This window comes from Microbulbifer hainanensis (genome assembly GCF_014904735.1).
GTDB lineage: Bacteria > Pseudomonadota > Gammaproteobacteria > Pseudomonadales > Cellvibrionaceae > Microbulbifer > Microbulbifer hainanensis.
Genome location: NZ_JACZCR010000035.1, coordinates 1 through 41,228 on the forward strand (window position 1 = coordinate 1; position 41,228 = coordinate 41,228).

General features: G+C 60.6%; 35 protein-coding genes and 1 pseudogene. 22 read left to right on the plus strand and 14 right to left on the minus strand.

The window, feature by feature from the left end:
- The 3 genes and pseudogenes from IG168_RS14655 to nhaC form a co-directional block, all read right to left on the minus strand.
- Window positions 1–186, minus strand: a pseudogene (locus IG168_RS14655) (glucose-6-phosphate isomerase); the annotation flags it as partial.
- Window positions 187–1,096: 910 nt separating this feature from the next.
- The gene (locus IG168_RS14660) at window positions 1,097–2,140 is read right to left on the minus strand and encodes a DUF3549 family protein (protein ID WP_193165167.1); all 1,044 of its coding nucleotides are present in this window, start codon (window positions 2,138–2,140) and stop codon (window positions 1,097–1,099) included.
- 18 nt (window positions 2,141–2,158) lie between these two features.
- Complete coding sequence (nhaC, locus tag IG168_RS14665; RefSeq protein ID WP_193165168.1) at window positions 2,159–3,622, minus strand: Na+/H+ antiporter NhaC; 1,464 nt, start codon at window positions 3,620–3,622, stop codon at window positions 2,159–2,161.
- Between the two features lie 275 nt (window positions 3,623–3,897).
- Here nhaC and IG168_RS14670 point away from each other — a divergent pair, with 275 nt between their 5' ends.
- The 3 genes from IG168_RS14670 to IG168_RS14680 all read left to right on the plus strand — a co-directional run bounded on the left by IG168_RS14670 (window position 3,898) and on the right by IG168_RS14680 (window position 7,873).
- Window positions 3,898–5,067 (plus strand): 1-acyl-sn-glycerol-3-phosphate acyltransferase, encoded by a 1,170-nt coding sequence (locus IG168_RS14670; protein WP_193165169.1) that lies wholly within the window; start codon window positions 3,898–3,900, stop codon window positions 5,065–5,067.
- A 306-nt stretch (window positions 5,068–5,373) separates the two neighbouring features.
- Window positions 5,374–7,536: an ATP-dependent DNA helicase DinG gene (dinG, locus tag IG168_RS14675; protein WP_193165170.1), complete on the plus strand. Its 2,163-nt coding sequence runs from the start codon at window positions 5,374–5,376 to the stop codon at window positions 7,534–7,536.
- Between the two features lie 10 nt (window positions 7,537–7,546).
- Window positions 7,547–7,873, plus strand: a complete 327-nt coding sequence (locus IG168_RS14680; protein WP_193165171.1) for a YqcC family protein — start codon at window positions 7,547–7,549, stop codon at window positions 7,871–7,873.
- 2 nt (window positions 7,874–7,875) lie between these two features.
- Here the strand turns inward: IG168_RS14680 and IG168_RS14685 are convergent, their stop codons facing one another.
- From IG168_RS14685 to IG168_RS14725, 9 genes are read right to left on the minus strand one after another with little or no spacing between them, the layout of a single operon-like run.
- Complete coding sequence (locus tag IG168_RS14685; protein ID WP_193165172.1) at window positions 7,876–9,237, minus strand: FAD-dependent oxidoreductase; 1,362 nt, start codon at window positions 9,235–9,237, stop codon at window positions 7,876–7,878.
- Window positions 9,238–9,267: 30 nt separating this feature from the next.
- Complete coding sequence (kynU, locus tag IG168_RS14690) at window positions 9,268–10,548, minus strand: kynureninase (protein ID WP_193165173.1); 1,281 nt, start codon at window positions 10,546–10,548, stop codon at window positions 9,268–9,270.
- Between the two features lie 43 nt (window positions 10,549–10,591).
- Window positions 10,592–11,422 (minus strand): cyclase family protein, encoded by an 831-nt coding sequence (locus IG168_RS14695; RefSeq protein ID WP_193165174.1) that lies wholly within the window; start codon window positions 11,420–11,422, stop codon window positions 10,592–10,594.
- Window positions 11,419–12,459 (minus strand): amidohydrolase family protein, encoded by a 1,041-nt coding sequence (locus tag IG168_RS14700; protein ID WP_193165175.1) that lies wholly within the window; start codon window positions 12,457–12,459, stop codon window positions 11,419–11,421. Before IG168_RS14700 ends, IG168_RS14695 begins: the two co-directional genes overlap by 4 nt.
- Window positions 12,460–12,469: 10 nt before the next feature.
- The gene (locus tag IG168_RS14705) at window positions 12,470–12,991 is read right to left on the minus strand and encodes a 3-hydroxyanthranilate 3,4-dioxygenase (protein WP_193165176.1); all 522 of its coding nucleotides are present in this window, start codon (window positions 12,989–12,991) and stop codon (window positions 12,470–12,472) included.
- A gap of 23 nt (window positions 12,992–13,014) precedes the next feature.
- A complete protein-coding gene (locus tag IG168_RS14710) occupies window positions 13,015–13,428 on the minus strand; it encodes a RidA family protein (RefSeq protein WP_193165177.1) in 414 nt (137 codons plus the stop codon).
- Window positions 13,429–13,487: 59 nt separating this feature from the next.
- Window positions 13,488–14,945, minus strand: coding sequence for an aldehyde dehydrogenase (locus IG168_RS14715; protein ID WP_193165178.1), 1,458 nt, complete (start codon window positions 14,943–14,945; stop codon window positions 13,488–13,490).
- On the minus strand, window positions 14,945–15,733 hold the full coding sequence (locus tag IG168_RS14720; RefSeq protein WP_193165179.1) for an SDR family oxidoreductase: 789 nt from the start codon (window positions 15,731–15,733) through the stop codon (window positions 14,945–14,947). Before IG168_RS14720 ends, IG168_RS14715 begins: the two co-directional genes overlap by 1 nt.
- A gap of 9 nt (window positions 15,734–15,742) precedes the next feature.
- Window positions 15,743–17,407, minus strand: coding sequence for a thiamine pyrophosphate-dependent enzyme (locus IG168_RS14725; protein ID WP_193165180.1), 1,665 nt, complete (start codon window positions 17,405–17,407; stop codon window positions 15,743–15,745).
- Between the two features lie 395 nt (window positions 17,408–17,802).
- Between IG168_RS14725 and IG168_RS14730 the strand changes: the two genes are divergently transcribed.
- Genes IG168_RS14730 through IG168_RS14740 form a run of 3 tightly spaced genes read left to right on the plus strand, consistent with a single transcriptional unit; the run spans window position 17,803 to window position 21,036 of the window.
- The gene (locus IG168_RS14730) at window positions 17,803–18,438 is read left to right on the plus strand and encodes an ATP-dependent zinc protease family protein (protein ID WP_193165181.1); all 636 of its coding nucleotides are present in this window, start codon (window positions 17,803–17,805) and stop codon (window positions 18,436–18,438) included.
- A 60-nt stretch (window positions 18,439–18,498) separates the two neighbouring features.
- Entirely contained in the window at window positions 18,499–20,031 is a 1,533-nt protein-coding gene (locus IG168_RS14735; RefSeq protein WP_193165182.1) for an inactive transglutaminase family protein, read from the plus strand.
- Window positions 20,032–21,036 carry an alpha-L-glutamate ligase-like protein gene (locus IG168_RS14740; protein WP_193165183.1) on the plus strand — a complete coding sequence of 335 codons (1,005 nt, stop codon included), beginning with the start codon at window positions 20,032–20,034 and terminating at the stop codon, window positions 21,034–21,036.
- Window positions 21,037–21,147: 111 nt separating this feature from the next.
- Here the strand turns inward: IG168_RS14740 and IG168_RS14745 are convergent, their stop codons facing one another.
- Window positions 21,148–22,314, minus strand: coding sequence for an acyl-CoA desaturase (locus IG168_RS14745; RefSeq protein ID WP_193165184.1), 1,167 nt, complete (start codon window positions 22,312–22,314; stop codon window positions 21,148–21,150).
- Window positions 22,315–22,898: 584 nt separating this feature from the next.
- Between IG168_RS14745 and IG168_RS14750 the strand changes: the two genes are divergently transcribed.
- Complete coding sequence (locus IG168_RS14750; protein WP_319024719.1) at window positions 22,899–24,908, plus strand: PAS domain-containing hybrid sensor histidine kinase/response regulator; 2,010 nt, start codon at window positions 22,899–22,901, stop codon at window positions 24,906–24,908.
- A 221-nt stretch (window positions 24,909–25,129) separates the two neighbouring features.
- The gene (locus tag IG168_RS14755; protein WP_193165185.1) at window positions 25,130–28,087 is read left to right on the plus strand and encodes an EAL domain-containing protein; all 2,958 of its coding nucleotides are present in this window, start codon (window positions 25,130–25,132) and stop codon (window positions 28,085–28,087) included.
- Window positions 28,088–28,143: 56 nt separating this feature from the next.
- Here the strand turns inward: IG168_RS14755 and IG168_RS14760 are convergent, their stop codons facing one another.
- Window positions 28,144–28,947 carry an inositol monophosphatase family protein gene (locus IG168_RS14760; RefSeq protein ID WP_193165186.1) on the minus strand — a complete coding sequence of 268 codons (804 nt, stop codon included), beginning with the start codon at window positions 28,945–28,947 and terminating at the stop codon, window positions 28,144–28,146.
- A gap of 173 nt (window positions 28,948–29,120) precedes the next feature.
- Here IG168_RS14760 and trmJ point away from each other — a divergent pair, with 173 nt between their 5' ends.
- From trmJ to ispG, 14 genes are all read left to right on the plus strand, one after another.
- Window positions 29,121–29,906 (plus strand): tRNA (cytosine(32)/uridine(32)-2'-O)-methyltransferase TrmJ, encoded by a 786-nt coding sequence (gene trmJ, locus IG168_RS14765; protein WP_193165187.1) that lies wholly within the window; start codon window positions 29,121–29,123, stop codon window positions 29,904–29,906.
- A gap of 149 nt (window positions 29,907–30,055) precedes the next feature.
- Window positions 30,056–30,535, plus strand: coding sequence for a Fe-S cluster assembly transcriptional regulator IscR (iscR, locus tag IG168_RS14770; protein ID WP_193165188.1), 480 nt, complete (start codon window positions 30,056–30,058; stop codon window positions 30,533–30,535).
- Window positions 30,536–30,613: 78 nt separating this feature from the next.
- A complete protein-coding gene (locus IG168_RS14775) occupies window positions 30,614–31,828 on the plus strand; it encodes an IscS subfamily cysteine desulfurase (RefSeq protein ID WP_193165189.1) in 1,215 nt (404 codons plus the stop codon).
- A gap of 35 nt (window positions 31,829–31,863) precedes the next feature.
- On the plus strand, window positions 31,864–32,289 hold the full coding sequence (iscU, locus tag IG168_RS14780) for a Fe-S cluster assembly scaffold IscU (RefSeq protein ID WP_193165190.1): 426 nt from the start codon (window positions 31,864–31,866) through the stop codon (window positions 32,287–32,289).
- Between the two features lie 30 nt (window positions 32,290–32,319).
- Window positions 32,320–32,643: an iron-sulfur cluster assembly protein IscA gene (iscA, locus tag IG168_RS14785; protein WP_193165191.1), complete on the plus strand. Its 324-nt coding sequence runs from the start codon at window positions 32,320–32,322 to the stop codon at window positions 32,641–32,643.
- A 94-nt stretch (window positions 32,644–32,737) separates the two neighbouring features.
- Window positions 32,738–33,268: a Fe-S protein assembly co-chaperone HscB gene (gene hscB / locus IG168_RS14790; protein ID WP_193165192.1), complete on the plus strand. Its 531-nt coding sequence runs from the start codon at window positions 32,738–32,740 to the stop codon at window positions 33,266–33,268.
- Window positions 33,269–33,432: 164 nt separating this feature from the next.
- On the plus strand, window positions 33,433–35,292 hold the full coding sequence (hscA, locus tag IG168_RS14795; RefSeq protein ID WP_193165193.1) for a Fe-S protein assembly chaperone HscA: 1,860 nt from the start codon (window positions 33,433–33,435) through the stop codon (window positions 35,290–35,292).
- A gap of 88 nt (window positions 35,293–35,380) precedes the next feature.
- Window positions 35,381–35,719, plus strand: coding sequence for an ISC system 2Fe-2S type ferredoxin (fdx, locus tag IG168_RS14800; protein WP_193165194.1), 339 nt, complete (start codon window positions 35,381–35,383; stop codon window positions 35,717–35,719).
- Window positions 35,720–35,758: 39 nt separating this feature from the next.
- Window positions 35,759–35,953, plus strand: coding sequence for a Fe-S cluster assembly protein IscX (gene iscX / locus IG168_RS14805; RefSeq protein ID WP_193165195.1), 195 nt, complete (start codon window positions 35,759–35,761; stop codon window positions 35,951–35,953).
- 177 nt (window positions 35,954–36,130) lie between these two features.
- A complete protein-coding gene (gene ndk / locus IG168_RS14810) occupies window positions 36,131–36,559 on the plus strand; it encodes a nucleoside-diphosphate kinase (RefSeq protein ID WP_193165196.1) in 429 nt (142 codons plus the stop codon).
- A 199-nt stretch (window positions 36,560–36,758) separates the two neighbouring features.
- Entirely contained in the window at window positions 36,759–37,886 is a 1,128-nt protein-coding gene (gene rlmN / locus IG168_RS14815) for a 23S rRNA (adenine(2503)-C(2))-methyltransferase RlmN (RefSeq protein ID WP_193165197.1), read from the plus strand.
- Window positions 37,887–37,938: 52 nt separating this feature from the next.
- Complete coding sequence (gene pilW / locus IG168_RS14820; RefSeq protein ID WP_319024720.1) at window positions 37,939–38,718, plus strand: type IV pilus biogenesis/stability protein PilW; 780 nt, start codon at window positions 37,939–37,941, stop codon at window positions 38,716–38,718.
- The gene (locus tag IG168_RS14825) at window positions 38,708–39,787 is read left to right on the plus strand and encodes a RodZ domain-containing protein (RefSeq protein WP_193165198.1); all 1,080 of its coding nucleotides are present in this window, start codon (window positions 38,708–38,710) and stop codon (window positions 39,785–39,787) included. The genes pilW and IG168_RS14825 overlap by 11 nt, the downstream gene beginning before the upstream one ends.
- 217 nt (window positions 39,788–40,004) lie before the next feature.
- A complete protein-coding gene (gene ispG / locus IG168_RS14830; RefSeq protein WP_193165199.1) occupies window positions 40,005–41,117 on the plus strand; it encodes a flavodoxin-dependent (E)-4-hydroxy-3-methylbut-2-enyl-diphosphate synthase in 1,113 nt (370 codons plus the stop codon).
- The last annotated feature ends 111 nt before the right edge of the window (window positions 41,118–41,228 follow it).

Consider the following 41,228-nt stretch of genomic DNA (forward strand, 5'->3'; position numbering starts at 1 on the left):
AGTGTCGCCGCGCAGGTGGTTTTTACTGTAATCCAGATAAATGCCCGCAGCGGCGGCACTGAAGCGGGCAGCTCTATCGGGCTCAGTCGTGAATAGCTCGCGCAGGGACCACTTGTGCTGTTGATGGTGTGAATGCAGGCGGGCGATGGCAGCATCGCCGCTGAACGTCGGAGTTTCGCTTGTCATGGTGACTCTGGTTATAGCTCTTGCGGATGCGAGATACATTGGCGCGTCTGTCCACAATCGGCGAGCGGCAATGCAGCGGTTATTTATGCGTCAATGCTAGCGGTAAACGCTCGGCAGAGCCAGAGGAAGCGAGACGAGGGGGAAGTAAATCCGGCGTGGGTAACGAAAGTTTTCGCAGGGCTGAAAAGCAAATGCCGCTTCGAAAAGCGGCATTGCTAATCCTGCTTGAAGAGGGTCTTACTTGACCACTTTCATGCAGCGAACGCTGTCAGAAGCCATCCAACAATCCGCGTCAGCAGGGCAGGCCATCGACATTGGAATTTGTTCAGAGCCCGGAGGGCAGGATGCCGGCATCGGTGGCGCTGCACAGCAACCCGCCAGAACCAGTGCACTGATAATTCCGATTAAGTACTTGGCTGGAGTGAAATTCATCCCCTAACTCCTTTCCGTTGATGTTAGCCATTAGCATAGCCAATAAAACGTCACCTGTTTGGTCAGCTTTGTAAAATGATTTTCTACAAAGGTACCGCCCATTGGAGTGTAATAGGCACGCGGTTTAAATAGCTGCCACGGGTGAAGTCTGGATAATTTTTATGCCACTTTGTCGCAGGGAATTACCTAAATTTAAAGGGTTTTCCGCCAAAATGCTCCCGGGGCTATTGCGGGACGTGGAGATTTTTTTTGTATTGCGTGGCGGAAATTATTTTCCCGCAAAGTTATCGCAATTTTGCGCGCCATGTTTTATTGGGACGCTCATGCTTTACGAATTGGAAATTCCTGATTGCGGACAAGGCACCAGTTGCTAACAGTGAAGAAACCATCCGCAAGAAGGATAGCCATTGCCGAATCGATGGGGGATGCTAAAAGTAGCTTTTCGCGCGCCGTTCATTGCCGCGCGAAAATCGTTGAATCAGTGAGTGGGGGCCGGTCCGTGCAGGAAGGTGCCGAAGGCACTGGCCAGGGCCTCCGGGCGCTTCGGATCGCGCAGTGCCGCGAGTAGGGCGCTACGAACCGGCGCCAGAAACATGAGGTCGCTCAGCAGCAGATTGAAGCGCTCCTGGCTCTGGTGAGTCGCCAGCGCGGCGAGCCAGCTGGCGGCGAGGTCGTCATGCGCCAGATCCTGCGCGCAGCGACTGCCGATGGCCGCGACTACTTCGCCGTTTTGTGCGGCCGGGCCCTGTAACAGTTCCAGTAAAAACGATCGTCGTAGACCGTCGGCCGGCGAATGCGAAACGCCGCGCACCGCCGCGGCAACAATCGCGAAATCGACGGGATCGGCTCGCAGGGCGCTGTCGGCGCATTCGACAATGCGTTGCGCGAGGCGGTGATCGATGGCCTCGTTTTCCAGGCTCTGGCACAGACCGACGAAAACCGGCGGTGCCAGTTCGCCCAGCTTGCCCAGAAGCAGATCTCTTTGACTTTCCCAGTGCGCCGCCAGGTCGGCAATGCCCTGGACGCCCAACTGGTCCCAGCGATGGGATTGCGGTGCGCGGCAGTAAGCGAGTACGCCTTCGTAGTATTCGCTGGCGGGGCGTTTCAGCAGCTGTGCCACTTTTGCGTGAAAGCTGGCCTGGCGCTCCGGCGCGGGGCTAAAGGCAATACCGCTCTCTTCCAGCGCGCTGTGCAGTTGCGCACCCAGGTCCTCCTGCTCTCCCTGGCCGAGCTTTTCGATCAGCAGGTGCAGGAAGGCATCGCGCACCGGTAATTGCAATTTGCCCTGTTCATCCAGTGGCAGACGCAGAAACCAGATCACTGGCTCGCCGCTCTCCGGCGGCAGCAGCACCAGTCCGGTCCACGCATGGCGCAGGTAGGGGTGCGGCCACGGCGCCTGCCCGGCTTCGAAGGCTTCGACCGCAGAGCGCGGTACCGACTGCACGCGCCGGCCCAGGTCGAACCAGCGCTGTTTGAATTGTGCCGCGGCGATCAGGCCGCTCAGGGTACCGCTTTGCTGCATCGGGTCGTCAAATCTCGGTTATTGAGCCACTTTGGCAGTGAGCGGCATCTGTTTGAAGTGAAGCCAGCCGTACGCGATGGCCAGCAGCGGACAGATCAGGTTGAACAGTGCATAAGGCGCATAGTGCCAGGTGGCAATGCCCAGGGTACCGGACATGAAAGCGCCGCAGGTGTTCCAAGGAATCAGTACCGAGGTAATGGTACCGGAGTCTTCCAGGGAGCGGGACAGGTTCAGCCCGTGCAGGCCCATGTCGGCAAAGGCTTCGCGGAACATACGTCCGGGGATAATGATAGCCATGTACTGGTCGCCGGCGGCGGCATTCATACCGAAACAGGTCAGTACAGTGGTGGTTACCAGGGCGCCAACGCTCTTAACACGGGACAGGGCCCAGTTGACGATGCGCTCGAGGAAGCCGGCCTTTTCCATGGCGCCGCCGAAGGCCATGGCGGAGATGATCAGCCAGATGGTGTTCAGCATGCTGCTCATGCCGCCCTTGGACAGCAATTCGGCGACATTTTCGTTGCTGGAAGAAGACTTGTAGCCGTCGAACAGGCTGTACCAGCCGCCCTTGACCACGGCCAGTGCACCTTCGCCGCCGCCGAGGCGCCGCGCGGCATCAGTCTCGAAGGTCATGCCGATAATCACGCCGGCCAGTGCGCCGATGATCAGGGTCGGGTAGGCGGGCATCTTGCGCCAGGCCATGAACAGCAGCAGTGCCAGCGGCAGCAGGCTGACCAGGGAAATATGGAATTCCGCCTGCAGCGCGGTCAGCAGCGTCTCGATATCCGCGGTGTCGGTTTGTGCGGCGTGGGTTCTCAGGCCGATGATGGAGAAAATCACTACCGCCAGGGTAAAGGCCGGAATGGTGGTCCACAGCATATGGCGGATATGCTGGAACAGGTTGTTGGAGGTAACCGCGGCAGCCAGGTTGGTGGTGTCGGACAGCGGCGACATCTTGTCGCCGAAGTAGGCGCCGGAGATAACCGCGCCGGCAGTGATTTCCGGCGACAGCTGCAGTGCCTGCGAGATACCGATCAATGCCACACCGAGGGTGCCAGCGGTGGTCCAACTGGAGCCGATGCTGAGACCGACCACGGCACAGATCAGGCAGCTGGCGGCGTAGAACCATTGCGGTGACAAGATCTGCACGCCGTAGTAGATCATCGAAGGTACTGTGCCGGCGAGAATCCAGCTACCGATCAGCGCGCCCACGGCGAGCAGGATCAGGATGGCGCCGAACACCAGGCTGATACCGTGCAGCATGCCCCCTTCCATTTCGTTCCAGGTGTAGCCGTTTTTCATGCCGACCAGCGCGGCCACACCGGCGCACAGCAACAGGGCAATCTGGTTGGGGCCGTAGGAGGAGTCGGCGCCGAAAAACTGTACTGACATAAATAGCATCAGGATCAGTAGCAGTAGGGGCATCAGCGCATCACCCAGACTGGGTTTGCGGGGTTCGGGGGTGGAACTGGTCTGCGTCAAGTTGAACTCCTGGTCTACTGCGAGGCCTTACCCTGGTATTCGGGGCGCCTTCATTATCATTGTTTTGGCCGTCTCGGACGGGCGAAGCCGGATATTCTCCCGGCTGCGGCCCACCGTGTCCACACCGGTTGGTCGGGCACAGTGCTGGCAGTTCGGCGGCGCTTCCGGTATGTTCTGCGCCGGCCCGGTGCCGGCACTACGGTACCGCAGGTTCCCAGATTGTCCACAATAAGAAAGCGCCGCCGCCCGGTGCGCGGCTGGCAGGTAGTGATTTCATGAGAGCAAGTGAGTTGGATCCGGCACAGTTCGAAGATATTCGCCCCTATCGCGACGACGAGGCGCGGGCGGTGCTCGACCGGATGATTGCGGACCCCGAGATGTCGCACGCAGCGGCCCACTTCCTGGTGCCCAAGCTGGCCCGGCTGGAAGGGCCGGTCGCGTGGCTGGTGCGCCAGTTTGTGCGCTTCAAGTTCCGTAAGGTAAAGAATATCCGTGGTGTGCAGGAAATCATCGCCACCTACCTGGAAATGGCGGTCAACCGCACCAGTAGCGGGCTGACCATCTCCGGTCTGGATACCCTGCCGCGCGACCGCGCCTGTCTGTTTGTGAGCAACCACCGGGATATCGCCATGGACCCGGCGCTGGCCATTCTCGCGATGTTCGAGGAGGGGCACGAAACCTCGCGCATTGCCATCGGCGACAATCTGCTCACCAAGCAATTTGCCACCGATATCATGAAGTTGAACAAGAGTTTCGTGGTCAAGCGCAACGCCGGCAACCGCCGCGAGAAGCTGGCAGCGGCCACCCAGCTGTCCAATTACATCTACCACTCGGTGGTGAATGAAAACGAACACGTGTGGATCGCGCAGCGCTCCGGCCGCGCCAAAGACGGCCTGGACCGTACCAATCCCGCGCTGGCAGCGATGTTCGCGATGACCAAGGACAAGGAAACCCCATTTGCGGATTTCTGGCGCAAGCTGCACATAGTGCCGCTGTCGATTTCCTATGAGTGGGATCCCTGCGACGAGCAAAAGGCCAAGCAGCTGTACTTCGAAGAGCACAAGGAGTACCGCAAGGGCAAACATGAGGATCTCGGTGCGATCGCCAAGGGGATTACCGGTTTCAAAGGGCATATCCACACGGCCTTTGGCACCCCGATCGAGGGCGACTTCAACGATGTGGCGTCCCTTGCCGAAGAGATCGACCGCCAGGTCATTGGCAACTATGTGCTGCACCCGACTAACCTGATCGCCTATCAGATGATCTACGGCGAAGCGCCCGCGCTGCCCGTGGGCTACCCGGCGAAGCCGTGGCATCCGGACGAGCACGCGGAGACCCGCGCAAAATTCGAGGCGCGCATGGCGAAGGTTGACGAGCGCTGGCGCGACAAGGCGATCCAGTCCTATGCCAACCCGGTGGTTTCCAGGCTCGCCTACAACGACTAGTGGTCCAGGCGGCAAATTCTGTAACCGATCTCTCCGCCACAGTCTCCAGCGCTGGGTTGCAAAAGCTTGAATTAGCGCTGCCAGTCCGGCGCTTTTTCGCCTTGCTCTGGAGCCTGCGGCTGTGAGCTTTAGCTACCGAATTTACTGCTTGAACCACTGGGCGGGTCTCGCGCCGCGATTTCGGGTACCATTCGTCGAGGATGAGGCGCGTCCCTGCGCCTCATATGCTTTGCTGGCAGCCGATAGCTGCCGGGAATTGTTCCCGATTAATTTTTCATCACTCCGCACGCAGCGCTAGATATTCCCTTGCTTAACGACCAACACAAAAAGGCCATCCAGACCGCCTACAGCCAGTTCCTGGCCGGCCGCGAACTCAAGGCCCGCTACGGGCAGAAGCTGATGGTGGCGGCGATAGCGCGCAGTCTGGGCGCTATCGTCCAGGACGGTGCCGGTGAGCGCGACAGCGCCAAGACCGACGGCGAACATATCTGCGTGGTCGAGGCGGGCACCGGTACCGGCAAGACCGTGGCTTACCTGCTCGCGGCCATTCCCCTGGCCCAGGCCCAGGACAAGAAACTGGTGGTTTCCACGGCCACCGTAGCCCTGCAGGAGCAGATCATCTACAAGGATCTGCCGGAAGTCGCGCGCCACAGCGGTCTGCAGTTTGATTACAGCCTCGCCAAGGGGCGCGGCCGCTATATGTGTCTGTCCAAGCTTGACCAATTGCTGTCCAGCTTCAGCGACAGTGGCAAGGGAGTGAGTCTGGGTCTCTATGAAGACGAGCTGCCTCAGGTGGACGAGACGGGCGTAAAGCTCTATCGCGATATGGCCGATAAGCTGGCCACCGGTGGCTGGGACGGAGACCGCGACAACTGGCCGGATACCATCGAGGTGAAGGATTGGAGTCTTGTCACCACCGATCACCGCCAGTGCAGTGGGCGCCGCTGCCCGCACGTCACCAACTGCAGCTTCTTCCGCGCGCGCGAGAATCTCGGCAAGACCCAGGTGATTGTCGCCAACCACGACCTACTGCTGGCGGACCTTGCCCTCGGTGGCGGCGCGATACTGCCGCCGCCGGAAGAGACCATCTACGTTCTCGACGAGGCCCACCACCTGCCGGACAAGGCGCTGAACCATTTTTCCCACCACAGTCGCGTGGGTGCTTCCACCGGCTGGCTCGACCAGGCCAACAAGAATCTCGGCCAGATGCTCGGCGAGATCGGTGACGGGGCGGAATTGGATCGCTGCGGCGAACAGCTGCCGGGGCTACTGACCTCGGCCAAGCAGGGGCTGGAGCAGATGTGGCCGCTGATCGAGGCGCACTGCGAATTTGAGGATGACCGCGGTAACGGCTTTAATAACAACCGCTCTGGCAGCATTCGCCACCGCTTCGAGGGCGGTGTGGTTCCGGAACCGATCATGCAGCTGGCAGAAAAGCTGCGCGAGGATTTTGACGAGCTGGAGTCGGCGCTGAACAAGATGCTGCAGGCCGCCCAGCGCCTGCTCGAGGATCCGCATTCACCGGTGCCGGCTGTGGATCTGGAGCGCTGGTATCCGCAGCTGGGCAGCTGGTATGGCCGCGCAGAGGCGAACCTGCAGCTGTGGGCCAACTACGCCCGCGAGGACGCCGCAGGCGCGCTGCCGCAGGCGCGTTGGGTTACGCTGGTGGATTGGGGTGGTTCAACGGATTTTGAGGTGTGCAGTTCGCCGATCCTGGCGGGCAAGACGCTCGAATACAGTCTCTGGCGTCGCTGTTTCGGCGCCGTGTTGACGTCGGCCACGTTGACCGCGCTGGGCAAGTTCGACCGCCTGAAGATGCGCGCGGGCACACCGGACAAAGCCAGCTACCAGGTGGTGCCGAGCCCGTTTGATTTTTCCCGGGCTACGCTGCGCGTGCCGGCCTCCGCCGTGGATGCGGGCAATGCCGACGAGCATACCAATGCAGTGATTGCCGCGCTGCCCGAGCTGTTGCAAGACGAGCGCGGGGCACTGGTCCTGTTTTCCTCGCGCCGGCAGATGGAAACGGTGTACGAATCCCTGCCCGGTACCTGGCGTAACCGCATCCTGATGCAGGGGCAGCGCTCCCGCCAGCAGCTGCTGGAGAATCACCGCGAAACCATCGATGGCGGCGGCAGCAGTGTGCTGTTCGGTCTCGCCAGTTTTGCCGAGGGACTCGACCTGCCCGGTGATTACTGTCGGCACGTGGTGATCGCCAAACTGCCGTTCGCCGTGCCCGACGACCCTATCGAGGCGGCGCTGGCAGAGTGGATCGAAGCCAAGGGCGGCAATCCGTTTATGCAGATTACCGTGCCGGATGCGGCGCTGAAGCTGGTGCAGGCCTGTGGGCGACTGCTGCGCGCCGAGGGCGACAGCGGCACCGTTACACTGCTGGACCGGCGCATAGTTACGCGCCGCTACGGACGTGCGATTCTCGATTCTTTGCCGCCGTTTAGCCGCAAGATTGATTAAAGTAAAAGTTATGAATCCGATATATGACGACGTCGCCCTGTTGCTGTTGAAACTGGAGGCCGAGCTGCGCCGGCTGCAACTGTGGCAGGAAGAGGCACCACCCGCCGAGGCGTTGGCGAGCAAGGAACCCTTCTGCGTGGATACCCTGTCGCTGCCGCAGTGGTTGCAGTTTGTTTTCCTGCCGCGCATGGTCGAGCTGATTGAGGGAGCGCGACCGCTGCCCACCGAGTGCGGCATAGCGCCCATCGCCGAGGAGTATTTCCGCGGCGGCGACTACACCGCCGGTGAGCTGATCCAGCTGCTCGAGGAAATCGACACCCGCCTGCAGCGGGGCTGAAGTCAGTCGTCCAGCAGCGCCTTCACCAGTTCGCCGGCCCGGCGCCAGTCCACCTGGTCAATATGCTCGATGTCTTCGGACAACTCGGACAGAATCAACTGGTTTTTCTCTCCTATCCGCTGCACCTCGGCGTAGGGCAGCTGGTGGAACATCACCATGGAATAGCGCGGCGTAAAGTGGTCGGGAAAACGCTTTTCCAGTTCGAAGCCGATGGCCTTCTTCAGCAGGAACTTCGGATCGCGCACCGAGTTGCGCATTTCGACATAGTTTTCCAGTGCCATATCGGCGATGGCGTTGGCATCGGGAATGCGCGTGTCGCTGTATTGAGTGAAGATCTTCTGCCAATTGCCGGCTTCACACTGCATCAGTTCGTTGAGAGCAGCGCAGTCCTCGAATCCGCAGTTCATGCCCTGGCCATGGAAGGGAACAATAGCGTGGGCCGCGTCACCCATTAAAATCGCCCGCTCGTCCAGGTTCCAGGGCGCACAGCGCACGGTGCCCAGATGCCCGGTGGGGTTATCGAAGAAATCTTCCAGCAGGCCGGGTATCAGTGGCAGCACATCGGGGAAGTAATGCTGGAAAAAGTCCCGCACATTCTCCGCTGTTTTCAGCGAATCGAAACTGGGCCCGTCGGCTGAATGCGCCGGCAGGAAGAGGGTGGCGGTAAAACTGCCGTCCAGGTTCGGCAGGGCAATCAGCATAAAGCCGCCGCGGGGCCAGATATGCAGGGCGTGCTTTTCCAGTTGGAAGCTGCCGCCGGCACCGGCAGGGATTTCCAGTTCCTTGTACTGGTGGTCAAGCGGCTCGACGGATTCCTGCCAGTGACCCGCCGCTAACGCGCTACCCATCAGCGCGCGGCTGCGGGAACCGGCACCGTCGGCACCGATAAAACGGCTGAAAGTGACAGACTTTTCATCGCCACTTTCGCGATCGAAAAAGGTCGCCTGCCGGCCGTCAAAATCGATATGGCGCAGCTCGTGCTGAAAGTGAAATTTGACCTTGCCCGTTTCTTCGGCGGCATCCAGCAGCAGGCTGTTGAGCGCTCCGCGGGATACGGAGTAAATCACCTCTTCCGGCTTCTGCCCGTAGGGCTGCAGGTTGGCACCGCCATCACCGTCGTGAACCATTCGCCCACGCATGGGAATCAGTAGCCGTGATACCCGTTCCATCAGCCCCAATTGCTCCAGTGGGCGGATGCCGCGGTTGGCAAGCGCCAGGTTAATGGAGCGACCGGCGGAGATATCGTGTCTGCGCAGGTCCGGACGTATTTCAAACACGTCCACATCAAAGCCCTGGCGGGCGAAGAAGCTTGCGGCCATGGCGCCGACCAGGCCACCGCCCGCCACTACAATCTTTTCTGTCATCGGAAAACCTTTTGATTCTGCCCGTGCAAGTTACTCGTTGCAGGCCGCGGCCAGTAGATCCACAAAGCGGTAGACGTCTTCGAAGCTGTTGTACAGCGGTACCGGCGCTATGCGAATCACGTTTGGCTCGCGCCAGTCGCAGGTAACGCCATTGTCCTCGAGGCGTTTGTGCAGCTCGCGCCCGCTCAGGTGTTTGGCGTCGCAACACAGCGACAGCTGGCAACCCCGCTGTTGCGGGTCGAGCGGAGTGATGATGTTGATGAATTTCCCGGTACGCTGTTCCAGCAGGAATTGCAGGTAGGCCGTCAGCTTTTCCGATTTGTGGCGCAGTGGCGCCATGCCGCCCGCCTCCTGGAAAATATCCAGCGAGGCACGGATGGCGGCCAGGGACAGGATCGGCGGATTGGAAAGCTGCCAGCCCTCCGCGGTGGGGATGGGCTGAAAGCGATTTTCCATGCGGAAGCGGCTTTCCTTGTCGTGGCCCCACCAGCCGGCGAAGCGCGGCAAAGCTGTGTCGCTGGCGTGACGGCGGTGTACAAAGCAGCCCCCGACCGAACCGGGACCGGAGTTCAGGTACTTGTAGGAGCACCAGCAGGCAAAGTCCACCTGCCAGTCGTGCAGCTGCAGCGGCACATTGCCCACCGCGTGGGCCAGGTCGAAGCCCACGCAGATACCGCGGGTCTGCGCGAGCCGGGTGATGGCTTCAATATTCCAGACTTGCCCGGTGTAGTACTGCACACCCGGCAGCAGCATCAGTGCGATTTCGTCACCCTGTTCGCGGACCAGGGTTTCCACGTCTTCCTGGCGGACCAGCTCTTCGCCCTCGCGCGGCTTGACTAGCAGCATACCGTCTTCAGGGTCGATGCCGTGAAAGCGCAACTGGCTCTCCACCGCGTAGTGATCGGAAGGGAAGGCGTGGTCCTCAATGACGATTTTGTAGCGCTCACTGGTCGGACGGAAGAAGGTCACCATCATCAGGTGCAGGTTCGCGGTGAGCGAGTTCATCACCACCACTTCGTCAGCGCTTGCGCCGACTAAAGCCGCGGAGGATTCGGCGAGAAATTCGTGGTAGGGCATCCAGGGATGGTCGCCGGAAAAGTGGCCCTTCACTCCCAGAGTCGCCCACTTGTCCAACTCCGCGGTGACATAGTCGCGCGCCCGTTTGGGCTGCAAGCCGAGGGAGTTGCCACACAGGTAGATTTCCGGGCTGCCGTCACTTTGACGGGGAAAGTTGAATTCATCGCGGAAGCGCGCCAGTGGGTCGTCCCGATCCAGTTGTCTGGCGAACTCCAGGCCTGTTTCGAATTGCATACTGCTGAACTCTCTATTGTTATTTTGCGGACTTCAGTTCGGGTTATTCCGCCACCTCGAGCGGAAACAGTACCGGGCGGCTGGGGGCTGCATCGGTTTTAAATGGGGGAATCTGCAGGTTAAGCAGGTAGAGGCCGTCGGCAACGCTGTCCGGCACAAATACCATTTCCGTCACCGTGCGCTGTTGCCTGGCGCCGGCGTTGATGTGATGGCTGCCGGCGTCGATATTCCAGAAACTGTGATGATTGGCCAACAGGCCCTCGTCAAACATCTTGTCAATGCTGGGGAAGTCCACCAGCAAATGGTCGAACTCCAACAGCAGGGCCATGGCCTCGCTGGAGAAAAATACCGGCGGTGGCCCGCTGGCCGCATCCGCATAGGCGCGTGAGAATTTCTCCTCGCTGTTCGGCAGGGTGCGAATGACGATGGCGCCGCAGTGCTGTGCGTCCGGCTGTTCGGCCAGAGCTTCGCCGAGGCGCCGCGCGCTGATGACCAGGTCGCCCGGCTCCGGGTTAGGTGAGTAATGTTCGCTGCAGACCCCCAACGTCTCCGGTTCCAGGCTGATTACCGCACATGGCAGCAGCAACGGGGACATCAGCTCGCCCACCGGTATCAGCTCATCGACGATATGACTGACGGATTCTGTATGGGTGCCGTTGCAGTGCGGCACGATGGTCAACTGCGAGACATTGCAGCTGCCGCCGCGGCGGGTATCGCCGACGAAACCATCCGCTTCCAGCGCCGTGGCCGAAGCGACGGGGGCACCAAAGTGATTGGGCTGCTTGCCGTCGAACTCCAGCGGTATCGCAAGGCTCACGGCTTTCTCGCTTTCCGCCCGGTAAACAGCTCCGTTCAGTTCAAAGGTAAGTTTCATCTGGCGGCCTCCGTCAGTGAGCCTGAGTTACAGAACTGCTTCTTTTCCAGCCCGAGCCATTCCAGTGCGGAACCGTGCAGCAGGCGTGCCTTGGTGTCCTCTTGAAGTACCATGGACTTGATCAGGCTGCCGGGCTCGAGTTCGCCGAGGGGAAAGGGGTAATCGCTGCCCAGTGCAATGCGTTCCGGTCCCGCCAGATCGAGCAGGTACTTGAGCATCAGCGGGTCGTGCACTAATGAATCAAAATAGACTCTCTGCAGGTATTCGCGCGGGTTGATACCGTTGTCCACAGCGCACAGATCCGGGCGCACATTGAAGCCGTGTTCGATGCGACCGATGGTGCTGGGGAAGGCGCCGCCGCCGTGGGCAAACGCCACACGTAGTTTTGGGAATTTCTCCAGTACGCCGCCGAAGATCATCGAACAGATGGCCCGCGAGGTTTCCGCCGGCATGCCCACCAGCCAGGGGAGCCAGTATTTGGGCATAACTTCCCGCCCGGCCATCTCCCAGGGGTGGACGAAGACCGCCGCACCGAGTGACTGCGCCGCCTCCCACACCGGATACAGGTTTTCGTCGCACAGGTTCCAGCCGTTGACATGTGAGCCAATCTGCACGCCAGCCAGGCCGAGTTGTTTGATACAGCGCTCCAGCTCACTGACCGCCAGTTCCGGCGCCTGCATTGGCAGGGTGCCGAGACCTACGAATCGTTGCGGCTGGGCTGCAACCACACCGGCGATATGGTCGTTCAACAGCTTGGACAGATCGAGCGCGTGTTCGGACTTGGCCCAGTAGCTGAACATCACCGGCACCGTAGACAGTACCTGTACGTGTACGCCGTGCTGGTCGCACTCGCGCGTGCGCACATCCGGATCCCAGCAGTTGCTTTCGATTTCGCGGAAAAACTTGTCGTCCTGCATCATGCGCGCGCAGCCGCACTTGTGGTGATCCAGATGAATGAAACCGCCATAACCGTAGCGCTCTTTCAGGTTTGGCCAGTTTTCCGGCAGTATGTGGGTGTGAATATCGATAGTGAACATGACGACATACCTACTCGCCGGGCAGCGGCATCAGGTGGCCGCAGTTGTCACAGGTACGGTTTTTTACCGAACTGAAAAAGCGGTCGAATACCGGGGGGAAGTCCTGCTCAATATTGCGCAATTTGAAGAACTCTTCGTACAGCAGGTGGTTGCACTCATCGCAATACCACTGCAGTCCGTCTTCTTCCTGCTCGGTGCGGCGTCGCTCGATGACCAGGCCCACGGTATCGGCGAAGCGCTGCGGTGAGTGGGGTACTCGCGGCGGCAACAGGAAGATTTCCCCCTCGCGGATGGGAATGTCCACCACTTCTCCATCCTGGATGGTTTTCAACAACATATCCCCTTCCACCTGATAGAAGAACTCGGGGCCCTCGTCCACATGGTAGTCCTTGCGGGTGTTGGGGCCGCCCACCACCATGATGAAAAAGCCCTGTTCCTCGAACACCAGTTTGTTGCACACCGGGGGTTTCAGGTGTTCACGGTGTTCCTCGATCCACTTGTGGAAATTAATCGGGGGCGCGAGTCTATTCATGTTTCTGCTCCTGGCCGGTACCGTTAAATGGTGGCGATGCATTTCAACTCGATGGCGATGGGAGTCGGAAGGGAGAGAACTTCCACCGTGGTTCTGCAGGGCTGGTTGTCTTTGAAATACTCTGCGTAAATGGCGTTGTAGGTCTTGAAGTCGTCTTTCATATTAGTCAGGAAGACGGTGACGTCGACCAGCTGACTCCAGCTGGAACCCGATTCCTCGAGAATTGTGCGCACGTTGTCGAAAACGGAGCGGCACTGGGCGGCGATGTCGTAGCTGGCGATCGCCCCGGTGCTGCTCAGGGATACTCCGGGAATTTCCTTACTGCCACGCACACGGGGACCGACGCCGGACAGGAACAGCAGGTTGCCGACCTTGCGCGCGTGCGGGTAGAGGCCGACGGGCTCGGGGGCCTTCTTGGATTCGATGGGATTGCTCATTTATTCTTATCTCCAATCCGCTTTTTTTTGTTTCTGGCGCCGTTGATAGACGCGTTTATTCAGCCGTAGTCGATACAGACATTTTTTGGTTCTGTGAAAAAACGCAGCGCTTCCCAGCCACCCTCGCGGCCGACGCCGGAATTTTTCACGCCTCCGAAAGGCGTGCGCAGGTCCCGTTGCAGCCAGCAATTTATCCAGACGATGCCGAAATCCAGGCGGCCGGCAATGCGGTGGCTGCGACTCAGGTTTTCCGACCAGATAGAGGTGGCCAGGCCGTAGCTGGTGCCGTTGGCCAATTGCACTGCTTCCTCTTCGCTCTCGAACGGCTGGATGGTGGCGACAGGACCGAAGATTTCCTGCTGGTTGGTCTTGCAGCCGATCGGCAGGCCTTCGATCAGCGTGGGTTCCACGAAAAAGCCATCGTCACAGCGACCGCCGACCTGTCGCTGCCTGCCGCCACAGAGAATTTGTCCGCCCTCGGCCCTGGCTGTGCCGACGGCATTCAGCACCTTATGCATATGCGCTTCTGACACCAGTGCGCCCTGGTCGACTTCGGTCAGTGGGTCGCCGATGCGCAGTTTCGCAATCCGCTGCAGCAGTGCCGCTTTGAAGTCGGCGTAGATGGATTGCTCTACATAGATTCGCGAGCCGCACAGGCAGATCTGCCCCTGGTTGGCGAAGGCGGAGCGCATCACGCCGTCCAGGGTCTTTTCCCAGTCGCAGTCTGCAAACACCAGCGTCGGATTCTTGCCGCCGAGTTCCAGTGACAGTTTCTTGAATTGCGGCGCGGCTTCGGCGGCGATACGGGCGCCGGTGGCAGTGCCGCCGGTAAAGGAGATCGCCTTGATTTTCGGGTGTGCGACGATGGCGCTGCCGATGGTATTGCCGCGGCCGTGCAATATGTTCAGTACGCCGGCGGGCAGGCCGGCTTCAATGCAGGTTTCGGCGAGCATCGCTGCGGTTTTCGGTGTCACTTCCGACGGCTTGGCAATAACGCAATTGCCCGCTGCCAGCGCCGGGGCAATCTTCCAGGTGAACAGGTACAGAGGCAGGTTCCACGGCGAGATACAGCCGACAATGCCCAGCGGCGAACGCAGCGTATAGTTGATCGCACTCTCGCCCATGGCATGGGACTCGGACGCGAACTGGGTAATCGCGCGGGCGAAGAAACGGAAGTTGTCCACCGCGCGTGGTATATCCACCGCGCGCGCCAGTGACAGGGGCTTGCCGTTGTCCTCGCATTCTGCCGCGGCGAATTTGTCCAGATCGCGCTCGATCAGCTCGGCCACTTTTTCCAGATGGCGCGCGCGGGCAGTTATGTCCATGGCGCGCCAGCCTGGTAGGGCATCTTCCGCGGCGGCCACTGCAGCCTGCAGGTCCTGTTCGGAGGCGTCGACCAGTTGCGAATAGACCTTGCCTGTTGCCGGGTTGATGTTGTCGAGCAGCGTGGCTCCCTCGCCGGGTGCTACCAGCTCGCCACCGATATAATTGCGGATCAGGCTGCCGGTTGCGGTCATCACAGACACCCGGTCCTGCCGCCATCCACCGGCAAGTTGACGCCGCTGATATAGGAGGCAGCGGGTGAGGCGAGGAAAGCCACAGCGTTTGCCAGTTCGTGGACTTCACCGAAGCGGCCGAGGGGGATGGCCGCCTTTTCTGCGGCCTCCACTTCCTCGCGCGACTTACCCTGTTTTTTCATCTTGTTTTCGATGATGCCTTCCAGGCGCACTGTAGCGGTCGCGCCCGGCAATACATTGTTGACCGTAATGTTGAACTGCCCCAGCTCGTTCGCCAGTGTCTTGGCCCAATTGGCAACGGCGCCACGAATGGTGTTGGAGACGCCGAGACCGCGCAGTGGCTGCTTCACGGAAGTGGAAATGATGTTGATGATGCGGCCGTAACCCGCCGCCTGCATCCCCGGTAACAGCGCTTGCACCAGTGTCTGGTTGGTGATCAGGTGGAGGTTGAAAGCGTCGATATACGCCTGTGGATCGGCTGCATGGGCGGGACCGGGTGCCGGGCCGCCAGTATTGTTGATGAGAATTTCACAGGCACCCACCTCCCCGACGTGGGATTCGACGGCCGCCTTGACCTGGCTCGGGTCGGAGAAATCGGCGACCAGCACCCGGTGATCCTGTCCGGCGGAGTTGTCGAGGGCTTCCCTGACGGCCTCGAGTTTGGCGCGGTCGCGGGAAAACAGTGTGACGGACGCGCCCAGCTCTGCCAGCTGTTCCGCGCAGGCCCTGCCGATGCCCTGACTGGAACCGCATACCAGTGCCCGCTTGCCGGCCAGATTCAAATCCATGCTCACCTCCTATTGCAGATCCGATAATTTCAGGTTTGGGGTCAGCGCATTCAGCGGCAGCATCAGTTCCAGCAGCGCCGGCTTGTCGCTCGCTACGGCTTCCGCGAAGGCCGGGAAAAATTCCTCGGTGGCGGCGACCGTTTGTGCGTGGAAGCCATAGGCAAGCGCCAGCGCGGTGAAATCCGGATTGCTCAGGTCGGTGCCGCTGGTGCGGCCGGGGTAATTCCGTTCCTGGTGCATGCGGATGGTGCCGAGGCTGCTGTTATTGACCACGATCACGACAACATTGACGCCATAGTGGCTGGCGGTCGCCAGTTCCTGCACCGTCATTTGCAGGCAGCCATCGCCGGCAAAGCAGATCACCGGCCGCTCCGGGTAACGCAGTTTTGCGGCGATGGCGGCGGGCAGGCCGTAGCCCATGGAGCCGCTGATCGGCGCCAGCTGCGTGCCGGACCTTCGGTAGCGGAAGAAACGGTGGACCCAGATACTGTAGTTGCCGGCGCCGTTGCAGATGATGGCGTCGTCCGGCAGTTGTTCACGCAGCCAGGTGACTATGTGGCCATACTGCAGGTCGCCGGGGAGTTCGCCTGGGGTGGTCCACTGCAAGTAGTCGTTGCGCGCCGATTCGAGCCAGGCGCGGCGTGACTGCGGAATTTCTCCCGCTGTGCCCTTGAGCAGAGGCTCCAGCAGGTTGGCCATCGAAGTATTGAGGCGGAGTGTCGCGGGCACCCGCGCGAGTTCCTCTGCCGAGGGGTGTGCGTAGATAACCTTCTGCGGGCCACCTGGCTGGAGGACGGAGTAGTTCTGGGTAACGATCTCGCTGAAACGCCCGCCCAGGGCAATGACCAGGTCGGCAGCCTCGATGCGGGTGCGCTGTGCCGGATTGATCCCGAGTCCGACGTCACCGATATAGTGCGGGTGGTCGTTGTTAAATATGTCCTGGCAGCGGAAGGCGGCCGCCACCGGTAGCTGCTCCCGCTCGCACCAGCGCTGCAAGTTTTCGCTGGCGCTTTGAGGCCAGGGTGACTCGCCGCACAGCACCAGAGGCTTGTGGCTCGCGGCCAGCAGTTCGCGCAGGGTTTTCAGATCGGCTGGAGACGGTGCCGGTGCCGAGGGGGCGGGAATTGAAAGCGGTGGAGCTGGTGGCGCAGTTTCCCGCAGCATATCTTCCGGCAGTGCCAGCACCACCGGGCCGGGCCGCCCACTGGTGGCGACGGCGAAGGCGCGCTGAATGTATTCCGCGATGCGCTCGGCGCTGTCGATCTGGGCAACCCACTTGGCCATCTGGCCGAACATGCGCCGGTAGTCGATTTCCTGGAAGGCTTCGCGATCCTGTGCGGCGCGTTCGACCTGGCCGATAAACAGCACCATGGGAATGGAGCCCTGGTGGGCAAGGTGTACGCCGGCGCTGGCGTTGGTGGCGCCGGGACCGCGGGTGGCGAAGCAGACGCCGGGTACACCGCTGAGTTTACCGTCAGCGGCCGCCATCATGGCGGCACCGCCCTCCTGGCGGCAGGTGATCAGCTGTATATCCGGTGCATCGAATAATGCGTCGAGTACCGGCAGGTAGCTCTCGCCGGGGACGCAGAAGATGCGATCTACCCCATGTTCCTGCAAGCACCTGACGAGAATCCGGCCGCCGTTGGCGGACTGCCCGATTGGAATCTCTGTCATAAATTTATTTTTATACTAGGTGTCCTTGGACTATACCCATTAGCGGAAAGGGATACCACAGAGTCACCTTTCACTTCGCAGAGGCGGCGCACAATTTGAAGTTAGGTACTGGAATTCGGCGGGCTGTCGGGATTTTCTGCTAAGGCCCCACTTTAAAGCGGGCAGGGCCTCTGCTAGGGCGGGAATGGTGACCGATAAGTACGGATAGGTTACTATCGGCCTTTTATCAAAATAGCGCGCCACGGATCGAGCCCGCGAGAATAACAGTAGGGAGGCTTCGACTTCGAACGTTGCACAGGGATGGCCTGATGGCCTTAAGGTAGTAAAAAAGAATGCGGACTTCTCCCATTTTATGGATGTTGCTGGCGAGTCAGTTGTTGGCCGGCTGCGAGTCAATGCAATTCAGAAGCCCCTGGTACAAGGCGCCCACGGAGCCCGAAGCCAGCGCCACCAGTGAGGCTGCGGCAGGTTCGCAACAGGCACAACAGTGCCCACAGCCCGCGGAAGTCGTCTGTGCAGAGCCCGAAGTGAAAGTTGTTGAGCGGGTGATTGAACGAAGGTTCGAAAAAGTCGTCGAAGTGCCGGTAGCGAAAGACAAGCTGGTGCTCGGCAGCGTGGAAACTTTTTCCATCGAGCCCGGCGGTGTTTCACTGGATTCCCTGATTGATACTGGTGCGCCGACTTCTTCCCTCAGCGTCAAAGAGCTGACCCCATTCGAGCGGGACGGCAAAGACTGGGTGCGCTTCAAGCTGGCGCCGCCCGACGCCAAGGATGACCCGGTATCCATCGAGTTGCCGGTAAAGCGCTATGTGCGTGTGTCGCGCCCCGGATTCGAGCCCCAGCGGCGTCCGGTCGTGGAGATGAGCCTTACCGTCGGTGAGGTGACGCATATGGTCGAAGTCAACCTGACCGATCGCAGTAGCCTCGATTATGTGCTGCTTGTCGGACGCAACTTCCTCAAGGATGCGGCGGTTGTCGACGTGGCCCGGCGCAACGTCCAGGGACTTCCCAAGCTGCCCGATTCCAAATAACCGAATAATTACGTCGGTAACGGCTGCGGCCGCTGCCGGTTTCACTATGGGGAATGGCGGATGTCGCCACGCGCTCAGGTATATATTCTCGCCGCATTGCTCGCGCTAATGGGGGCGGGCCTCACTATTTATAAAAACCGTGCCCTCGGTTTTCCCCTGTTGCCGGGGGAGTACCGCACCGTCTGGACGATTGAAGCCAAGGTGCGTTTTATCGGGGAAGGTGGTCCGGTGAAGGCGGCGCTGACGCTGCCGCGGGAGCAGCGCAATATGGAGGTGCTGAACGAGAGTTTCAGTTCCTCCGGCTACGGCTTCAATGTGATCCGCGACAACGACGAATACCGCGCGGTGTGGGCGCGTCGTTCCGCCAGCGGCCCCCAGTCGCTTTTCTACCAGCTGGACGTCCACCAGACACCGGGTGCGCCGCTGGAGCAGCCGCTGGATCTCAGTACGAAAGTCAAAAAACCCTTTCTCGGCGCCCGCGAGCAGGAAGCGGTGCGGATGGCCATCAACTCACTGGTGGACACCGCGCGAGAGCGCTCGTCCGACACCAGAAGCTTCACGACCCAGTTACTCACGGCGCTCGGTGATACCCGCAACCAGGATCGCAACCTGATTTTCGGCTACTACAAGGATCGCTCGCTGGTCGATGTGGCGCTGACGGTGCTGGCAGTGGCGGATATTCCCGCCCACCGGATTCGTGGCCTCTATCTCGAGGACGACCGCCGGCGCCTGGATCCGGAGGATCTGCTCGAGGTTTATGACGGCGAGCGCTGGGTGGTGTTCGAGCCCCGCAGCGGCTCTCCGGGTGTACCGAAGAATTTCTTTATCTGGCAGCGCGGCGGCAAGAGCCTGCTCGACGTGGAGGGCGGGCGCAATTCCCAGGTGACCTTCTCCGTTATTTCCAACGATGTGCCGGCACGGGATGTGTCGATGATGAGTACCAGCAAGGAGAAAGAGGCGCTGGTGGACTTTTCCATCTACAGCCTGCCGATCGAGCAGCAGAGTATCTTTAAGCTGATCCTGCTGGTGCCGGTCGGGGCATTGGTTGTGGTGCTGCTGCGCGTATTTGTCGGGCTCCGGACTTCCGGTACTTTCATGCCGGTGCTGCTCGCCATCGCATTTATCGAGACCCGACTGATCACCGGTCTGTCGATCTTTATCCTGATTCTGGTGTTGGGCCTGTGGGTGCGCTTCTACCTCAGCAGGCTAAACCTGCTCCTTGTGGCGAGGATCGCCGCCGTCGTGGTGACGGTGGTGATCCTGATGGGGGCGATCAGCGTGGTCAGCTTCAAGCTGGGAATCGAGCAGGCACTGACGGTGACCTTCTTCCCGATGATCATTCTCGCCTGGACGATCGAACGAATGTCGATCGTGTGGGAAGAGGACGGGCCCTATGAGGTCGTGGTGCAAGCCGGCGGCAGCCTGCTGGTGGCGGTGCTCGCCTGGTGGGTCATGACCAATCGCTACGTCGAACACTGGACCTTCAATTTCCCGGAACTGCTGCTGGTATTGCTGGGATTCATTCTGATTGTCGGCAACTACACCGGTTACCGGCTGGGTGAACTGATGCGCTTTCGACAGTTGGTGCGATAGATGCTCGGTTTTTCCCTAAAACATGTCGTCAACAAGGTGCGTGGTGGCCTTGTGTCGCCACGAGCGCTGCGGCAAATGGGCGTGCTCGGAATGAATGCGCGCAATGTGAACTACATTGCCCGCTACAACGACCGCGACAAGTATCCGATCGTCGACGACAAGCTCAATACCAAGCGCGCCGCGCGGCGCTACGGCATCCCTTCGCCGGAACTGATTGCCGCGTTTGAAACGCAGGCAAGCCGCCGGCGCGTGATGGAGTTGATCGAGCCGCTGTGGCAGTTTGTGGTCAAGCCGGCGCGCGGTTCGGGAGGCAAGGGCATCCTGGTGATCGTCGGCCGCGATGGCGACAACTACCTGAAGCCCTCCGGTGCGGTAGTGACCGCGGACGATATCCTGCGTCATATCAGCAACACGCACAGCGGCCTGTACAGTCTCGGTGGCAAACCCGACCGGGTGATGATCGAGGCGCTGGTGGATTTCGATCCGGTGTTCGACAACTATTCGTTTGAAGGTGTGCCGGACATTCGCGTGATTGTATTCCGCGGCTTTCCGGTGATGGCCATGCTGCGCTGTTCTACGCACGCCTCCGATGGCAAGGCGAACCTGCACCAGGGAGCCGTCGGTGTGGGTATCGATCTAGCCACCGGCAAGAGTTCCCACGCGGTTCAGCGCGGCCTGCGGGTGCACCGCCATCCCGATACTGAAATGCCGTTCGACAAGCTGCAGGTGCCCGGCTGGCGCGATCTGGTGCGCCTGGCGGCCAGCTGTTACGAGATGACCGGGCTCGGATATCTGGGCTGCGATATCGTGCTTGACCGCAAGCGCGGCCCGCTGCTGCTGGAGGCCAATGCGCGTCCGGGACTGGCGATTCAGGTCGCCAATGGCGTCGGCCTTGGCGGTCGCCTGCGGCATATCGAAAGCCTGGACCTGGAGCAGCTGGAGAAGAATGTGGAGGAGCGGGTGACCTATTCGATGCACCAGTTTGCCGCATCCAATACCCCGTGAGCAGTGCAGCGCAGCTGCGAGTCAGGTGCTGGTCTCCGGAGACCGGGCATTAATTAGAAATAAAAAAGGCGAGCAACATGCTCGCCTTTTTTATTTCAGGGGTACCGCGATTCAGGTTGTAGCCGTGACCGGGCAGAGGTGGAACTGTTCCATCATGATCTGCAGGCGCTTGCGCTGCATCTTCAGGCTGTACTCCAGTTCTTTCACCCGGGTGCGGATGGCCGCACTTTCCCACTTGGCCAGCAGGCGTTCGCGGGCATTTTCATAGCGGCGCGACTGCAGGTCCTTCCATTCGGACAGGGCCGCGGAAAAATCCTGGGCTTCCTTCTCCAGCAGCTCGCGCCAGCTCTCCTTGTGGCTTGAATCGTTGAGCTTCTGCTCTGCGCGCTTGAACTGCATTGTGAGCATGGCCCGGTGAATACGCATCGCCGGCACGGTCTTCAGGTTGCGGGCAAGGCCCAGCCAGCTGGCGGTGCGGATCAGCCACTTGGTCGGATCCCACTGGTACCAGCGGATACCGTTGCGGTAATCGGTCTGAAAGATGTGGTGGTAGTTGTGGTAGCCCTCACCGAAAGTGAAGAACGCCAGCAAGTCGTTGTCCCGCGCAGTGTTTTCATCGGTATAGGGGCGGCGGCCCCAGATGTGCGCCAGAGAGTTGATAAAGAAGGTGGTGTGGTGATTGACCACGATGCGCAGGATGCCGGCGAGCAGCAACATGCCGATCACGTCCCCGGTCAGCAGGCCCAGCAACAGGGGCACGCCGAGATTCATCGCGACGGTAACCGCGATGTAGTGATTGTGCTGCCACATGACGATCTTGTCGCGCTGCAGGTCCTTGGCATTGTCGAAGTCCACCTCGCCGCTGGGATACTCGCGCAGCATCCAGCCGATGTGGGAAAACCAGAAGCCGCGCTTGGCGGAGTAGGGGTCCTGATCGTTGTCATCTACATGGCGGTGGTGACGGCGGTGGCCCGAACACCAGATCAGCGCGCTGTTCTGCAGGGCTGCGGCACCAAAGAGAGCGAAGAGCAGGCGCAGTGACCAGTGGGCCTCATAGGTGCGGTGCGACCAGAGGCGATGGTAGCCGGCGGTGATAGAGAAGCCGCAGAGGGCGCCCAGTACCGCAAAGGCGAGCCACTGATACCAGTGGTAGCCAACCATGACACCATACAGCGGCACCAGTGTCAGTGCCGCCAGCCCGGTGCTGGCAAACAGGATAGTGGTGACCCAAATACGGGGCGCGTTTTCGCGCTGCTGGGTCTCAGAAACAGGATTCATAGTACAACCTTACTTGTGCGCAACAGCGGGTGGGGCGGTCGGGGCTTTCCCGACCTGAACAAGTTAGACCGGTTGGAACCGGCGTGCCCACCGTTAACTAGATGCTACCTGATCCCCCGGGGCAAGGCACGCGCTCCAAATGGATATTGAGAATTTTTCTCGCTCTCCGGTCACCGCCCGTACGACGGTAACGCTGCATAATTTTGGTGCGTTGGCACCAGAATACGAACATTGTTGGTTCGTGCGCCGGTGTATCGGCACTTTTCGGGGCTTCTTGCAGACGCTTTAGGGCCGGATAGGCCCCGAAAACAGGCGATTTGCAAAGTTGGCATGGCGGTTGCAATGTTAGGGATGTGGGCCGAAAGGCCTGCGCTCCGGGAATCCATCACGGGTTATGGCAAAGTGTTATTAATGCGTGACTTCCCGTTTTCTCTCATCATCGCTGATTCAGGCCCCGCAATGCGGGGCCTTTTTTTATTCTGATTTTGCCCGGTCGCTTCGGTCGGGGGAATCCGGCGCCCTTTTCACGGGGGTGGATAAGTGCTTCACTAGCCGGTAAATGCTCCGGCGTAAATGTGACACGCGTGACCAGACAGCTCCCGACTGACGATTCCGTATTTCCTCTGCAACTCGCGGTCACCGACGAGGAGCTGGCCAATATGGACGAATCCCAGCTGCGGGAGCAGGTCAATTACCTGCAGCGCCTGCTGCTGGACGTGGATTGCGGTTTATGGGAGTGGCACCCGCAGAGCGGGCTTCAGCGCGCTGAGGGCGCTGTCTGGTCCCTGTTCGGTGACGATCCCGAAAGGGCGCTGGCCGGTCTGTGGAGTGACGAGCAGCTTATCCTGGTGCATTCGGATGACCGCGAAAAGCTGCGCGCCCTGCGCCAGCGTATTTCCACCCAGGGTGGCATTGTCGACACCACTTTTCGCGCTTACGACGGCTCTGGCCAGTTGTACTGGATGCGTCTGTGGGGGCGGGCGGTGAATGCCGCCAACGGTGAAGTGTTCGTGATCGGGGGCTGCGCCGACTATACGGATTCGCTGTCGGTACGCTATCTGTCCAACCTGCCCGGTGAGCGTCCCCTGAAGGCGCTGGCCGGTGTCGGCGATGGGCTGTGGGAATGGGATCTGCGCGCGGATGAAGTAGTGCTGGATCGCGCCTGCTGGGCCATCCTCGGCTATGAAAACCACCAGATAGATACCGATGCGCGCACCGCTTTGTCCCACTGGAAGACACGCATGTTACCGGAGGACTATCCGCGGGCGGAGCAGGCCATGCTCGATCACGTGCGCGAACAGCTGCCGCTGGATGTGGATTTCCGCCTCTGGCACCGGGACGGCGGTATCGTCTGGGTGCGCTGCCGCGGACAGGTACAGCGCAACAGTGAGGGGGTCGCCGTGCGCGTTCTTGGGGTGGTGCAGGACATCACCGGCAACCGCGAGTCGCTGGCGCGGGCCGAGCGCGAGTTGCAGCAGTTGCGCCAGGAGAATGCGAATCGCGCAGACCTCCTGTTCAGCCTCAGCCACGAACTGCGCACGCCACTGAACGCGATCCTCGGTTACAGCCAGATGGTGGAACTGGACCACAGCCTCAATCCCGATCAGCGCCAGCGCCTGGGTGAGATTCGTCGCGCGGGGCAGCACCTGCTGCACCTGGTCGGCGACGTTCTTGAGCTGGCGCGCATCGACAGCAACCGCCTGGCGCCATCGATGGAGCCGATGCAGCCAGCGGCGCTGGTGGCGGACTGTCGGCGCCTGCTGGAACCCCTGGCAGAAACCCGCCGGGTCAGCCTGATCTTTGAGCCGCTCGGCTGGGAGTCCGCCTATATCTGCGCCGATCCAGTGCGTTTCAAGCAGGTGGTATTGAATCTCGCTGGCAACGCCGTGAAGTACAACCGCGAGAACGGCCGGGTAGTGATGAACTTTGCTCCCCAGGCGGAGGGATGGCTGCGGCTCAGTATCCTGGATACCGGAACCGGGATTCCCGAGGAAAAGCGTGCAGAAGTTTTCGAGCCGTTTAACCGCCTTGGTGCCGAAAAGGGGCAGATCGAAGGCACCGGCGTGGGGCTGGCCATTGCCAAGCGGCTGACCGAGGCCATGGGCGGACGCATCGATTTCGATAGCCACGAGGATCAGGGTTCGATTTTCTGGATCGAATTCCCGCTGATCGACGCCCCGGTCGAAGTGATGCAGCTTTCGTCGCGGCCGCGGGTATCGGTCAATTTCCCCACCTGCCGGATTTTGCAGATCGAAAACCGTCCTACCGGAGTTAATCGGGTCAAGGCCATGCTGAGCGGTTTCAGCCAGGTGCTGCACCTGGTGGCGTCCGATGCGGTGGAAGCCATTTTCGCCGCGCGCACCCAGGGGCCGGATATTGTGTTGTTCGATCCATCGATGCCCGGTATGTCCGTGGCGGATATGGCGCGCATTCTGAAGGCAGATCCCCGCACGGCATCGGTCTGTTTCGTCGCCATTGGTGAGTATGCCGGTGAGGAATGTGATGCGACACTGCCCGCGACATTTGACCTGGTACAATTGTGCAGTGTGGTGGAGGGGTGTCTGTCCTCGGCTGAGGCGGGCGGTAGCGGGTAAGGTAAATAATTTAAGTTTGCGAACTTATTAGTTTTTTTTACTGAGGCCAATTCGTCTACAATGGGCCGGGTTAATTTCAACTTACACCATTTATATTAGTTTCCTTCAGGCAGTACTCACGGAACGATACCAATAAACCGAGGAAGTGGATGTCTGTTTTGGTTCCGGGTCAAAGTCCCGGCGGGTGGAAGTCTGCACGGCGTCTCTGGCTGTCCGCATTTATGCTGGCAGTTTTCAGCGCTGTGTTTGTGGTCATCTGTAAAAAGTTCCTGAGCCCCGGCGGCAATGCAGCGGTTATTTGGTTTGCCGACACCATCGCCATCGCCTTCCTGTATCGTCACCCGCTGCGGACCTGGCCGTTTCTACTGGCCGTTTTCTTTACCGTTTGTACGCTGACCGGAACCGCCATCGGTTTCGAGCTGAGCGTAGCCGCGCTGTATACGTTCATTTCCCTGTCCGAAGTGACACTGGCGGCGGCCTTGTTGCGCCGTTTCTGCAGTAAAGAAAACTATTTTGACGGGCTCGAGCATTGGAGTCGCTTTACGTTTTTCTCGGCGATACTCCCACCGCTCGCCAGCGCAGGCATTGGCTCTGTTGTGGCGTCGGTGCGCACCGGCTTGCCCTATCTGGATTTTTTTCCCGACTGGTATCTGGCTGACTCGATCGGAATTCTGGTACTGCTGCCGTTGGCCCTTTTGGTTCGCACAGAATCGCTGCGGGTGTTTCTCGATCGCAGAGCGCTGGCGCGATTCCTGCTGGTGGGGGCCGCCGCTCTGGCTCTGGTGTTCCTGCTGCTGGAAGTGGCGTTGCTGCCATTCGTGTTCATTTCCCTGCCGTTGATCTGGGTAGCGACAAGGCTGCCACTATTTCAAACCCTGCTGGTGATTTTCGGTACCATTTTGGCACTGGCGTTGCGCTACGTCGGGATCGAGGATCACGAAAACCCGGTGCTGGCGCTGGAGACCGGCGGGGATGACGGCAAGCTGGTGCTGACACTGTTTGCGGCATCGCTGCCGGCCTATGCGATGGCGATCTACACCAATATCGAGCGCAATCGCAATGCGCGGATCGTCGAGATGGAGAGCAGCTTTCGCGCCGCGGTCGAGAATTCACGTATTGGTATGTTGCTGGTGTCTCTGGAGGGGCGAATCCTGCAGGCCAACCGGAGCTTCTGTGAATTTTTGCAGTACCCGGAGTACGAGCTGGTTGGCCGCGATATCTTTTCGATTACGTATGCTGAAGATGAGGCCCGCAGTCGCGCATTGTGGGATGGCTTTGTCCACGGCGGCCGGGCGGCACCCTATCTGGAAAAACGCTATATCCGCCGTGACGGCAAAATTGTCTGGGGGTTCCTGTCCTGCTGCCTGGCTCGCGATGTACGCGGACAGCCGCTGTACTCGGTTGCCCAGGTCGAGGATATCGACTGGCGTAAACGCAGTGAGACCAACCTCCTGGAAGCCAAAGAGCGGCTTCAGGTCACCCTCTCTTCGATTGCCGACGCGGTGATTGCGACAGATGCCGACCAGTGCATCAATTTCATGAATCCGGTTGCCGAACAGATGACAGGGGTTACGCTACAGCAGGTTTATGGGCAGCCGGTGGACCGGGTGCTGCATATCACCCTGGGCCGCGATGGTGAAGCGGTAGAGACACCGGTGGCGGAATGCCTGCGGGAGGGTGTGCCGGTGAGCAGCGCCGAAGGCTGTGTTTTGCACCACGCAGATGGCCGGATTTACGATATTAAAAACTCCGCATCGCCACTGAAGTCCGATCGTGGCGAGCTGCTCGGCGCGGTGATGGTATTCCAGGATGTGAGTGAGTCCCGCCAGCTTATCCGCCAGTTGAGTTACAAGGCGTCCCACGACGACCTTACCGGCCTGCCGAACCGCGATGCGTTCAAGCGCGAGCTGTTGAAAGCCATCGACAGTGTCCGCGGTACGGACGACCGCCACTCCCTCGCCTATATCGATCTGGACCGTTTCAAGGTCATCAACGACAGTGCCGGGCATCTGGCCGGCGATGCCCTGTTGAAGAAAATCAGCAAGTATTTGCGCGGATTGCTACGGACTTCCGATAGCGTAGCGCGCCTTGGTGGGGATGAGTTTGGCCTGCTGTTCCGCTATTGCGATAAAGAACAGGCCAAGCTGCGCTGCGAGCAGCTGATCCGGCAGATCGTGGCATTGCGCTTTCCCTGGAATGAGCGGGTTTACGATGTCGGCGCGAGCGTCGGTATCACGGAGATAAACCGTCTCAATAATCGCCTGGGGGACCTGCTCAGTCAGGCAGACGTCGCTTGCTACTCGGCCAAGCACGCGAGTCGCGGCACAGTCATGATCTACGAAATGGAGCAGAGCGCCGCGGCAGAACAACACCGGGAAATCATCATGGCCTCGGCGATCCGCGAGGCGCTGGATGGGCGGCGAATGACGCTGTACGCGCAACCCATTGCCGGCACCCGTGATACCGCGGCAGTGAGCCACTATGAAATCCTCGTGCGCATGGTGGATGATTTCGGCAACCTGATGCTGCCCGCTGCATTCATTCCTGCCGCGGAGCGCTACGGGCTGATGTTGCAGGTGGATCGCTGGGTCATGGACGAAGTGCTGGTGCGCCGCGCGGAGAAGATCGCGGCGCTGGGGCTACGCTGCGCCCTGAATATTTCCGCCGAGGCGCTCGGCGATGGCGAGTTTCAGTCGCGCCTGATCCAGATTCTGGAGCAGACACCGATCCCGCTCGCGCATATCGGCTTTGAGATTACCGAAACCGCAATGGTCAATCAGATGGACAACGCCAGCCATTTTGTCGCTACATTGCGCAAGATGGGCTGCAAGGTGGCGCTCGATGATTTCGGTAACGGTCTCAGTTCGTTTAACTACCTGAAAGCCTTCTCCATCGATTATATCAAGATCGACGGTAGTTTCGTGCGTCAGGTGGAGTCCAACTTTGTCGACCTGATTATCGTGGAGTCCATCCATCAGGTGGCGCACCGGCTGGGTGCGCGCACTATCGCCGAGTACGTGGAAGATGCATCGACGGCCGCGCGGCTCAGCACCATCGGGGTGGATCTGATTCAGGGTTATCATGTGGGCCGACCGGTGCCACTGGAGCAGCTGCTCGGTGACGGTCCGTCAGCTGACGGGGCGCCCCCAGAAAGGATGTTGGCCGCCGTCAATGAATGAGGGCGGGAATGCGCGGGGGCTGCGGCCCCCGCTCGGATCCCGGATGGGCCGTCTGCTCAGCGAATGCCGCCCATATGGCGGCCGACAATCTGCAGCAAAGGTTTGAACACCTTGGGAGTTGCGCAGACCAGGTTGCCTGAATCCAGGTAGTCTTCACCGCCGCGGAAGTCGCTGATCAGCCCGCCGGCTTCCTTCACCAGCAGTGCACCTGCGGCGATATCCCAGGTGTTGAGGTGCATCTCCCAGAATCCATCGAAGCGACCAGCAGCCACGTAGGCAAGGTCCAGAGCTGCCGCGCCCGGGCGGCGGATACCGGCGGTCTGGCCGGCGATTTCCTTCAGTGCAGCCAGGTACGGATCGATGTTCTCCAGGGCCGGACCGTTGAAGGGGATGCCGGTGCCGATCAGCGCGCCGCGCATGTTCTGCCGCGGCGATACGCGGATGCGGCGACCATTCAGGGCCGCACCGCGGCCGCGGCTGGCGGTGAACTCTTCACGCTTGATCGGATCCAGTACCACCGCATGTTCAATGCGGCCGCGGTAGCGGCAGGCGATGGAAATCGCGAAGTGCGGAATGTTGTGAATGAAGTTGGTGGTGCCATCGAGCGGGTCGATGATCCACTCGTAATCCGGCTCGGCGCCCTCCTGGAGGCCGCTTTCCTCGGCGCGGATGCTGTGTTTGGGGTAGGCCTTGCGCAGGTGGTAGATGATCTCCTGCTCGCTGGCGCGATCCACTTCGGTGACGAAATCGTTGCGGCCTTTTTCCTCAAAAGTGGACAGGTCGCCGCGCTCCCAGGCTCGTTCAATCAGTTCACCGGCCTTGCGCGCCGCGCGCAGGGCAATATTCAGCATGGGTTCCATAACTATTCCGCACCAAGTGATATAAGAGGGTTAAAAAGCGGGAGGCGCAGGCTCGGGCCACAGGCTCCGGGGCGCTCTCCGTATCCGGGCCAGCCGGACGCCGCGATTGTAGGGATTCTCGCTCATATTTGCTACACTCGCGCGCCCTCGGCAGCCCAAACCGTTTACACAGTATGGCCAACTCTCCTCTGCAAACTTCTCCCCTCGACAATGTGCGCGTGGTGCTGGTGAACAGCGCTCACCCCGGCAATATCGGCGGTGCCGCGCGCGCGCTGAAAAACATGGGGCTCAGTCAGCTCTATCTGGTGGCGCCGCGGGAGTTTCCCGCCGCCAATGCGATCTGGCGCGCCGCCGGCGCCGCGGATCTGCTCGACCGGGCGGTCGTGGTGGACACGCTGGAAGAGGCGGTGGCTGACTGCGGCCTGGTCGTCGCGACCAGCGCCCGCGAGCGACGTATCCCCTGGCCCCTGCTGACGCCGCGGGAATGCGGCGCGCGGGCGGTAGCTGAGGCGTCCACCCATCCGGTGGCGCTGGTATTCGGCCGCGAGGACCGGGGCCTGACCAATGAAGAGCTGCAGGCCTGCAATTTCCACGTACATATACCGGCGAACCCCGAATACAGTTCCCTGAACCTGGCCACGGCGGTGCAGGTGCTGGTCTACGAGGTGCGCATGGCGGCCCTGGAGGCGGAGCGGGGCGCCGAGCTCAGCTACGCCGATTGGGACCGCCCGCCCGCCAAGGCGAGCGATATGGAACTCTATTACGAGCACCTGCAGATGGCCCTGGGCGAGCTCGGTTTTATCGATCCCGACAATCCCCGTCAGACCATGACCCGCCTGCGCCGACTGTTTAGTCGAGTACGCCCGGACGACATGGAGCTGGGTATCCTGCGCGGGATGCTGACGGCGATTCAGAACTATATTCACCGCAGTGGGGGCACGGGCCGCCCGAAAGACTGATGGAGGGCAGGGCAGTCGTTGCCCGCTCCATTCTCCCTCTTGCCGCAATACCTGACTGAGCTACCGGGTTATATACTTGACTGAGTTGGTGGGTTATTCCATACTCGCGCCCCGATCGAAGAAGGGCTGTAGATCAGTCGGGAGCTGATATGCGTTTGACAACCAAAGGCCGCTATGCGGTCACGGCAATGCTGGACTTGGCATTACATGCCGATTGCGGCCCGATCAGCCTGGCCGATATTTCCAAGCGCCAGGGTATTTCCCTGTCCTATCTGGAACAGTTGTTCTCGCGGCTGCGGCAGTCCGGCCTGGTGTCCAGCGTGCGCGGCCCCGGCGGCGGCTACCGCCTGGCGCGGTCAGGCGAAGAAATTTTTGTGGCCCAGATCGTCGATGCGGTCAACGAGTCCGTGGACGCCACCAGCTGTGGCGGCAACGCTGACTGTGCCGGTGGAGAGCAATGCCTGACCCACTATCTATGGTCCGATCTCAGCGAGCAGATTCACAACTTCCTCAACGGCATCAGCCTCGCCAATCTGGTGGCGCGCGCCGAAGTGCAGGAAGTGGCGCGGCGCCAGAACCGGCGCGACACGCCGGAAGAGAGAGTGGCGGTGATTGGCGGCTTGCAGTAAGGTGCGCGCCGACCGCTCGAATGAACCTATCGAATGCACACGTGAGTTGACAGTATTAGTGCGCGGAGAGAAATAAGTATGAAGCTTCCCATCTATCTGGATTATTCGGCTACCTGCCCGGTGGATCCGCGCGTCGCCAGCAAAATGGCGGAGCAGATGACCATGGAGGGCAATTTCGGCAACCCGGCATCCCGCTCCCACCTTTACGGCTGGAAGGCCGAAGAGGCAGTCGAGGAAGCGCGTCGCCACGTTGCTGAACTGGTCAATGCCGATCCGCGCGAAATCGTGTGGACCAGCGGCGCCACTGAATCCGATAACCTGGCGATCAAGGGCGCGGCTCATTTCTACCAGAGCAAGGGCAAGCACATCATTACCTCAAAGATCGAGCATAAGGCGGTACTGGATACCTGCCGACAGCTGGAGCGCGAGGGCTTTGAAGTCACCTACCTGAATCCCCGTGAAGACGGCATCGTCTACCCGGAGCAGGTGGAGGAAGCGCTGCGCGAGGACACCATCCTCGTCAGCCTGATGCACGTGAACAATGAAATCGGCGTGATCAACGATATCGCCGCGATCGGCGAACTCTGTCGGGCGAAGAAAGTGGTCTTCCATGTGGACGCGGCGCAGAGCGCCGGCAAACTGCCGATCGACCTGGCGGAAATGAAAGTGGACCTGATGTCCTTCTCCGCCCACAAAGCCTACGGTCCCAAGGGCATCGGTGCCCTGTATGTGCGCCGCAAACCGCGCGTGCGCCTGGAAGCACAGATGCACGGCGGCGGCCACGAGCGCGGCATGCGCTCCGGCACCCTGCCGACCCACCAGATTGTGGGAATGGGCGAAGCCTTCCGTATTGCCAAAGAAGAGATGGGTGCGGAAAACGAGCGACTGATCGCACTGCGCAACCGCTTCTGGGACCAGATCAAGGACATGGAAGAGGTGCACATTAACGGTTCCGTCGAGCAGCGTGTGCCCGGCAACCTGAACGTGAGCTTTGCGTTTGTCGAGGGCGAGAGCCTGATCATGTCCCTGAGGGACCTGGCGATTTCTTCCGGTTCCGCCTGTACCTCGGCCAGCCTGGAACCCAGCTACGTGCTGCGTGCGCTGGGTGTCAACGATGAGCTGGCGCACAGCTCGCTGCGTTTCAGTTTCGGTCGCTTTACCACCGAGAGCGACGTCGATACCGCTGCTGTGGAAGTGCGCAAAGCGGTGGAAAAACTGCGCGAGCTGTCGCCCCTGTGGGACATGTACAAAGACGGCATCGATCTCAATACCATTGAATGGGCGGCTCACTAAGCCCCGCGCGCGAAAAGATTCAGGAGATATCAGTCATGGCCTATAGCGATAAAGTAATCGACCACTACGAACATCCCCGCAACGTCGGTCGCCTCGACGACAAGTCCGACAATGTCGGTACCGGCATGGTCGGCGCGCCGGCCTGTGGCGATGTGATGCGCCTGCAGATCCAGGTGAACGAGAACGGCGTGATTGAAGACGCCAAGTTCAAGACCTACGGCTGCGGCTCCGCGATCGCTTCCAGCTCCCTGCTCACCGAGTGGGTGAAAGGCAAGAGCATCGACGAGGCGGAGCAGATCAAGAACACCGCCATCGCTGAAGAGTTGGCGTTGCCGCCGGTGAAAATTCACTGTTCGGTACTGGCCGAAGACGCCATCAAGGCTGCGGTGAAAGACATCCGCGCGAAGCGCGGCCTGGTTTCCGGCGGCGCCGGTGAAGCCCAGGAAGAAGCGGCCAGCTAAGCCCGGCGGAAGGAAGTAGAGGCAACCGCAATGGCAATTACCATGACAGAAGCGGCGCGGGCCCACGTCAAGCGCCAGCTCGAGAAGCGCGGCAGCGGCATCGGAATTCGTGTCGGTATCCGCACTGCCGGCTGTTCGGGCATGGCCTATGTGCTCGAGTTCGTCGATAGCGCAGAGCCCGAAGACCAGGTGTTCGAGCAGGGGGACGTCCTGCTGGTAGTGGATCCCAAGAGTCTGGTGTACCTGGACGGAACAGAACTGGATTTCGTCAAAGAGGGTTTGAACGAGGGCTTTGCCTTCTCCAACCCGAATGTGAAGAACGAGTGCGGCTGCGGCGAAAGTTTCCACGTGTGACTTTTGCCTTGCCGCCCAGAGGCCGGGTGCGTCGCGCACGCCGGCCTTTTTAATATTGGCTGGAGCGAGTTCGCCCAATAAAGCGAGTGGAGCCATGTCACTGCACCAGACCTATTTCGAAATGTTCGGCCTGCAGCCCGCTTTCCATATCGACCGCGCGGCGCTGGCCGAGCGCTACCGCAAGCTGCAGCGCGAATTTCACCCGGACAAGTACGCCGCGCGCTCCGACCGCGAGCAGTTGCTGGCGATGCAGTACGCCGCGCAGATCAACGAGGCGCACACCACACTGCGCGATCCGGTGCTGCGCGCCGCCTACCTGCTAAAGCTCGCCGGTGTTGAAGTCAGTCCGGAGCAGACCACCTCCGACGCTGAATTCCTGATGCAGCAGATGATGTTGCGCGAGCGACTCGAAGAGGTGCGCGACGAGTCCGATCCGGCCGCCGCAATCGACGAACTGGGCGAAGAGGTTCGCGGGCTCTTTGCCACTGAACAGCGAAACTTCGCCGACGTCTTTGCCGCGGGGAATCTCGACGCGGGCAAGGACTCCCTGCTCAAGCTGCAGTTCCTGAGCAAGCTGCAGCGGCAGGTGGAAGAACTGGAAGAAGACCTTTTGGGCGACTATTAAGCCGATCTACAGGCCATCCTGACCTTTAGATCGGTCGCCCGCAAAATCACTTGCGCAACTGTGCGAAGTTGCTCGTATTTTGCGGGCTCGCGCTGGCCTGGGGCCAGCGGCGGCGCGTCCGCGCGCCGCCATTAACGTCACCTATGACATAGATGAGTTAATTAATGGCATTACTGCAGATTTCCGAACCCGGCCAAAGCCCCGAACCCCACCAGCGCAAGCGCGCTGTGGGCATCGATCTGGGCACCACCAACTCGCTGGTCGCCACGGTGCGCAGCGGCTCGGCGGAGGCCATTGCCGACAGTGATGGCGAGGTGATCCTGCCATCCGCGGTGCACTACGGCGAGAGCGATATCACTGTGGGTGCGGCAGCGCGCAATCGTGCCGGGAAAGACCCCTACAACACGCTGCTGTCGATCAAGCGCCTGATGGGCCGGGGCATCGCCGATGTGCGGAGCTTCGGAGAGCAGCTGCCATACAAATTTGCCGCCGACAGCGGCGGTATGCCGGCGATCGAAACCGCCGCGGGCCCGGTAAATCCGGTGCAGGTCTCCGCGGAAATCCTCAAGGTATTGGCGCAGCGCGGTGCCGAAGCACTCGGCGGTGACCTGGACGGCGCGGTCATTACTGTGCCGGCCTATTTCGATGACGCCCAGCGCCAGGCCACCAAGGATGCCGCCAGGCTGGCGGGCCTGAAGGTGTTGCGTCTGCTGAACGAGCCGACTGCGGCCGCGGTGGCCTATGGCCTGGATCAGCAGGAAGAAGGGCTGATCGCAGTTTACGACCTCGGTGGCGGCACCTTTGATATTTCCATTCTGCGGCTGTCCCGCGGCGTGTTTGAAGTACTGTCCACCGGCGGTGACACGGCGCTGGGCGGCGACGATTTCGATCGCGCGATTGCCAGCTGGATTGCCGAACAGGCGGGGCTGGGTACCGATCTCGATGTCTCCACCCAGCGCGCCCTGCTGGACCGCGCCTGTGCGGCCAAGGAGGCCCTGGCGGCGGAGGAGAGTGTCGCGCTGGAGTACGGCGACTGGCGCGACCAGCTGGATCGCGCGGGCATGGCGGCGCTGCTCGACCCGCTGATCGACAAGACCCTGCGCGCCTGCAAACGCGCCCTGCGCGACGCAGACCTGAGCGCGGATGAGATCGGGGAAGTGGTGCTGGTGGGCGGTTCGACCCGCACACTGCGTGTCCGCGAGCGTGTTGAAGACTACTTCGGTCGCGTTCCCCACGCCGACATCGATCCCGATCAGGTGGTCGCCATCGGTGCGGCGCTGCAGGCGGACGTACTGGTGGGCAACAAGTCCCGCGAGGACCTGCTGTTGCTCGACGTGATTCCGCTGTCCCTTGGGATCGAGACCATGGGCGGGCTCACCGAGAAACTGATTCCGCGCAATACCACGATTCCCGTGGCCAAGGCGCAGGAGTTCACCACTTTCAAGGATGGCCAGACCGCCATGGCCATTCACGTGGTGCAGGGTGAGCGGGAGCTGGTCAAGGACTGCCGCTCGCTGGCGCGCTTCGAGCTGCGCGGCATACCGCCGATGGTGGCCGGCGCCGCGCATATCCGCGTGACCTTCCAGGTGGACGCCGACGGCCTGCTGTCGGTGACCGCGATGGAGAAGAGCAGCGGTGTCAGCGCCGATATTACCGTCAAGCCGTCCTACGGCCTGGAAGACGCGGATATCGCCCGCATGTTGCAGGAGTCCTACGCGCACGCCGAAGAGGATGTTGCCGCGCGGGCCCTGCGCGAGGCCCAGGTAGAGGCGGAGCGGGTACTGGAAAGCCTGCTGGTCGCCCTGCGCGAAAATGGCGCCGAATTGCTGCAGGAGAATGAGCTGGACGGGCTCGAGCGGGCCATGGAAGCCCTGCGCCTGGCACACAATGGCGGCGACGCGGATGAGATCCACAGGCGCATCGAGGCGCTCAACACACTGTCCGAGCCCTTCGCAGCGCGCCGTATGGATGCATCCATCAGGCGCGCCATGCAGGGCCACAGTCTGGATGAATTTGATCAATAAACAGCGGAGCCGCCGCAGTCGGCGGCCATCGTAGCGGGGGCGGGCAGCGGCCCGGTCCCGAATAGAGCACACAGAGAGCTAGCAACCCATGCCAAAAATCGTATTCTTGCCGCACGCCGAAATCTGCCCCGAGGGCAAGGTCGTGGAAGTGGAGTCCGGTGTCAGTATCTGCGATGCGGCGCTGGAACACGGCATCGAAATCGAACACGCCTGCGAGAAGTCCTGCGCCTGCACCACCTGCCATGTCATCGTGCGCGAAGGGTTCGACTCGCTCGGCGAGCCGGATGAGCTGGAAGAGGATCTGCTGGACAAGGCCTGGGGGCTGGAGCCGGATTCACGCCTGTCCTGCCAGGCGATTGTCGACGACGAGGACCTGGTGGTGGAGATTCCCAAATACACCATCAACCAGGTTTCGGAGAAGCACTGACGCGTTAGTCAGGCCCTGACCCAAAGGGAGCTATAAGTCATGAAATGGACGGATATCAACGATATCGCGATCGAACTGGTGGATACTCACCCGGACGTGGATCCGTTGCAGGTCAATTTCGTCGATCTGCGCAACTGGGTGATGGAATTGCCGGGTTTTGACGACGATCCCAACCGCTGCGGCGAGAAGATCCTCGAGGCGATCCAGGCAGCGTGGATCGAAGAGGCTGAATAATCAGTCGATCTCTTAGAAATAGTACAAAGTTCATGCGCTAACGCGTATAATCCGCCCGCCTCGATAGGTGCTGTTCATTTATTGAGCGGAACGAATTCTAGGAAGAGCAACTTTTGGGTTGCTCTTTCCATATCTAAATCACGAATATCCCAGTAATCAGTAAAATTGGAGAAAAACATGGCCCTGGAACGCACTCTGTCCATCATCAAACCGGACGCGGTAGCCAAGAATGTGATCGGCGAAATTGAGAGCCGCTTTGAAAAGGCCGGTCTGCGTATCGTTGCCATGAAAATGCTGCAGCTGTCCCGCGAAAAGGCCGAGGGCTTCTACGCCGAGCACAAAGAGCGTCCTTTCTTCAAGGACCTGGTGGACTTCATGACCTCCGGCCCGGTGGTTGTACAGGTTCTGGAAGGCGAAAACGCTGTTCTGGCCAACCGCGACCTGATGGGTGCCACCAACCCGCAGGAAGCTGCTGCCGGCACCATCCGCGCCGACTTTGCCCAGAGCATCGACGCCAACGCGGTACACGGTTCCGACTCCACTGAGTCTGCCGCGCGCGAAGTGAGCTACTTCTTCGCCGACGACGAAATCTGCCCGCGCGGCTGATTTTACGTAATTTTGCTCAGGCAGCCGGTGTCTAAAACACCTGAGCCTGCAGCTTAAGCCCTGCTACCGGCTTTGGGTGTAGGGACTGTCTGCGAGAGGGATCTCGCGGACAAGCCTCCAGGGATGGATATACGGCGGTCCCGTAACCCGTAGCCGGTAGCAGGGCTGCCGCCGAGCTAGCCTAGAGGCACCTTTATCCATGAGCACTTCAGAATCCGCAAAAACCAACCTTCTCGGCCTGTCCGTCGACAAGCTGGCGGCCTTCTTCGAGTCGCTGGGCGAAAAGCGCTTTCGCGCCGTGCAGGTGCTGAAGTGGATTCACCAGAACGGTGTCGATGACTTTGCGCAGATGACCAATGTCAGCAAGGCGCTGCGCGAGAAGCTGGCCGACGTTGCCGAAATTCGCCCGCCGGAAGTGCTTGAGCAGTGGGATTCCGCCGATGGCACCCGCAAATGGCTGATCAAGGTCGAGGGTGGCAGTGCCATCGAGACTGTCTACATCCCCGACGGGGACCGCGGTACCCTGTGTGTTTCCTCACAGGTGGGCTGCTCGCTGGATTGCAGCTTCTGCGCAACCGGTAAGCAGGGATTCAACCGCGACCTGACCGCGGCCGAGATCATCGGCCAGGTGTGGATCGCCTGTAAATCCTTCGGTCAACTGCAGCCGAAAGGCCCGCGCAAGGTGACCAACGTCGTCATGATGGGCATGGGTGAGCCCCTGCTCAACTTCGACAATGTCGTCGATGCCATGAACCTGATGATGGAAGACAATGCCTACGGCATCTCCAAGCGCCGCGTGACCCTGTCTACCTCTGGAGTTGTACCCGCGCTGGACCGCCTGGCGGATGTCACCGACGTGAGTCTGGCCATCTCCCTGCATGCGCCCAACGACGCGCTGCGCAACGAACTGGTGCCGATCAATAAAAAGTATCCGATAGCGATGCTGCTGGACTCCGCCAAGCGCTATATCGAGCGCATGCCGGACACGCACCGCAAAATGACTATCGAGTACACCATGATGCGGGAGGTCAATGACCGCCCCGAACACGCCGAACAGCTGGCGGAACTGCTGCGCGATGTGCCGGTCAAGATAAATCTGATACCCTTCAATCCGTTCGAGTTATCGGATTACCAGCGGGTGAGCAACAACGCTTTGCGACGTTTTCAACAGATTTTGTTGGATAAAGGCTTTACCGTAACGGTGCGGACCACACGCGGAGATGATATCGCCGCGGCCTGTGGCCAGCTGGCCGGCAGCGTCAACGATCGCACGCGCCGCTCTGAGCGCTATCGCAACGCGGAGCGACCAGTGCGTATTGTCGGCTGATTAAAAAGCGCGCATCGCTGCGGCTCAATGAATAAAAACAGATGGTGATGTCGTGCTGACCAGATTTCTATCCCTGTCCTTCGCCGGACTGATTCTCACCGCAGCGCTGAGCGGCTGTGTGACCACCGGTGGTCTGGCGCCGCAAAAGGTCGACCTGGACAAGGCCGTGCAGACCCACGTTCAGCTCGGGCTGCGCTACCTGCAGAGTGGCGATAACCGCGAGGCGGCCCGCTTCCACTTCAACGAGGCGCTCAAGCTGGGCAAGCGCAATCCGCAGGCGCACCACGGCCTGGCGCTGCTCTATCAGGCGGACGGCGAAACGGCCGCAGCCGAGGAGCATTTCAAGAAAGCCCTGCGCTACGACAAGAATTTCTCCATGGCGCGCACCAACTACGGTGTTTTCCTGTACCAGCAGGAGCGCTACAAGGAGGCGCTTGAACAGTTCAAGACCGCCTCGGAAGACCTGACCTACAATCGCCGCTCTTTCGCGCTGGCCAATTACGGCCGCTGTGCCCTCAAGCTGGGCATGACAGAAGAGGCCGAGGCCGCCTATACCCGCGCCCTGGCGCTGGACAAGGATATGCCCCAGGCACTGCTGGAGCTGGCGGAACTCAAGTTTAATGCCGGCGCTTATGCGGAGGCCAAGCACTACCTGGACAGATACAGTGCTGATCATCGACAGGTGCCCCAGTCCCTGTGGTTGGGAATCCGGATCGAAAAAATCTTTGGCAATCGGGACAAGGAACGCAGTTATGCCCTTGCGCTGAAAAACCTCTATCCCTACTCGGCGGAGACGCTGAAATACCAAAAGATGATGGACAATGACGGATAACGTTTCGGAGATCAGTGAATCCCGGGCGTCGCAGAGCGGTGCGCCCGACGACGACAACACCCCAGGCAGCCTGCTGCGGCGCGCCCGCGAAGAAGCGGGCCTCAGTCTCCAGGAGTTGTCGCGCCGCCTGTGCATGACCGGCAACAAGCTGGAGCTGCTGGAGCGGGATGAATACGACCTGCTGCCGAGTGCCCTGTATGTGCGCGGCTATATCCGCAATATCTGCAAGGAACTGAAGATCGACGAGGGGCCGGTATTGCAGGCCTACTCCGGCTATGCGGCAGCGGAAGAGGAGAGTCAGGCAATCCTCGCGCATGTGAGCCGCACAGCCGTAGTGGACGAGGGACGTCGTCGCAGCTTCAAGGGGTTGGCGCTGTTGCCACTGCTGATCGTGGCCGGTGTTTTCTGGTGGATGAACGGTCGCAACCTGACCCCGCCCTCGTTTACTGCCGATAATGCGGTGGCCGCACCGGCGGTATCCGCTGCGGCAGCGGACGAAAAAGCAGATCTCACTGCAGCTGCAACTGCGGACAGCGAGTCCGGGATGGCTGCAGCGGTGCCGTCCGACATCGAATCCGTTGACGAGGCACCGGTGGAATCGGCGGTGATTGAAACCGGAGCAGAGGCCGGGGAAGCGTCAACCGCGCCGGATGCGAAACCCGTTGAGCCTGCTAATGTCGCGATGGACAGTCCCGATGCGGACGCCGCTGTAGCGGAACCCGTGGAAGCGGCAAAGCCGACTGCTGTCGAGGCATCGGCTGCTGAAACTGCGGCGAATGAGTCCGCAGTCGCTGAGCCCGAGGTAGAGCCAGCACAGCCGGCCGCAGCACCGGAAAAGCTGGAGCTTAGCTTTACTGAGGAATCCTGGGTCGAAGTCAAGGATGCTTCCGGTAAGCTGCTGATGGCCAAGTTGCAGCCGGCGGGCGCAGAGGTGACCCTCGAAGGCCAGGCACCGTTCAGCGTGATGCTGGGCAATGCTGTCGGGACTCAGGTGAGCTTCCGCGGTGAGTTGGTCGACAGCGCGCCCATCGGCAGCCGTCGTACCCGCAGGCTCACGGTCGGCGAGTAATCTGCACAGGGGTCGCGTGCCTGTCCCGATGGCGATTGCCGCGTGACTGGCCCGGCCCCCGCTTCACTATTCCGTTCATCGGGCTCCGTGTCCGGTCAGTCCGGCGGGTCGCAGTGTCCACAGGGCCTCGGCTGCCGTCGCGACCATCGAATTTAGAGCCGGCAGGCTCTATAATCTCCCCTCGATTTTTCAGTCTGCAAAACTGCCAGGTCAGCCTATGCAATTTGAGTCACCGATTGTTCGCCGTCAGTCGCGCCAGATCATGGTGGGCAATGTGCCCGTCGGTGGAGGTGCGCCGATTTCGGTGCAGAGCATGACCAATACCGACACCTGTGACGTGGCCGCCACGGTCGGCCAGATCCAGCGCCTGCAGCAGGCGGGGGCCGATATCGTGCGCGTGTCCGTGCCGAGCCTGGACGCCGCCGAGGCCTTCGGCCAGATCCGCCAGCAGGTGGAAGTGCCGCTGGTGGCGGATATCCATTTCGATTACCGCATCGCCCTGCGCGTCGCTGACCTGGGCGTGGATTGCCTGCGCATCAATCCGGGCAATATCGGCCGGGAACACCGTATCCGCGCGGTGGTGGACAAGGCCCGCGACCTGAATATCCCGATCCGTATCGGCGTCAACGCCGGTTCGCTGGAAAAAGACCTGCAGAAGAAATACGGCGAACCCACGCCGGATGCCCTGGTGGAGTCGGCCCTGCGCCATGTGGAGATTCTCGACAGCCTGGATTTCCAGAACTTCAAAGTGAGCGTCAAGGCCTCCGATATCTTTATGGCCACCGCGGCCTATCGCAAACTGGCGCAACAGATTGAACAGCCCCTGCACCTGGGGATTACCGAAGCCGGCGGCCTGCGCGCGGGTACGGTCAAGTCCGCCATTGGCCTCGGCGCGCTGCTGCTCGACGGCATCGGCGATACGCTGCGCGTGTCCCTGGCGGCCGATCCGGTGGAAGAAGTCAAAGTGGGCTGGGATCTGCTCAAGAGCCTGCGTCTGCGTACCAAGGGCATCAACTTTATCGCCTGCCCCAGCTGCTCGCGCCAGAATTTCGATGTGGTCAAAACCATGAACGAACTGGAAACACGCCTGGAAGACATCACCACGCCGCTGGACGTGGCCGTGATCGGCTGTATCGTAAATGGCCCGGGCGAAGCCAAGGAGGCCGACCTCGGCCTCGCCGGCGGTACGCCCAGTCATGCGATTTATGTAGACGGCCAGCCCCATACCAAATTGAAAAACGACAACCTGGTCGACGACCTGGAACGCCTGATCCGTGACAAGGCCGCGGCGAAGGCGGAGCGCGAGGCGGACATTATCGCCAAGGCCTAACCGCGGGCGGCAGGAAACCTGAGACCAGATGCGAAGGCGCCGATGCCGGGAGCCATTTGTGAAACGATTGCCGAGGAGGCTGTTGAACAAATGGCTCCCGACACCGGCGCC

What these genes read in the sequence shown, in the direction of transcription:
- IG168_RS14660 (WP_193165167.1), bottom strand. Translation starts at nt 2,140, where the DNA reads ATGCAGCAAAGCGGTACCCTGAGCGGCCTGATCGCCGCGGCACAATTC.
- IG168_RS14670 (WP_193165169.1), top strand. Translation starts at nt 3,898, where the DNA reads ATGAGAGCAAGTGAGTTGGATCCGGCACAGTTCGAAGATATTCGCCCC.
- IG168_RS14680 (WP_193165171.1), top strand. Translation starts at nt 7,547, where the DNA reads ATGAATCCGATATATGACGACGTCGCCCTGTTGCTGTTGAAACTGGAG.
- IG168_RS14685 (WP_193165172.1), bottom strand. Translation starts at nt 9,237, where the DNA reads ATGACAGAAAAGATTGTAGTGGCGGGCGGTGGCCTGGTCGGCGCCATG.
- kynU (WP_193165173.1), bottom strand. Translation starts at nt 10,548, where the DNA reads ATGCAATTCGAAACAGGCCTGGAGTTCGCCAGACAACTGGATCGGGAC.
- IG168_RS14695 (WP_193165174.1), bottom strand. Translation starts at nt 11,422, where the DNA reads ATGAAACTTACCTTTGAACTGAACGGAGCTGTTTACCGGGCGGAAAGC.
- IG168_RS14700 (WP_193165175.1), bottom strand. Translation starts at nt 12,459, where the DNA reads ATGTTCACTATCGATATTCACACCCACATACTGCCGGAAAACTGGCCA.
- IG168_RS14705 (WP_193165176.1), bottom strand. Translation starts at nt 12,991, where the DNA reads ATGAATAGACTCGCGCCCCCGATTAATTTCCACAAGTGGATCGAGGAA.
- IG168_RS14710 (WP_193165177.1), bottom strand. Translation starts at nt 13,428, where the DNA reads ATGAGCAATCCCATCGAATCCAAGAAGGCCCCCGAGCCCGTCGGCCTC.
- IG168_RS14715 (WP_193165178.1), bottom strand. Translation starts at nt 14,945, where the DNA reads ATGACCGCAACCGGCAGCCTGATCCGCAATTATATCGGTGGCGAGCTG.
- IG168_RS14720 (WP_193165179.1), bottom strand. Translation starts at nt 15,733, where the DNA reads ATGGATTTGAATCTGGCCGGCAAGCGGGCACTGGTATGCGGTTCCAGT.
- IG168_RS14725 (WP_193165180.1), bottom strand. Translation starts at nt 17,407, where the DNA reads ATGACAGAGATTCCAATCGGGCAGTCCGCCAACGGCGGCCGGATTCTC.
- IG168_RS14730 (WP_193165181.1), top strand. Translation starts at nt 17,803, where the DNA reads ATGCAATTCAGAAGCCCCTGGTACAAGGCGCCCACGGAGCCCGAAGCC.
- IG168_RS14735 (WP_193165182.1), top strand. Translation starts at nt 18,499, where the DNA reads ATGTCGCCACGCGCTCAGGTATATATTCTCGCCGCATTGCTCGCGCTA.
- IG168_RS14740 (WP_193165183.1), top strand. Translation starts at nt 20,032, where the DNA reads ATGCTCGGTTTTTCCCTAAAACATGTCGTCAACAAGGTGCGTGGTGGC.
- IG168_RS14745 (WP_193165184.1), bottom strand. Translation starts at nt 22,314, where the DNA reads ATGAATCCTGTTTCTGAGACCCAGCAGCGCGAAAACGCGCCCCGTATT.
- IG168_RS14755 (WP_193165185.1), top strand. Translation starts at nt 25,130, where the DNA reads ATGCTGGCAGTTTTCAGCGCTGTGTTTGTGGTCATCTGTAAAAAGTTC.
- IG168_RS14760 (WP_193165186.1), bottom strand. Translation starts at nt 28,947, where the DNA reads ATGGAACCCATGCTGAATATTGCCCTGCGCGCGGCGCGCAAGGCCGGT.
- trmJ (WP_193165187.1), top strand. Translation starts at nt 29,121, where the DNA reads ATGGCCAACTCTCCTCTGCAAACTTCTCCCCTCGACAATGTGCGCGTG.
- iscR (WP_193165188.1), top strand. Translation starts at nt 30,056, where the DNA reads ATGCGTTTGACAACCAAAGGCCGCTATGCGGTCACGGCAATGCTGGAC.
- IG168_RS14775 (WP_193165189.1), top strand. Translation starts at nt 30,614, where the DNA reads ATGAAGCTTCCCATCTATCTGGATTATTCGGCTACCTGCCCGGTGGAT.
- iscU (WP_193165190.1), top strand. Translation starts at nt 31,864, where the DNA reads ATGGCCTATAGCGATAAAGTAATCGACCACTACGAACATCCCCGCAAC.
- iscA (WP_193165191.1), top strand. Translation starts at nt 32,320, where the DNA reads ATGGCAATTACCATGACAGAAGCGGCGCGGGCCCACGTCAAGCGCCAG.
- hscB (WP_193165192.1), top strand. Translation starts at nt 32,738, where the DNA reads ATGTCACTGCACCAGACCTATTTCGAAATGTTCGGCCTGCAGCCCGCT.
- hscA (WP_193165193.1), top strand. Translation starts at nt 33,433, where the DNA reads ATGGCATTACTGCAGATTTCCGAACCCGGCCAAAGCCCCGAACCCCAC.
- fdx (WP_193165194.1), top strand. Translation starts at nt 35,381, where the DNA reads ATGCCAAAAATCGTATTCTTGCCGCACGCCGAAATCTGCCCCGAGGGC.
- iscX (WP_193165195.1), top strand. Translation starts at nt 35,759, where the DNA reads ATGAAATGGACGGATATCAACGATATCGCGATCGAACTGGTGGATACT.
- ndk (WP_193165196.1), top strand. Translation starts at nt 36,131, where the DNA reads ATGGCCCTGGAACGCACTCTGTCCATCATCAAACCGGACGCGGTAGCC.
- rlmN (WP_193165197.1), top strand. Translation starts at nt 36,759, where the DNA reads ATGAGCACTTCAGAATCCGCAAAAACCAACCTTCTCGGCCTGTCCGTC.
- IG168_RS14825 (WP_193165198.1), top strand. Translation starts at nt 38,708, where the DNA reads ATGACGGATAACGTTTCGGAGATCAGTGAATCCCGGGCGTCGCAGAGC.
- ispG (WP_193165199.1), top strand. Translation starts at nt 40,005, where the DNA reads ATGCAATTTGAGTCACCGATTGTTCGCCGTCAGTCGCGCCAGATCATG.